This is a genomic window from Trichocoleus sp. FACHB-40 (genome assembly GCF_014695915.1).
Classification (GTDB): Bacteria; Cyanobacteriota; Cyanobacteriia; order Cyanobacteriales; family FACHB-T130; genus Funiculus; species Funiculus sociatus.
Map to the genome: position 1 here is coordinate 230,050 of NZ_JACJPF010000098.1, position 57,671 is coordinate 287,720.

General features: G+C 45.0%; 41 protein-coding genes and 1 pseudogene (1 of these 42 running past the window's edge). 22 read left to right on the forward strand and 20 right to left on the reverse strand.

Annotated elements, in window-relative coordinates:
• From H6F63_RS22015 to H6F63_RS22025, 3 genes and pseudogenes are all read right to left on the reverse strand, one after another.
• Positions 1–811 carry the 5' portion of a sorbosone dehydrogenase family protein gene (locus H6F63_RS22015; RefSeq protein ID WP_190639561.1) on the reverse strand. 545 nt of this gene lie to the left of the window's left edge, so 811 of the gene's 1,356 nt are visible here — the first part of the coding sequence; the start codon lies at positions 809–811; its stop codon lies off the left edge, out of view.
• A 79-nt stretch (positions 812–890) separates the two neighbouring features.
• Positions 891–1,613, reverse strand: a pseudogene (locus H6F63_RS22020) (IS1 family transposase).
• Positions 1,606–2,199, reverse strand: a complete 594-nt coding sequence (locus tag H6F63_RS22025; RefSeq protein ID WP_190639562.1) for a PadR family transcriptional regulator — start codon at positions 2,197–2,199, stop codon at positions 1,606–1,608. The pseudogene H6F63_RS22020 and the gene H6F63_RS22025 overlap by 8 nt, the downstream one beginning before the upstream one ends.
• Before the next feature lie 210 nt (positions 2,200–2,409).
• On the opposite strand from H6F63_RS22025, the gene H6F63_RS22030 reads away from it, so the two are divergent.
• The 3 genes from H6F63_RS22030 to H6F63_RS22040 all read left to right on the forward strand — a co-directional run bounded on the left by H6F63_RS22030 (position 2,410) and on the right by H6F63_RS22040 (position 5,134).
• Entirely contained in the window at positions 2,410–2,871 is a 462-nt protein-coding gene (locus H6F63_RS22030) for an antibiotic biosynthesis monooxygenase (RefSeq protein WP_190639563.1), read from the forward strand.
• 183 nt (positions 2,872–3,054) lie between these two features.
• Entirely contained in the window at positions 3,055–3,273 is a 219-nt protein-coding gene (locus tag H6F63_RS22035; protein ID WP_190639564.1) for a hypothetical protein, read from the forward strand.
• Positions 3,274–3,541: 268 nt separating this feature from the next.
• Complete coding sequence (locus H6F63_RS22040) at positions 3,542–5,134, forward strand: ATP-binding protein (RefSeq protein WP_199298196.1); 1,593 nt, start codon at positions 3,542–3,544, stop codon at positions 5,132–5,134.
• A 695-nt stretch (positions 5,135–5,829) separates the two neighbouring features.
• Here the strand turns inward: H6F63_RS22040 and H6F63_RS22045 are convergent.
• The 4 genes from H6F63_RS22045 to H6F63_RS22060 form a co-directional block, all read right to left on the reverse strand.
• A complete protein-coding gene (locus tag H6F63_RS22045; protein WP_199298197.1) occupies positions 5,830–6,510 on the reverse strand; it encodes a chromophore lyase CpcT/CpeT in 681 nt (226 codons plus the stop codon).
• 15 nt (positions 6,511–6,525) lie between these two features.
• Complete coding sequence (locus H6F63_RS22050; RefSeq protein WP_190639565.1) at positions 6,526–6,942, reverse strand: hypothetical protein; 417 nt, start codon at positions 6,940–6,942, stop codon at positions 6,526–6,528.
• A 21-nt stretch (positions 6,943–6,963) separates the two neighbouring features.
• Entirely contained in the window at positions 6,964–7,803 is an 840-nt protein-coding gene (locus H6F63_RS22055) for an FAD-binding domain-containing protein (RefSeq protein ID WP_190639638.1), read from the reverse strand.
• 143 nt (positions 7,804–7,946) lie between these two features.
• Positions 7,947–8,630 (reverse strand): S-layer homology domain-containing protein, encoded by a 684-nt coding sequence (locus tag H6F63_RS22060; RefSeq protein WP_190639566.1) that lies wholly within the window; start codon positions 8,628–8,630, stop codon positions 7,947–7,949.
• A 229-nt stretch (positions 8,631–8,859) separates the two neighbouring features.
• Here H6F63_RS22060 and H6F63_RS22065 point away from each other — a divergent pair, with 229 nt between their 5' ends.
• Positions 8,860–10,161, forward strand: a complete 1,302-nt coding sequence (locus tag H6F63_RS22065) for a serine/threonine-protein kinase (protein ID WP_190639567.1) — start codon at positions 8,860–8,862, stop codon at positions 10,159–10,161.
• Between the two features lie 289 nt (positions 10,162–10,450).
• Positions 10,451–12,247, forward strand: coding sequence for a serine/threonine-protein kinase (locus H6F63_RS22070; RefSeq protein WP_190639568.1), 1,797 nt, complete (start codon positions 10,451–10,453; stop codon positions 12,245–12,247).
• A 220-nt stretch (positions 12,248–12,467) separates the two neighbouring features.
• On the opposite strand, the gene H6F63_RS30185 is transcribed toward H6F63_RS22070, so the two are convergent.
• The 3 genes from H6F63_RS30185 to gyrB form a co-directional block, all read right to left on the reverse strand.
• Positions 12,468–14,510, reverse strand: coding sequence for a dipeptide ABC transporter ATP-binding protein (locus H6F63_RS30185; RefSeq protein WP_190639569.1), 2,043 nt, complete (start codon positions 14,508–14,510; stop codon positions 12,468–12,470).
• A 153-nt stretch (positions 14,511–14,663) separates the two neighbouring features.
• The gene (locus H6F63_RS22080) at positions 14,664–15,614 is read right to left on the reverse strand and encodes a type IV pilin-like G/H family protein (protein WP_190417345.1); all 951 of its coding nucleotides are present in this window, start codon (positions 15,612–15,614) and stop codon (positions 14,664–14,666) included.
• Positions 15,615–15,923: 309 nt separating this feature from the next.
• Positions 15,924–17,867 carry a DNA topoisomerase (ATP-hydrolyzing) subunit B gene (gyrB, locus tag H6F63_RS22085; RefSeq protein WP_190639570.1) on the reverse strand — a complete coding sequence of 648 codons (1,944 nt, stop codon included), beginning with the start codon at positions 17,865–17,867 and terminating at the stop codon, positions 15,924–15,926.
• Positions 17,868–18,040: 173 nt separating this feature from the next.
• On the opposite strand from gyrB, the gene miaA reads away from it, so the two are divergent.
• Positions 18,041–18,946, forward strand: a complete 906-nt coding sequence (gene miaA, locus H6F63_RS22090; RefSeq protein ID WP_190639571.1) for a tRNA (adenosine(37)-N6)-dimethylallyltransferase MiaA — start codon at positions 18,041–18,043, stop codon at positions 18,944–18,946.
• 52 nt (positions 18,947–18,998) lie between these two features.
• Here the strand turns inward: miaA and H6F63_RS22095 are convergent, their stop codons facing one another.
• From H6F63_RS22095 to H6F63_RS22135, 9 genes are all read right to left on the reverse strand, one after another.
• Positions 18,999–20,390, reverse strand: coding sequence for a nucleotide pyrophosphatase/phosphodiesterase family protein (locus H6F63_RS22095; RefSeq protein WP_190639572.1), 1,392 nt, complete (start codon positions 20,388–20,390; stop codon positions 18,999–19,001).
• 232 nt (positions 20,391–20,622) lie between these two features.
• Positions 20,623–21,843 (reverse strand): metabolite traffic protein EboE, encoded by a 1,221-nt coding sequence (gene eboE, locus H6F63_RS22100; RefSeq protein ID WP_190639573.1) that lies wholly within the window; start codon positions 21,841–21,843, stop codon positions 20,623–20,625.
• 201 nt (positions 21,844–22,044) lie between these two features.
• Positions 22,045–23,271: a 3-dehydroquinate synthase gene (locus H6F63_RS22105; RefSeq protein WP_190639574.1), complete on the reverse strand. Its 1,227-nt coding sequence runs from the start codon at positions 23,269–23,271 to the stop codon at positions 22,045–22,047.
• Positions 23,272–23,306: 35 nt separating this feature from the next.
• Positions 23,307–23,960, reverse strand: a complete 654-nt coding sequence (locus tag H6F63_RS22110; protein WP_190639575.1) for a DsbA family oxidoreductase — start codon at positions 23,958–23,960, stop codon at positions 23,307–23,309.
• A gap of 197 nt (positions 23,961–24,157) precedes the next feature.
• Entirely contained in the window at positions 24,158–25,198 is a 1,041-nt protein-coding gene (gene tyrA / locus H6F63_RS22115; RefSeq protein WP_190639576.1) for a bifunctional chorismate mutase/prephenate dehydrogenase, read from the reverse strand.
• Positions 25,199–25,279: 81 nt separating this feature from the next.
• Positions 25,280–26,194 carry a UbiA-like protein EboC gene (gene eboC, locus H6F63_RS22120; protein ID WP_347276827.1) on the reverse strand — a complete coding sequence of 305 codons (915 nt, stop codon included), beginning with the start codon at positions 26,192–26,194 and terminating at the stop codon, positions 25,280–25,282.
• A 101-nt stretch (positions 26,195–26,295) separates the two neighbouring features.
• A complete protein-coding gene (locus H6F63_RS22125; RefSeq protein WP_190639640.1) occupies positions 26,296–27,201 on the reverse strand; it encodes a TatD family hydrolase in 906 nt (301 codons plus the stop codon).
• A gap of 321 nt (positions 27,202–27,522) precedes the next feature.
• A complete protein-coding gene (locus H6F63_RS22130; RefSeq protein ID WP_242020019.1) occupies positions 27,523–28,440 on the reverse strand; it encodes an EboA family metabolite traffic protein in 918 nt (305 codons plus the stop codon).
• A gap of 166 nt (positions 28,441–28,606) precedes the next feature.
• On the reverse strand, positions 28,607–29,425 hold the full coding sequence (locus tag H6F63_RS22135; protein WP_190639577.1) for a DNA-binding response regulator: 819 nt from the start codon (positions 29,423–29,425) through the stop codon (positions 28,607–28,609).
• A gap of 851 nt (positions 29,426–30,276) precedes the next feature.
• Here H6F63_RS22135 and scyA point away from each other — a divergent pair.
• From scyA to trpD, 15 genes are all read left to right on the forward strand, one after another.
• Entirely contained in the window at positions 30,277–32,130 is a 1,854-nt protein-coding gene (gene scyA / locus H6F63_RS22140) for a scytonemin biosynthesis protein ScyA (protein WP_347276831.1), read from the forward strand.
• Between the two features lie 247 nt (positions 32,131–32,377).
• The gene (gene scyB / locus H6F63_RS22145; RefSeq protein ID WP_190417367.1) at positions 32,378–33,439 is read left to right on the forward strand and encodes a tryptophan dehydrogenase ScyB; all 1,062 of its coding nucleotides are present in this window, start codon (positions 32,378–32,380) and stop codon (positions 33,437–33,439) included.
• A gap of 11 nt (positions 33,440–33,450) precedes the next feature.
• Positions 33,451–34,401 (forward strand): scytonemin biosynthesis cyclase/decarboxylase ScyC, encoded by a 951-nt coding sequence (scyC, locus tag H6F63_RS22150; protein ID WP_190639579.1) that lies wholly within the window; start codon positions 33,451–33,453, stop codon positions 34,399–34,401.
• Between the two features lie 202 nt (positions 34,402–34,603).
• Positions 34,604–35,875: a ScyD/ScyE family protein gene (locus tag H6F63_RS22155; protein ID WP_190639580.1), complete on the forward strand. Its 1,272-nt coding sequence runs from the start codon at positions 34,604–34,606 to the stop codon at positions 35,873–35,875.
• Positions 35,876–35,911: 36 nt separating this feature from the next.
• Complete coding sequence (locus H6F63_RS22160) at positions 35,912–37,291, forward strand: ScyD/ScyE family protein (RefSeq protein WP_190639581.1); 1,380 nt, start codon at positions 35,912–35,914, stop codon at positions 37,289–37,291.
• Between the two features lie 103 nt (positions 37,292–37,394).
• Complete coding sequence (gene scyF / locus H6F63_RS22165) at positions 37,395–38,555, forward strand: scytonemin biosynthesis PEP-CTERM protein ScyF (RefSeq protein ID WP_190639582.1); 1,161 nt, start codon at positions 37,395–37,397, stop codon at positions 38,553–38,555.
• Between the two features lie 133 nt (positions 38,556–38,688).
• On the forward strand, positions 38,689–40,299 hold the full coding sequence (locus H6F63_RS22170; RefSeq protein WP_190639583.1) for a hypothetical protein: 1,611 nt from the start codon (positions 38,689–38,691) through the stop codon (positions 40,297–40,299).
• 220 nt (positions 40,300–40,519) lie between these two features.
• Complete coding sequence (locus tag H6F63_RS22175; RefSeq protein ID WP_190639584.1) at positions 40,520–42,790, forward strand: anthranilate synthase; 2,271 nt, start codon at positions 40,520–40,522, stop codon at positions 42,788–42,790.
• 35 nt (positions 42,791–42,825) lie between these two features.
• Positions 42,826–43,731, forward strand: coding sequence for an indole-3-glycerol phosphate synthase TrpC (trpC, locus tag H6F63_RS22180; RefSeq protein WP_190639585.1), 906 nt, complete (start codon positions 42,826–42,828; stop codon positions 43,729–43,731).
• A gap of 94 nt (positions 43,732–43,825) precedes the next feature.
• Positions 43,826–44,779 (forward strand): zinc-dependent alcohol dehydrogenase family protein, encoded by a 954-nt coding sequence (locus tag H6F63_RS22185; protein WP_190639586.1) that lies wholly within the window; start codon positions 43,826–43,828, stop codon positions 44,777–44,779.
• A 62-nt stretch (positions 44,780–44,841) separates the two neighbouring features.
• Positions 44,842–45,654, forward strand: a complete 813-nt coding sequence (gene trpA, locus H6F63_RS22190) for a tryptophan synthase subunit alpha (RefSeq protein WP_190452882.1) — start codon at positions 44,842–44,844, stop codon at positions 45,652–45,654.
• A 90-nt stretch (positions 45,655–45,744) separates the two neighbouring features.
• Entirely contained in the window at positions 45,745–47,001 is a 1,257-nt protein-coding gene (locus tag H6F63_RS22195) for a tyrosinase family protein (protein ID WP_190639587.1), read from the forward strand.
• A 261-nt stretch (positions 47,002–47,262) separates the two neighbouring features.
• On the forward strand, positions 47,263–48,489 hold the full coding sequence (gene trpB / locus H6F63_RS22200) for a tryptophan synthase subunit beta (protein WP_190417499.1): 1,227 nt from the start codon (positions 47,263–47,265) through the stop codon (positions 48,487–48,489).
• A gap of 95 nt (positions 48,490–48,584) precedes the next feature.
• Positions 48,585–49,646 carry a 3-deoxy-7-phosphoheptulonate synthase gene (gene aroF / locus H6F63_RS22205; RefSeq protein ID WP_190639588.1) on the forward strand — a complete coding sequence of 354 codons (1,062 nt, stop codon included), beginning with the start codon at positions 48,585–48,587 and terminating at the stop codon, positions 49,644–49,646.
• Between the two features lie 182 nt (positions 49,647–49,828).
• A complete protein-coding gene (trpD, locus tag H6F63_RS22210) occupies positions 49,829–50,857 on the forward strand; it encodes an anthranilate phosphoribosyltransferase (protein WP_190639589.1) in 1,029 nt (342 codons plus the stop codon).
• A 136-nt stretch (positions 50,858–50,993) separates the two neighbouring features.
• Here trpD and topA read toward each other — a convergent pair whose 3' ends face one another.
• Positions 50,994–53,327 (reverse strand): type I DNA topoisomerase, encoded by a 2,334-nt coding sequence (gene topA, locus H6F63_RS22215; protein ID WP_190639590.1) that lies wholly within the window; start codon positions 53,325–53,327, stop codon positions 50,994–50,996.
• A 711-nt stretch (positions 53,328–54,038) separates the two neighbouring features.
• Between topA and H6F63_RS29515 the strand changes: the two genes are divergently transcribed.
• Positions 54,039–57,617 carry a PAS domain S-box protein gene (locus H6F63_RS29515; RefSeq protein WP_199298199.1) on the forward strand — a complete coding sequence of 1,193 codons (3,579 nt, stop codon included), beginning with the start codon at positions 54,039–54,041 and terminating at the stop codon, positions 57,615–57,617.
• Positions 57,618–57,671: the final 54 nt, after the last annotated feature.

Consider the following 57,671-nt stretch of genomic DNA (forward strand, 5'->3'; position numbering starts at 1 on the left):
GTCCGACTGGGTTGCGTAAGCCGGAGGCGAAGGTTTGTTGGTTGGAACCGTCGAGATTCATCACCTGTACGGAGGCGCGTGGCAGTGGTTCTTCATCGGCGTTAGAACGGGAACCAACTGACACGTAAAGCTTTTTGCCGTCGGGTGCAGCTACTACGTTGCGCGTCCAGTGTTGGTTATAGCCGCCTGGGGTGAGGGTGGCGATTTTTTGACCTGTGCCGTTAAGTTGCTGTTGTCCTGGGTTGTAGCGATATCGCCGGACTTCGCCTGTGTTGGCGAGGAAGAAGTTGTTGCCTGCAAAGGTCATGCCAAAGGGTATATTTACCCCGTTTTGTGCAGTGGCGAAGGTTTTGTTGACATCTGCAACGCCATCGCCGTTCGTGTCACGCAGTAGGCGAATGCGATTTTGTCGAGTTTCGGTTACTAGCACGTCACCGTTGGGGGTGAGGGTAAGCCAACGAGGGGCATCTAAGCCCTGGGCGAAGACGCTGACTACAAAGCCTTTTGGGACGCGCAGGGTGGGGTTTTGGGGTACTGATACTACGTTGGGCGAGTTGGAGGCGCTTTCGGTGGCGTAGGGTTTGGGTAAGTTGTTGAGGGTGATGCGAATTGGTTGGGGTGTGAGTGGTTGAGTTCGCACCACGTTTTTAGTCTGAGCGGCTTGTTGTGGCTGTTGTTTTAGCTGGGGTGTGGTTTGAGGTGGTTGTTCAACTTGTTGGGTTGTCTGGGGGTCGAGGGATGCTTGTGTTGAGTCGCAGGCTGCTGTTGTGGTGAGTATTAGTAACAGCAACAAAAAATGTCGGGATTTCATATCAACAATTTGGGAACTCTAATTCCAGGGTAGTCATTGCCGCCCGATGCGATCGCTTCGCCTACGAACTTGGGTAGTCCTAAACAAGTAAGGATGAGTTGTAGTGGTGAACAAAGTACCAAATTGCACCAATATGATTTTCTAACTTTTTAGAAAACGATAACGTCTTCCTCACCAACCGTGATACTCTCTGGCGTAAGGTGCAGTTAAACCGCTCAATTAAGCTGGTGAGAGCCACTCTCTTTACCGACACTTTGATGCCGTTTGCTGGGAAACACCCGATCGTAAGCCGACCAAAAATCGGTGTAGGAGACGGCACATTGCCGATACACGGAGGGTAAGGCATCCCATAATCCTTGTGCCCCCTCACGGCTGCGGTCGCCAATGTACACCCCGACAATTTCTCGTGTTTCGATATCTAAAGCAAGCCAAATCCACTGCTTGTTCCCTTTGTTGCCAACAAATGACCACATCTCATCACACTGAATCGTCAAACGTCCTTTTTTTTTGTCGGTACCTGCACTTGTCGGGGCACGTTCTGATATTTTTCATTGACGTAACTCTGGAGCCAAGGTTCTGAAACACCAACGACTCTGGCAATCCCGGCTAAGGGAATCTTCTCCAACAGCAATTTATCAATTAAAGTTTTGGTTGCCTGGTCAATGATTTTGTTCTGGGGGTCTTGCACAAACTGTCTACCGCACTCACGGCATCTAAAGTTCTGTTTACCGTTATGGATTTTGCCGTTTTTGACGACGTGAGTTGACTGACAAACGGGGCAAGTTGGTTGGGAATCAGACATAGAGCTTCTGATGGAACTGTATTTCTCCTATCCTTACATCTTTAGGACTACCCGAACTTGAGCAAAGGGCGATCGCTTCCTCACACCATGTCAACCAACTCGTCTCGTCGCTAATACCTCTTTTGAGCGTTATGTAGCGAAATTTGGCTTCTGGTGACAAGTCTTGACCATTGTTAAAGTATCGCTGCTCTAAATCTCGGTAAACAGCCAATCTTTGCTGGTGTAGTTCGCGGTGATGCTCTAACTCTTCCACTATCAGCTGAGGCTCAACCACAGATCCCGCAAATATTTTGACCAATAAATCATCTCTAATCGGGCTAAGTTCGCATGGTTGGGCAATCCACTCTGTCAACTGCTTTTGCCCAAGTTCTGTCACCTGGTACAGCTTTTTATCTGGACGACCTTGTTGGCAAACAATCTCGGCACTCACCCAACCCTCAGTTTCCAGCTTGGACAACTCCCGATAAATCTGCTGCTGGCTTGCCTTCCAGAAAAAGCCCACAGAACTATTGAACTGCTTGGATAGATCGTAGCCGCTACAAGATTGCTTAATCAGAGATGCTAACAGTGCGTGAGCTAGAGCCATAAAAACTAACTTATTGACATATACAACTAATTGAGTATAAATTAAAGGTAATTACTCAATTAGTTGAGTATAGTGCAACTAGAACGTGGAGGTATTCCCATGCCAACCGTCTCACGCACTCAGGCAGAAGAACAGCGGCGGATTTTGGAGTGCTAAAAGCACAGCTAGCTGCATAAGTTTTCAATCTATTAGACAAAGGAGAAACATCTAATGGTGTTTATTTCAGCTACCCGCTTGCGCGTGCGATCGCCTCTATATTTACCAGCATTTTTGTGGAACAATGTGCTGTCTACATGGCAGATCGTCAATACACCTGGGTTTTTAAAGGGTCAACTTCTGCGAGACTCTAACGGAACATTTTGGACGCTGACTGCTTGGGAGGAACAGGCAGCAATGAAGTTTTACCGCAACTCAGGCGCTCACAAAAATGTTATGCCCCGTCTTCAGGACTGGTGTGATGAAGCTTCTGTTGTTCACTGGCAACAGGAAGATAGCAACCTCCCTGACTGGGGAGAAGTTCACCGCCGTATGGTGACAAATGGGCATCCTACCAAACTCTCTAAGCCTTCACCCGCTCACCTTGAGCGAAAAATTCCAGAAACCCAATCATCTAAAGGTTTAGTTTTCAGCCCCAGAAGGAAAAACGCAGAAGCGAGTGTTAGAGGGATTTGAGAGAGCGATCGCGTAGTTAGTTGAGGGATGCGATCGCGATTAAGCCGCTTGTGCCTTGAGTGCCTATGTAATTCAGATCGCTCGAAAGGCTGAGAATTTTCACACGTTACTCATCGAAGCGATCGCTCGGCGGGATGGAAAGGGGTGAGATATTAAATATCATAGAGTTGACGCCCAACAATCATGCTTCCCCAAATCCAACTGCTCCCCGGTGTTATCTCTGAAATCCTCGCCTCTGTCAGCGAAACTGGTATTGTGACACTGGCTGACCGTTATGGACTGATGGCAGCCGCGCTGGATGAGTCCTTGGATGAAGAAGAAAGAGGTTGCGTCAACAGACTGCTGCGTTCTGTACTCAAAAGACGGGTAACAGTAGTAGCTGACCTCTCCGCTGCCGCTTAATCTCGAAGTCAGAAAGTGTGCATTGCTGTTGCCAGGACAATGGGCGTTGAACTCAGCAGCGATCGCATTCTAAAATTTTGAACCAAAAAAGGTGTCCACTAAAGAAATTACTTAGATGAACGCAAGCTGCAAAATTGATGGAATTCAGTGCCTTCTAAGTTGCTTAAGATAAGTGTTTCCTTAGAGCAGATTGCTACTTGAGTAAATTTTGGAGTACCTTTAGCCTAATTTCAAGGTATAGCTAACTATAATTCACACAAAACCTTAAATGTATCTTTCAGAAGTTCAAATTTTTAACTACAAATCTTTTGTAAAATCAGAACCCCTAGAATTTTTACCAGGCATTAACATTATTGTTGGACAAAATAATTCAGGTAAAACAGCGCTACTAGAAGCCCTAGCCTTAAATTTTGTTGACGTACCACACCGCAGTATAAAAACATTACCTACCCCATTTTCACAAATAAACTATGTCTCAACAGTTCAAGTTAGATTGAAAATTGAAAAACTAGAATTTCGCTCTATTATTGATAACCACTTGCTTCCTCTATCAATTCCTAAAGCAAGTGATGAAAATTTAAGTCTTGATGCAACAAGGAATAGGTTTCAGCAATGGTTATTTGAACCAAACCCTGTGGAAGTGAGTTTATTAATACCTTCAATAAACGCTAGCATTAGCCATGTAGACAACCCCCTCAATGATATAAATTTTGGTTATCAGCCAAAACATCCAAACAATGAAGGCAGGTATTCATTGATTAATATTAAACCAACTAAAGATGATAGTTTCGGCTCATATGGACAAAGCTATTGTGAAATAGGAAAACATACCGGAGTCAAATTATTCAATCTATTTACAAGCCGTATATACCGATTTTATGCAGAGCGTTTAAATGTTGGTCTCGGCTACTTTGGTAAAGAAGCAAAGCTACAACCAAACGCATCTAACCTTGCCGAAGTTCTTAATGTTCTTTTATCCACAAATCCAGCACGTTGGGAAAGGTTCAATCAGCTTGTATCGCTAATTTTTCCCGATATTAAAAGAATTAGTATTGAACCCAAGCAAGCTAATCAACTAGAAATTATGGTCTGGCATATAGATCATAATACAGAAAGAGAAGATTTAGCTTTTCCGCTTTCATCATGTGGAACTGGAATTGGTCAGGTATTAGCTATTCTATATGTCGTACTTACGTCGTCGCAAGAACCGCGAACCATCATTATTGATGAACCACAGTCATTTCTACATCCAGGAGCAGCTAAAAAGCTTATAGAAATTATTAAAGAATTTCCTGCTCATCAATATTTCATTTCAACTCATTCACCAATGATTATCACTGCTGCAAATCCCTCTACTATTGTAAAGCTTCGGTATATTGATTGCGAAACAGAAGCATCGGTGATGAACTCAGAAGATGTCGAAGAACAGCGCTCTCTTTTGGATGAAGTTGGAGTTAGGCTATCCGACGTTTTTGGAGCAGACAATATTTTATGGGTAGAAGGCCCAACTGAAGAGAAATGCTTTCCAATGATACTACAAAAAGTTGCAAGAATGCCCCTTAGAGGTACCCAAATTCTCGCCCTTAAGAATACTGGTGATTTAGAAGGAAAACGCGCTCGCATCATATTTGATATCTACGATAAGCTGAGTGGTGGAAAAAGCTTATCGCCTCCCGCAATTGGTTTTGTGCTTGACAGTGAGGGTAAACCGGAAAAAGATATGGAGGATTTAGCCAAGAGAAGCCAGAATCCAGTGAAATTTTTGCCAAGGCGTATGTACGAAAATTATCTGCTTCACGCAGAGGCAATAGCAGCGGTAATCAATATGATAAATTCAGGAAAGAACCTCTTACTAGCATAGAGGTTCAGGAATGGCTTGACAAAAAGAAGCAGGAAGGGCTTTGTTTACCGAAAGGTTTTAGCGGGGATACACTTCCAGATGAGCAATGGTTTTCTAAGGTTGATGGGGCTAACCTTCTTAAGAACTTATTTGCTGAACTCTGTGATACCCGATTAGAATTTTTAAAAACAACGCATTCTCCAAAACTTACAGAATGGTTGATTGAACACGATCCCAATTCCCTTTCTGAGTTAAGTAAGCTTTTGCAGGAAATATTTGATTCCAAATAAGAGACGGCTATATTGAGTACGTCAGAATATTGAAAGCAAAATGCGAGAATTTGAAAAATCTTGCTTAGCATAAAATGAAATAAAGCAAAAGTTATACTTGTAAAAATATTACACAATATTAAATCTAATACAGAGGCAACTTTATGGATGTTATGGATAATATGACAGGGCATTTCAAAACATTTTTCACCCTGCAAAAATAATTGTGACTGTTGGGTGGAATCTATCAGGGTTTTCACATTTGAGCTACATCCGCTTGGGTTTTGGCATGGCATTGCTATGCCTCTATAGATGTATTGCACATGATCGAGAACTGCTATAGAACCTCTCCTTTACAAGGCGAAGAAAATTACCCCCTTCCCGCGCTAAGGCTAACGTAGGGAAGGGGATTGGAGTTAGGTTGTTCCCCCTCTACTTAGCACTGTTTCACCGACTCGCGCTTGGGTTAACCCACCGAAACTGATAAGGTTCACCTTTTGACCCCCAAACTTGATTCCCTGCGGCATCAAAAGCCCGATCTAATGTGTCCATTCCAGTAGAATGCAAGACAATCCGGTTTGTTACTTTCACTGCGCCTTTGTAGTCGCTGGGACAACCTGCCTCCGGTGTCTCGCCAATGTAATTTTCCCCGTCAGGTTTTAAAAATACGCTGCATTTAGCAGCACCAATATCGTTTAATTTGACGACACGTTTTGCTTCTGGTTTGCTACATAGACCAATCAAAGCTTCTGGTGTTGGTGGCTTAAATGATTGCGATTCTACGCTTTGATTATCAGCACTGGAGGCAATTTTCAGGAATCTCTGCCGATAGGGTTTGGCAAGATTCTGGGACATCGCTTGTTCTTGATAGAGGAAAACTACCTTGGGATTTTTTTTAGTATTTTCTACGCTGACTTTGCAGGTAGTCATTCTCACATTTGGGGCTTTGGGATTGGCTTGCGCTTGTGCAGAAGTATCCATTACTCCCACTAAATGCGACACCACTTCCCCAACTTGTTGCTGCATTGGCACCGATTGTATATTCGGCGCTGGACGCGAATAAGCCGCAGTGCTAGTTGAGGAAAAAAGAGCGATCGCTATCAAATTTCTAATACTTGTATTCTTCACAATAGTCTCCCAGTGCTAATCAAAAACATAACGTTCGGCAACGCGCCAGTAGCGAGAAAAGCGTTTAAGGTCAATATATCCGTCGTATTTCACAAATGGCTCAACAGGTAACACTTCGATAACCAGCGATTCCTCAATTTTGTCGCAAATGTGGTCAAACCGCGGGCTAGGACTTTCTGCTGTAACAACCCCATCAGCATTGTGTTCCTTGGCAAAAGCGATAACTTCAGCAGCGACATCACCCCGTCGAATCGTTACTGGCAGTTCTAGCAAACATTCATAAATAAAAGTAATCCGCTTGAGACTCAGCTGCCACTGTTCGATCAAAGCATCATCCCAAACCCATATTGCAGGGCTTTCAGGGTATGCTTGCAATGCAGGATTAGCGGGGCTTAAACAGTCTCCATGCACCCAAATTATCGGCTGTTTCATTAGTTCAAAACTCAAAACGTGCTAACGACGCTTCTTCCCGTGCTGAAAACTTCGGCTACCGCCACTGCGATCGCTACCTTCAGCTTTGGGAAACAGTCGCTTCTCTAATTCTTCATAACTGCCCTCAAAATCGCAATGACCGTAAAGTGGACATTGACGACAATAAACGCCCTCTGTGTAGCGTTCTAAATTCTCCCGGTTGAAGAAATAAGCCTTGTGGCTGAAGGTGCTGGCAACCCATTGCCATGATAAATTGTTGCTCGCAGGATCGCCATCTAGCAAGTGTTGCAGAAACCATTTTGCCCCGGTTTGCCAACGGATGCGCCGCCAGTGGACAAGGTATGCTGCTAACCACATTCTGCCGTGGTTGTGCAGGTAGCCGGAGGAGTGCAAATCGCGGCTAAAACTGTCAATACAGACCATACCTGTGCTACCTTTGTCAACATCTTCCGGTAACTTTTCGGCATAATCTTGGGCTGTGTAGCCTGTCTTGTATGGCTCCTGGTCTTTCCAGATGTCGTTTCCCAGTTTGGCATAGAGTCGCTGCCAATAGTCGCGCCAGCCGAGTTCGTTGATGAGTTTTTCGGCGTCATCGCGGTGTACTTTGCCCAGGATGGTGTCCCGCACTTCTGCTAAGCTCAAGACACCGTAGCGGAGATAGGGTGAAAGGCGGGTGACTGCCCCGGTGAAGAAGTTGCGGGTTTTGGCGTAACTGGGAGGATCTACTTTGCTCAGTGCGGCTTCGGCGGCTTTACGTCCTCCGGGAATCGTGCTGATATGGCGATCGCGTTCGGCAGCGGTGGGGAATTGTTCGCCCAGGTAGGCGAGCAATTCGTCGCGGCTGGAAAATTCTCGCCGCATATCTCGATGGTTTGGGGTGGCGTTCATAAAAGAGCGATCGCGCAGACTTAATAAAGTTTAACAGGCGACCTGCTGCTGGCGGAAAGCAAAAACCTCTTTTCAAGAGAGAAAATGGTTTTTTGGAAGAAACAAAAGTACCAGAACTATCGGTCTCGCGAACTACCAGGGAAAGGCGAATCTTCAGGCAACAAAGGGGCTGTTATCTGTTGTCGTTCTAAAAATTGACTCAAAGCATAAGCCATATCACCACGACTCATAGGATTTAAAGGGTAAATATTGCCTTGTTCATCAGTGTTTATAAACCGCTCATAAAGTGCAGTTGCCATTGATTTTTTAGCCCAATCAGGTATACTTCCTGCATCTGGATATTGGGCAATAATTGTTTGCACAGTTTCGTCATTAAACTGAAATACACCGTGAGCTTGGGCAAGTATAGAAAAGGCTTCGGCACGATTAATTTTTTGATTTGGGAAAAACATATTTTTCCGATAGCCTTTCATAATGCCAGTTTTTAAAACTGTCTGGATATCTTTATATGCCCAGTGTGAAGGCGGGACATCTTGAACTTCAACAACTCCTGGTTTATCGGCACCTTCGCGTTTATCAAGGTTAAAGGTTTTCACTAAAATTGAAGCAAGTTCGGCACGGCTGATAATTTGTTCAGCATAAAAATTGCCATCTGGATAGTTACTCATCAATTTGGCAGCAATAACTCGCTCAACTGGGTCAGATGGTAGTTCTGATGGTTGTGTTTGTTGAGCATTCACAGTTGCGGGAAAATATTGCAGAAGTGCTAATAAGGAAAGAGTACTGAAGACGCGACGCATGATGAAAATCCTTTTTAAAGTTACTATTAATGTACAAAAAATATATCCGGATACTCATCCCCCAGTCGGGTTAATCAAAGTAGAGTAGGGGCACAGTTTTAAGTTTCCCCCTATGTAAGGAGAAGATGAAGGCTTTGGCTTTGTTCCGGTGGAGTTGGTCGAAAGCGATCGCTTCCCTTTTTCAAGTTTTTCGAGCAACATAGTTATATAAAATCGCTCTCATACCATTATGAACAAGTTCCCAGATTTTTCTCCCCACGGTTACAAAATTGAAAGCGAACTAGGACACAATCGTGCTGGTGGTCGCGTCACCTATGTGGCAAGAAGTACCCCGCCTTACCAAGAGGAGGTGCAGGTTGTAATTAAACAATTTCAGTTTGCCCAATCAGGGGCAAATTGGGCAGATTTTGAGGCTTATCAGCAAGAAATTCAAGTGTTGCGAAGCCTCTCCTCTCCTGGTCTCCCGCAGTATCTCGATTCCTTCCAAACTCCCAGTGGTTTCTGCATGGTGCAGGAATACAAACCCGCACCTTCTTTAGCCTCACCTCGTTGCTGGACAATTGACGAAATAAAGCAAATTGCTCTCTCACTATTAGATATTTTAATTTATCTGCAAAATCAAACGCCTCCCGTTATCCACCGGGACATTAAACCTGAAAATATCTTAGTAGGAATGGACGAGGAAATTAAGGTTTACCTAGTGGATTTTGGCTTTGCTCGTATCGGTGGCGGCGAACTTGCTGTGAGTAGTGTTGTTAAAGGCACTTTGGGATTTATGCCACCAGAACAAATGTTTAATCGTCAGCTGACAGAAGCATCCGATCTGTATAGTTTAGGTGCAACATTGATTTGTTTACTTACTAACACTCCATCAGCGAAAATTGGCAACTTGATCGATGCGTCTTACCAGATTAATTTTAAACATTTGTTGCCTCAGATAAATCAGCAATTTCTGGAGTGGCTGCAAAAAATGGTGGCACCCAATTTTAAAGAACGCTACCCTAACGCAGCCGCAGCCAAAGCAGCATTAAAGCCAATTGATGTTAATCGCAATTATAAGCGACGGAACTTGGAAATTAAGGCTGTTGCACTTTCCAGCCTTAGCTTAGTTGGTTTGGGGGCTTTTGCTTTGATGATGGCACCAAGCTTTAAATTAAACGCACCAGAAAGCAAGACAGTTCAATCGACTTTAGCAGTTGATTATTGGGCAAAGTTTAGCCATGCTTTCGATGATAAATATAAACTATTAAATAAGGATATTTCAATCTTGAAAAATAATAAGCGTGTTTATTTTTATGTCAACTTTAAATTAATTGATAAAGAATACGATTGTTTATGTCAAGTTTTTAGTAGTACGGGACGCATGGTTTATGCCGCTCAATCGACTCTCACTGCCGTTGGAAATAGTTTGAGTACGGGGTGTTTTTATGATTTTGATAAAAATGTTGACAAGCCAGGTGATTTGACTTTTGTGTTCTCCCTAGATGGGCAAAAAGTGGTGAAGGAGAATATTACTGTTTTAGCTGAATAATGTCGATAGGTTCTGCCAAACGGCCAGAATTGTTAACTTCTTTGGAGATACTGGGTTTCAAACGCGATCGCTGTGTAACAATTACAAGCCTCTAATGAGCCACTTCTCAACTAGGTATAGTTTACCTACTTCGCTCGTGTGAATCACATCAAAAATTGGCATTCCGATTGCGGGACTTGTGAACTAGGATCAGAAGGGGCAACTTTGATCATTTGTCCCTTGTTTGCTGAATGATGCAACCCGTAGCGGTTGCATAAAATAGTTGAAATGAGCGTTCGTTCTCACACACATGAGTAACTTCCCAAACTTGTCTAGCCACGGTTATCAGGTAGTCCGACAATTGGGACAAAACCGCGCCGGAGGTCGAGTAACTTATCTGGCTGCAAATCTGAAAACCCGTCAACCCGTAGTTATTAAGCATTTTCAATTCGCCCAAACAGATGCCAGTTGGTCAGAATACGACAATTATCAGCGTGAAATTCAAGTGCTACAAGGGCTAAAACACCCCAGCATTCCCCGTTACCTCGATTCTTTCCAAACGCCAAATGGCTTTTGCATGGTGCAAGAGTATAAAAAGGCACCATCATTAGCAGTACCACGCAGTTTTGACCCGGATGAAATTAAAAAGATTGCTGTTTCTCTATTAGAAATTCTGGTTTACCTGCAAAATCGCATTCCCACTGTTATCCATCGGGATATTAAACCAGAAAATATCTTAGTCGATGAGAAAATTAATGTGTTTCTGGTGGATTTTGGTTTAGCTAGAATTGGTGATGGTGAAGTGACGATGAGTAGCGTGGCAAAAGGAACTTTAGGTTTCATGGCGCCAGAGCAATTATTTCATCGCCATCTTACCGAAGCTTCAGATTTATACAGTTTGGGAGCAACGCTGATTTGCTTGCTGACTGGAATAAAATCTACAGCAATTGGTGAGTTAATTGATGAAGATTATCGCATCAATTTTAAGCATCTTGTTCCTAAACTTAGCTTGCGGTGGATTGAGTGGCTGCAAAAGATGGTGGAAATTAAACCAAAAGACCGCTATTCTAATGCTGCTGCTGCCTTGGAAGCGCTGAACCCTATTTACGTGATGCGTGTACCAGAAGTTAAGCTGAGTCAATCGGGTTTGGAATTCAAGGCAAAAAAATTAGGTGAAAGGGTAACTCAAAGTATCGCGATAACTAACTCGATTCCCGATACGGTACTTGAGGGTAATTGGGAAGTTGCACCACACGAAAGCGACCCACCGCATACCCCAGAGGAACACAGTTGGATTTCTTTTGATTTAGACAAGTTTGAGAGCAATCAATCTAATTGCAAAATCAAGGTTAACACCAGCAGATTGATGGCGAATAAAACTTATGAGCGACAGGTTTTATTACACACTAATTCTTTGCCAGAAACTCACACTGTAACTGTTAAAGTTCAGACCGCACCGATTCCTATTGCTACAAAAAAACTCCCTTATATTTTTATAGCCTCGCTGGTTGCGCTTGCTTTAGCAGGGGCTTGGGTGGAGGCGGAAGCTTGGAGTGGAGTTGTCGCTGATAGTGGTTCTATGGGTGTGGTAATGGCGGCGTTTGTTACTTTGTTTGTCGCTGTGTTTGGGGTTGCGGCTGCGGTTGCGGCGACGGCGGCGGCTGCTGTTGCATCTAAACTTCTTGCCAAGAATAAAATTAAGTTTGCGGCTCTTGATGCAGTTGTGGCTTTGTTTGTGACTGGAATTGTGGCTTTGTTTGTCACTGGTTTTGGCGAACAGTTTAGGGGGGCTTCTAAGACTGTTACTGGGTTTGGCGCGGTAGATTTGGGTATGTTTATAACTGGTTTGGGAGCTGCAAGTTTGGCAGCAATTTGCTTAAAAAGAGGATTCAGTACCAGTCAGGCTGTGGGAGTTTCGCTATTAGCAACTGCCTTAGGTATGAGTTTAGGAATTGGGTTGCAAATAGGCTTGTTAAATCCTTTTGTGATGTTGGCTGTTTTGGCAGTTGGTTTACCTTTGGGAACAATGCTTTTTTACCCGCCTTTTGAGCGTGCCAGGTTGATTTCTAACTATCGCAAGTTTGAGCAGCATTTGATTAAGTCGTAGGGGAAAAAACGCCACCCCCGTTTGCGGCTACCGTGTATACAGAGGTCTTGGGTCTAGAGTTTGGGGTTGTACCTGCTAAATCCCCCTTAAAAAGGGGGACTTTGACTCTGATTCCCTCCCCTTTTCAAGGGGGGTCAGGGGGTATCGAAAGCTCTAATTGCTAACCAAAACCATTTGTGTATACAGTGTAGCTCTGTTAACGCGGAGGGTTGGAGAGGGGTTATTTCTCGCTGACGGCTGATACTTTGGTTCGCTGTTGCTGACGCTGCTGAATTTGTTCTAAGCTGCCTGTGGGAATGGCGGCAATTAACTGGCGGGTGTATTCCTGTTTCGGTTCGAGGTAGAGGCTTTCAGAAGAACCAATTTCTTCAATTTTGCCTTTGTTCATTACCATAATGCGATCGCTCATAAATTTCACCACGCTCAAGTCGTGAGAAATGAAAATATAAGTTAGCCCAAATTCGCTCTGTAATTCTTTAAGCAAATTCAGCACTTGCGCTTGTACAGATACGTCTAGCGCTGATACAGATTCGTCGCAAATGATGAACTTAGGATTTAGTGCCAAAGCACGAGCAATGCACACCCGCTGGCGTTGTCCGCCAGAAAACTCGTGAGGGTAGCGGTTCATCAAGATAGGATTCAAGCCTACGCGCTCTAACAGATAGGTTGCGCGATCGCGGCATTCTTTTTTTGTCTTCGCATAGCCATGAATCCGTAGCGGCTCTATCACAGCTTCCCCGATTTTCATGCGCGGATCGAGGGAGCTATATGGGTTCTGGAAGATAATTTGCATTTCTCGCCGCAATAGCCGCAGATACTTTCCCGCGAGTTTGGTGATGTCTTGATTTTCAAATATCACCTGACCGCTCATTGGTTCAATCAAGCGTAGTAAGGTACGTGCTAAGGTACTTTTGCCGCAACCGGATTCTCCTACCAATCCCAGCGTTTCACCGGGAAAAACATCAAAGGAGACATTATTCACCGCCATCATATAGCGTTGGGTTTGACCAAACATCCCTTTTATGGGAAAACCTACTTGCAAGTCGCGGACTTGTAAAATTGGGTTTTCCGTTGGTGGTTCATCGTTATTAACTATGAACGATGAAGCATGACCCATTCTGATTGATTGTTGGGAGTTTGTTGTTGATGGTTCATTTCGGTTCACTATGAAAGATGAACTTTGACCTACTATTGTTGATGGGTCATTCCTATTAACGATTAAAGGAGAACCTTGAGCAGTTGTTGTTAATGGTTCGTTGCTATCAACTATTTCCCTATTAACTGGTTTTTCCCGAATCTCGATTTCGCCGCTGGGGGTAGTCACAACTTCCATGAAATCAGAGACGGTGGGGAGATATTGCACGCGGCGATTCAGGCTGGGGCGACAAGCTAACAAACCTTTGGTATAAGGATGTTGGGGATTGGAAAAAATCTGCTCCACTGTTCCGTACTCAACAATTTTTCCCTGATACATCACGGCTACAGTGTCGGCAATTTCCGCAATTACGCCCAAATCGTGGGCGATAAACATCATCGACATTCCACGGGCATCGCGCAATTCTCGCAGCAAGTCCAGAATTGTTGCCTGTACTGTCACATCTAGGGCTGTTGTCGGTTCGTCAGCAATTAGTATTGCTGGGTTACAGGAAATCGCCATTGCAATCATGATCCGCTGCAATTGACCGCCGGAGAGTTCGTGGGGATAGCGATCCAATATTGCCAGTTTTTGCTGATTGATGTGGCGATTAACTTCCGCTTCGCTTAACGCTTCATTTGCTTCTAAATAGCGTTTTCTCAACTCCTCATCGCTGGGGAGTAACTTAACTTCTTGCAGGTGCGCGATCGCTTGTCTTTTTGCCTCTTTTTCTGAAACATCTTGATGCTGACGTATTGCCTCGACTAGCTGATACCCGCAGGTAAAAACTGGGTTTAAGGAACTCATCGGTTCCTGAAAAATCATGGAAATCTGACCACCGCGATAGGAACGCAGTTCTTCGGGTGTCAGATTTAGCAGATTAACTTTTTCTTTGCTACTCGCTTGTGATTTAAACCAAATTTCGCCGCCTTTTATCTTCCCTGGACTTGGCACCAGACCCATAACTGCGAGGGAAGTCACCGATTTTCCCGACCCCGACTCTCCTACAATTCCCAGTGTTTGCCCGCCCTCCAGTTTGAAGGAAATACCATCAACTGCCAAAATTAGCTTTTCGTCAGTTGCAAATTGAACTTGCAGGTTGCGAACGTCTAGAACGGTGTCACTCATGGTACTCAAGGTTTGAAAATTAACTGCATCTTAACAATTCATTCCATCTTGGGGAAATAGTTCTCAATGTTTCTGTAATCAAAGATGCGATCGCGATCGCCAATGGTCTATAAACCTGTCTGGCGCGACCTGAAGAAAGTTCCTCAAAAGCATTTACTGTATGGGACGTGAACCATCAGGGCATTTTATTTCTGATGAACCACTGCTGGGAGCAGTGGGCATAGCCGGAGGCGAAGTTGAGGGTTTAATTGTCTCGCAAATAGTTGCAATTGTAGTGGCTTTACCGTTACTTTTTGTGACGAACACAACCCCTGTGTAGCTAGGAAGTTTAGAATCCTTGGCTTGGGCGGTTATCATCACGCTTTCTTTCTCATTACCTGGTGATGCCAGCCGATAAGTATAATACGCGCTTCCTGGCTCAGTTCCCAGTCCTGTCTCTTCAAATTCTGTTGCAAATTTACCTTGTTCTCGATAATAAACCTGCTGCGCTTTGTTCATCATCCCGATATACAGCTTGGCTTCGCTTTGCGGTCTGGGAAGTTGATTATCAGCTGCATTTTTCTTTTCAGTTTCTAGGTCAATTACTTGAGTGTTGGCGGGCAATGTTGTTGTCTGAGAAACCTTCTCGAAAACTGTTGCCTCAGAACTAAAAGCAGTAGGCCTAGATTGTCCAGCTTTGCGACCTTCTAACTCTACACGCAGCTGATTTTTATCGGTAAACTCAAAGATGCTTTTAATGCTTTCTTCTTCGGTAAAAACTAGGTCAATTTGTCCTGGTTTCGCGGTGGAATTAATTTGATACTTAATCCCTAAAGCAACAGGAGGGCTTTCGGGTGCGCCTTCGGGTGCGGGAAATAAAATAAATAATTTTCCTTCCGGTGCAAAAATAAATGTAACCAAATCTCCCGATTCTGGATCTTTAGTTTGCCATTGCCCCAAAAGCTGCTGTTTAGCAGCGTCTGTTTGTGGTGCGGGTTTAGTTTGAGCAATGATGGTGGGAATTGTTGCTTGGGTACTTACCGATATAGCTAGAGTGCTGCCAATTGCTATCAGCACGCTGGATGCAACAAACAAGCTCTTAACTGGAACGTTAAAGTAAATCATTATGTTTTGGCAATTCCTTAATAATTTTTTGGGAATATTTTAAGGTTTTTTTCGTTACTTTTGGGAGTTCAATATTTATAAGTAGCACATAAAATAGTATATTTTATTTTTTTGATATTGTTTTAGTACAGGATAAAGGAGCGTAGGTTGGTTTATTGGAACCAAATCCAACCTTCTTAAGGATTTGTTAGGTAACGCTTGCATCACACGGGTTGAACCGACAACTGTGTAAATCGCAACAAGAGAAAAATTCACCGCCTGATGGCTACAGGCGGTGAGGATTTGATGGCGCTCTACAACTCAGGTAATCTAGATATCTAGATCGGCGAGGTTAAGGCGAGAACCGTAGGTTTCGATGAATTCGCGGCGGGGTGCGACGCGATCGCCCATTAAGACGGTAAAGATGCGATCGGCTTCAGCAGCGTCTTCAATTTCTACCCGTTTGAGGGTGCGAGTTTCCGGGTTCATGGTAGTATCCCACAACTGTTGCGGCATCATTTCACCCAAGCCTTTGAATCGCTGGATGGTGTAATTAGCATTGGCGGGGAAATCGTTTTGTACCAGGTTGTTGAGTTCGCGATCGCTATAGCAATAGTAATGATTGCGTCCCCGTTCTACCTTATATAGTGGAGGACAAGCGATATAGATGTAACCCTGCTCAATCAGCGCCCGTTGATAACGATAGAAGAACGTTAACAACAGCGTCCGAATGTGCGCCCCATCTACGTCAGCGTCAGTCATTATCACGATGCAGTGATAGCGCAGCTGAGAAGCATCGAACTCCTCACCCTTGACACCCAATCCCAGTGCGGTGATTAGCGCCTGGATTTCGGTGTTTTTGTAGATTTTGGCATCGTCAGTTTTCTCAATGTTGAGAATTTTACCGCGCAATGGGAGGATAGCTTGGTTGCGTCTATCGCGTCCTTGCTTGGCGCTTCCTCCGGCTGAGTCGCCTTCCACGATGTAAATTTCAGATTCTGAGGGATCTCGCGTACTGCAATCGGCTAATTTACCCGGTAAAGGAGAAGATTCCAAAACCGATTTGCGGCGCACTAATTCCCGTGCGTGACGTGCTGCTTCTGCGGCTTTGAAAGCTTGAATTGCTTTTTCCAGAATTGCATCGGCAACGTTTGGGCGAAACTCTAAATATTCTGTGAGAACTTCGCCTACCAGGGAATCAACGATTCCCCGAACTTCGGTGTTACCGAGTTTGGTTTTAGTTTGTCCTTCAAATTCCGGATCAGGGACTTTGACGGAGATAACGCCAGTTAAACCTTCGCGGACATTCTCTCCGCCGAGGTTAGCTTCATTTTCTTTGATTTTGTTGCGTTTGCGAGCGATCGCATTCAATGTCCGCGTCAACACCGCCTTCAACCCTTCCAGGTGAGTACCGCCGTCAACTGTGCGAATATTATTTGCAAACCCCAGCAGAGTGTCTGTATAAGCATCAACGCACCACTGCAACGCCACCTCTACCTGCACATTGTTGCGTTCGCCGGATACATAGATAATTTCTTCGTGGAGAGCCTGCTTATCGCCATTCATATAGGCGATATACTCTTTAATACCTCCCTCGTAACAGTAGGTTTCTACTCTTGGCTCTCCACTCTTAACCAATTCCAGGCGGTTGTCAGTAAACGTGATTTTGACACCCGCATTTAAGTAAGCAAGCTCCCGCAGACGACTCGCCAAGGTGGTGTAATCAAACTCAATGCCAGTAGTCACAAAAATCTGCAAATCTGGCTTGAAACTAATCGAGGTGCCTGTTTTGGCTTCTTTAATTGGCTTGGCTTTTAGTTCTGTGACAGGAATACCGCGCTCAAAGCGCATGGTATGCTCCCGCTTCTCGCGCCAAACGGTCACGTCTACCCACTCGGACAAGGCATTCACTACTGAAATACCGACACCATGCAAACCACCAGAAACCTTGTAGCCGCCACCACCAAACTTACCTCCGGCGTGCAGCACCGTCATCACCGTTTCTAAGGCTGATTTGCCAGTGGTAGGATGAGTATCTGTGGGAATGCCTCGGCCGTCGTCTGTGACTGTGACAGAACCATCGGCGTTGATGTCTATCTCAATATGAGTGCAGTAGCCAGCCAGAGCCTCATCAACCGAGTTGTCCACTACCTCGTAAACTAGATGGTGAAGTCCACGGGGTCCAGTGGAACCGATGTACATCCCCGGTCGTTTCCGGACTGGTTCTAAACCTTCCAGAACTTGAATCTGATCGGCACTGTAACTGCTCGTCATGAAAAGGATTCTCCAATAATGGCTTGGAACCCTACCGGGACTCCAAAAAGGGAAAAACACTCCAAAATTGTAACATAAAAGCTTTCAAAGCGGCTGTGGGTCAATATAAAGAGCGATTTGTCTAGGGGATATACCCATGAATAACAGGGTAAAGTTAGGAGGCGAGGAGTTAGATGCTCATCGTAATCTGTGGTGCGACGGCAACGGGTAAGTCTGGGCTAGGTTTGGCTTTGGCGCAGCGGCTGGGTTCGGCGATTCTCAGTGCTGATTCGCGTCAAGTGTACCGCGAATTTGATATCGGGACAGCTAAGCCAAGCGAGACGGATAAAAAGTTGGTGCAGCACTACTTAATTGATATCTGCGATCCCACGGAAACCTTAACTGTGGCAGATTACCAACAACAGGCGCAAGCTTTGATTGCTTGTGTACCTGCTCCTTTAGTAATGGTTGGAGGTACTGGACTTTACATCAATTCTGTGGTTAAGGGGTTAAAGATTCCCAGAGTGGCACCGCAGAAGGAATTGCGATCGCAACTTTCCTCTTTTGGCCAAACTCAACTTTACGCCTTTGTGCAACAAGTCGATCCCGCTGCGGCAAAGAAAATTCATCCCAACGATCCCGTGCGGACGTTACGCGCTTTAGAAGTATATTATGTTACTGGTCGTGCCATCTCCGAGCAGCAAGGAGAGAACCCACCCGATTATCCCATTTTGCAAATTGGGTTAGATTGCGATCGCTCTGATCTCACCCGCCGCATTGAACAGCGCACAGAACAGATGTTAGCAGCTGGTTGGGAAGCAGAAGTAAAAGCCTTGTGTCAAAAATACAGTTTTGATTTGCCTCTGCTGAATACGCTGGGATATCGAGAAATGAAGCAATATTTAGCTGGGGAAATTTCTTTGAATGAAGCGAAACAATTAACAGTTTTGCACACTTCCCAATTTGCCAAGCGACAGCGAACTTGGTTTAAGGCATATCCTCAAATTGAATGGTTTGATGCAGAGTCTCCTGATTTATTAGAGCAAGTATGGCAGCGAGTGCAAGATTTCCTCGAAAATCTGCATAGTTTTAATCCCTAATAAAGATTAAATTGTCATTAGTAGAAATGCCTGGACAATTATACTCTTTCCTCTACCGACCATTTTGGATTACACCCTTTTGTAAGTGGGATAAGATGATATCGTGGATGTCTGTCGCCTCTAGGGTAGCTGGCAGCAGATTGGTATTATGAGTAATAATTAATGGCGCATCGTCAGGAGAATTAGGAAGTCGCCCATGAGAACCTTTCACTAACGAAGCCTCTAGGGGAATGACATCTAACAAAGTGCGAAATCCAAGTTTCTTCTTAAGCAATATCCCAGCTATCTTCAACTGAGGAAACTTAATAGAAGGGTCGATAAATAACTCCGCTGGGTCGTAACCAGGCTTGCGGTGAATATCTACATTACGGGCAAAATCTGGTGCTTTGGTGTCGTCCAACCAGTAATAGTATGTGAACCAAGAGTTAGGAGCAGCAATAACTACTAATTCACCAGAACGAGGATGATTTAAATGGTAAGTAGCCTTCTCTTTTTCGCCTAAAACTAATTCCACACCTGGCACTTTTTCGATTAAATCCCGCACTTGTGAAACTTTGTCTTTGTCGTTTATATAGATGTGAGCTACTTGGTGATCTGCAACGGCGAAAGCAATACTTGCTCCTGCATCCAGTAACTCTAATCCCAACTCTTCCCTCACTGCAAGATAGCCATTTTCCCGCAATATTCGGTTTAATGAGACGGCTTTATTTACGGGGGTTATTCCATATTCAGAAAGAACTATTACTTGCGCTCCGCGAGATTCGTAAAACTGGATTAAGTCCTTGCATACGTCGTCTACCTCTTTTAAATCAGTTGCGATCGCTTGCTCATCAGTACCCAGCCGCTGCAAGTTGTAATCTAAGTGCGGAATATAAATTAAAGTTAATGTGGGAGCATACATCTTTTCTACAACCTTAGCTGACTCAGCGATCCACTGACTGGAACGGATAGACGTTTTTGGGCCCCAAAACTCGAATAAAGGAAAAGTACCGAGACGATCTTGAAGATGCGATCGCAACTCGGCAGGTTGAGTATAAATATCAGGAATTTTCCTGCCGTCAGCGGGATACATCGGTCGTGGTGTCACCGAAATATCTGCTGAAGAATACATATTGTACCACCAGAAGAGGTTAGCACAGGTGAAGGTGGGGTCAAGCGATCGCGCCGTTTCCCACACTTTCGGAGCCTGAATTAATTTGTTAGACTGTCGCCAGAATTTTATTTCACATTCATCTCGAAAGTACCAACCATTACCAACAATGCCATGCTCATTAGGCCATTTTCCAGTTAAGTAAGTCGCTTGAACCGAACAAGTTACAGCAGGCAATGCTGGTTTAATGGGAATCACTTGTCCTTGTGCCGCCCATTCTGATAAAAACGGTGTATGTTTTCCTAATAAACTGGGCGTTAATCCTACGACATTGAGAACAACTGTTTTCTGCATTATTTTTATTGATTATTAGTTATCTAAAATTTGAGCGGCGTTGAGAGACAGCTTCATTTCCTACCCTTGTTCAGTAATCACAGACCAAGAAAATACAAACTTTTATTGCTTCCCTCCGGAGGCATTTAAAAATAACAAAGCCAAACTTTTATTGCTCCCCGTTTACTGATAGGGTCTGGAGGCGAGCTTCTTACAAACAGTTTTGATATTATTGCTCAAAAGCAAATAGAAATTAGCAATTACCAACCGTTCCCAACACCCATTCATACTCTCTCTGGATAGATGTTAATAAATCCATCTTCATCTCGGATGGCAACACATCCCAAGTGTAAGTTTCAATCTCCAAGTGCTTACAGGTATTTTCTTGCAGCAGATCTAGAACAGTCACAATATCGTCTTGAGTAGACTGTAATATTTGATAATCGCGGATAAAAATTGGGACGTGAAAGTGAGTTCGCCACTCCTCGGCGGATGATTGCTTGAGGTGCGGTAAAGCAGTTGCTAAGTCAGGATAGTGATGCAAAGTTCCATCACCATTCCGCTCTATAACTTGGTGCAGATAGGTAGATTCTGCAAAAGGATGCAACCGTTCAATTAGCAAGTTCTGTTCCTGAACAGTAGAAGGCAACGCCACCTGAATTGCGGCGCTTAGCTGAATCTTCCCAATTTGAATTCCCGCCGCTTTGAAACTTTTAAAAACTGATATTGGATCTTCATATTCCACCGCGAAATGACAGGTGTCATAGCAAACGCGCAGGTGTTCAAACAACTTTGCCTCGGCTACTTCCTGCGAAATATCCAAGTGTTTTGCTAACCACGCTCCTCCGATTGGTAATAACCAATTTTGGAAGAAATCAATGACTTCGGCAGCATTTTCAATTAATCCATCCGGTTCCGGTTCCAAATCCAAATGCAGCAGTTTCCCTGTTTCTTCCCGGATGCGTACCATTTCGGCAGCAGCTAAAGCTAAGTTTAAACTGCTGTTTTTGAAGACTGCATCGCAGCTTACTTTGTCTTCTACCCACCAGGGTTTATAAGATAACGGCAATGTAGAAATTCCGCCGTCAATTTCTTCTGGTAATAAGGCTGCCAGAATTTTCGCCAAGCGGATTGTATAATCTAACCGTTCCTGCTTTGACCAATCTGGTGCATAAACTTGGTCTTTTACAACTTGCCGATGAAATCCCCCGTAAGGAAATCCATTTAAGGTAAACACGTATAAATTTTGTTGATTCAGCCATATTTGAAATTGAGCTAAAGTATCTTCTTCCAGCAGTTCCCGTGCTGCTATATCTGATAACCGTAACCCAATACCGAATGGTTTCCCTGGTGCCAATCTTGCTTGGAGATTTGGAACGTATTTTTTCAGGTTGGCGAAGACTTCGCTCCAGTTTTCGCCTGGATGAATGTTTGTGCAATAAGTTAAGTGAAAGCTGCTGTTCCCAATTTTCATGCTTACGTTCTCTACTATCGAATGGCACTGAACTTAAGCCCTAAACTTTAGTTTAGGCTTAAAGCTAAAACCCGTTGGGACGGGTTCAAAGCTTACTTAAGCTCTGAACCCGAAATTTATTTCGAGGCTCCTTAATCAGTGCCATTCCTCGCTACTATCGAATGACACCTAACTTGATAAGGTAAGTTGGGTGAACGGTACTCAACCCAACCTACAAGTTACTGTCTGCTTAGCTTTATCAAGCTGTTTCAGGATAGAAACGGCTTGCATATATAAAGAGATATCGACTTCGTGAACTTCAATTCCCTGCCCAATTCCTTGCAGCAGCATTAGGGTTAATTCACCGCCCAAATGTTCCCGAAACTCGGTTAGTCCCCGGAATAAGCATCGGGAATTTCCTGGCTGTGTTGGAGCTAGTTCCGGCACATAAAGCGTAAAACCCAATGCCTTGAGTGTATTCATTATCTGCTGCCAGTGCGACGCGGAAAGCAGTCCAGCTAGATAAGAATAGGTGCTATCCAGTGCAATTCCAATTGCCACTGCTTCGCCATGACGCAGGCTGTAATTTGTCAAATGCTCTAGCCTGTGAGCCGCCCAGTGACCGAAATCTAGGGGACGCGATGAACCCATTTCAAAGGGATCGCCGCTGGTGGCAATGTGTTGTAAGTGTAACTGGGCGCAGCGATAGATTAGCTGTTGCATGATGTCCATATCGCGACAAGCGATCGCTTGTGCGTGCGTCTGGATATACTCAAAGAATTTCCTATCTTTAATCAGTGCAACTTTGACCGCCTCAGCAACACCGGAGCGCCAGTCTCGCTCGTTCAAAGTAGCCAGAAAATCAAAGTCATTCAAGACAGCATGAGGAGGTGCAAAAGTACCGAGAAAGTTCTTTTTTCCAAAGGCATTAATTCCATTTTTTACTCCGACTCCGGAATCATTTTGCGCCAATACTGTTGTAGGAATTCGGATTAATCGAATGCCTCTGTGAGCAGTTGCTGCGGCATATCCCACCATATCTAGCATGGCTCCTCCCCCAATCGCCAAGATGTACGAATGACGACATAAGCCAGCTGAATCAATAAGTTTGTGAATTTGCTCTAGCAACATTGGTTCGTTTTTAGCTGCTTCTCCCCCAAGGACTATCATCGGCTCAAGCATGAGCGTTAGGATGTCTCCATAATGCTCGCTATACGCTGCTAATTTACCTAACAGCCCCCGATGAAACCGCAATAACCCTCCATCTACAACTGCTATTACTTTCTTTGGTTCCGCATCTCCTTCGGATGCGATCGCTTGTGCAAGCAAAGGATTGTCCAATTCAAACAAACCTTTGGTAAAGTGAACGTTATAGCGAAAGGTAACGGGGACACATTGATGAATCGGTTCCAGATTCAAATCAGTCTTTTGCTTGATGCCAGTTGTCATATTTTTGTTTTTTAAATTACCGCGAACAATCGTACTTACCACAAAGAATTCACTTTCAACGTTTCCGGAAGTGCAGCGCGTTCCAAAGTTTGAAGAAACACTTCTACCGACTGAGAACCATTGACGTTGATTTTGTTATTGAAGATGAAGAAAGGCACGCTGTTGATACCGCTACGTCGCGCAGATGTCGCATCAGCCATCACCTCATCTAGGGCAGCATCACTGCTTAAAAGGCTGCGTAATTGTGTAGCATCTATGCCAGCAGCTTTGCCCACAGAAACAAGGGTTTCGATGTCTCCGATGTTTAACCCTTCTTCAAAGTAAGCTTTGTAAATTGCTTCAACTACAGCATTTTTACTTTTTGTTGGGGAAAGTGCGATCATCTGATGGGAAAGCGTTGTATTAACAGCCAAAGATATTTTGTTGAAATCTAGTTTTACGCCAGATGCCTCACCTCTTTGCTTAGTGTAGTCAAACAGGCGTTTCAATTCTTCGGGTTCCATGCCTTTTCGCGCCTTCATAAAGGCGCGAAACTCAACTCCTTGAGGGGGAATTGTGTCATCTAACAAGAAGGGATGCCACTGAATCTTTATTGCTTCGTATTGCCATTTTTCAAGTGCATCGAAGAGATGTTTTGTGCCAATATAGCACCAAGGGCAGGCGGTATCGTGAAAAATTTCAATGAGCATATGGCAATCTGGTTTTATTTTTGAAGATTAATGAACCTCAGAGGAGGAGAAAGGAGGGAGTTATATACCAGCCCTGAGTTTTGAAAGTTACTTTTTAAACGAACTACCCAAGAGCAAAAGAGGAGGAAAGGGAGAACTTCATAAATTACTGAGGATTGTTATATAAATGAATTTTGATTGTTGTGGTTCTATTTTCCTCAGTTAACCAGAGCATTAAGTGTGTATTCTTTTTCTGTGGGTTGGATGATTTCTTCGGCGAAAAAGTTTTGAACTGTTTCAAATTCTTCGATTAAGGCGGAGCGGTCTTTCTGTGCCACCACTTTTGCTAATTGGCTGTAGGTGTTCGCCAATCTCTCAATAGTTTGACATCTGTCTTCTGTTGCCAGCATGATGTCCACACATAAGGGCGGACTTTGGGCAAACAAACGTTTTACTATGTCAATTTCTAAGCGATAACTTGGGGTTGACATCGATAAACTACGGTCTATGTCTATTCTTTCTGCTGCTAGAAAAACACCGAGACTAAATCTAGAGAAATGCCGCGTTGCTTGAATAATTACCATCATGCGGTCATGTTCTTGAGGAGTGCATACAATCAGCTTGCTACCCTGACTTTCTATGAAGTCTAGAAACCATTGAAATGAATCCTGATTTCGCCCTGGACAAACTACAACTTTTTGGGATAGGAAAGATTTGACAGTTGGGCCAAACATGGGATGTAATCCGATTACAGGCCCAGCATGGAAATCGAGCATTGCTTGTACTGGCTGAGTCTTGATACTGGTAATATCTGCCAGTGCTGTAGTTGGAGAAAGATATTTAGCTGTACGCTTGATTACATCTATCGTTCTGTCAATAGGCACGCTGATTAAAACTAGGTCTGCTTGGCTTAGCAGTTTATCTGCATTATCCCAATCATTGTGTTCAAGAATGCTAACGTTGTGGCCTGCTGCTGAGAGTTGTTGTGTAAACAATTTTCCCATTCTGCCAAGTCCGCCGATAATAGTAATTTGTCGGGGACTGACATTATTTACAGATGAAAAGTTACTGGCAACGGCGAGACAACTCGTTACTACATTTTCCCAAACAGATTCCGGAACACCAATCTGGGAAAGAAAGGGAGCAATATAGGAAAGTTGTTCTTCAATTGGAACTTCTGATTCACTCAAAATCGATATGCGATCGCGTAATAGCTTGATTAGAAATTGGTCAGTTTGTTTGAGCTTATCTGGTATCATATAAAACTGCTCGTTAGTATTGTTTTCATTGCTAATGGCTAATTGTTTATTACCATGAGCCATGAACGCGGAGGCTGGGCTTCAAGTCACAGCAAATATTTGTGCCAGTATCATTGAGATTGGCAGCAGGCTCAAGACCAACAAACCATAAGGTAAATTTGCGAAACCAGCTGCAACTGTCGCATCCAAGACTATTAACGACAATACGCCCACCTTCACTGCGACTCGAATCAGGTCTGGAGTTGGTTCGCGGACGGCTTTTACAAAAGCAGGTAAAACCCGCCCAGCAAATAAAACAATAAACGGCAATGCGGCGAGAACTTGATAATCTGGCAAAAGCCCCAGCGCTAATATGCTGGCAATGACTGCGCCAACAAATAGCAAAGCTGTTATTCCCGTAGTCGCTTTTCCCCCATGTACTTCACCTTGGCTAATAGCAGTGACAGCAGCAATGTATGTGATAGGAATTAAAGCTAAAAACCAGCGTTCTCCTAACATTGCTGGTACAGCACTCACGCCTAGCAATAAATTGCCGCCGCGACAAATGCCCATGTTGACGGGGCCAAGAATTGAGTGGTGTTTGCCGAAAGCATCATATAGTAGGGCGGCAAAGGCGATGGTAGCAGCGATCGCGCCACTCAACCAGGATACTTGCAAGGCTGCAACTATGCCGACAACTAAAAGCAGACTTCCAAGCGCGATCGCACCTTGACGGGATGCGCGATCGCTAGGAATTGGTCTTTCTGGTCGCTCTTTGGCATCCAGTTCAGCGTCGAATACATCATTAAATACTACACCGCCACCGTATAAACCTGTGGTAGCTAGAAGTAACCATGCAAGTGTTGCCGATCCTGTTAGCGTTTGATTTAGGAATGCGATCGCTCCTGAAGCTGCAAAACCAACTAGAATGTCTGCCCAAGCAGTAACAATATTGGCAGGTCGCATTAGCTGTAGATAAGCCCACAAACGGTGGGAACTCAAACTTGCAGCATTCACTGTGATTCTCCGTGATTATAAGATTTTTTTCGGGAGTTATGAGGTAGAAGGCTATTTTTTGCTAATAGCTAATAGTGAATTGACTATGAGCCATGAGCCAATTACTCAATGAGTGCAAAGTCGCGGTTAGACTCTACGACTGGTGACTGTCCGCGCAGTACCGAATTTCCGTTGAAAAGTTCGCGTTGGTCAATAGGTAACGGTTCTAGCCAGTCTGCTTCTTTCATCTGACCACTTTGGCTATAAGCTTTTAGGGCATTTTCGTAACAGACAGCCCGCACATACTCTTCTGAGATTCCCCGTTCTAGCATTAGCTGGGCTGTCTTAGGTACAGCTAGGGGATCGCTGACTCCCCAATCTGCACTACTGTCTACGATTACGCGATCGCATCCATACTGGCGCACGATCTCCACCATCCTGGCATTCCCCATCTTGGTCTGCGGATAAATCGTGAAAGCAGCCCAGAAACCTCTATTTAGTACCTCTTCAACAGTTTCCTCGTTGTTGTGGTCTATAATCACCTGCGCTGGATCTAATCCATGCTCAATACAACGATCCATGCTGCGGTTAGTACCTGCTTTCTTGTTGCGGTGGGGAGTGTGAATCAACACCACCATATCTAATTCTTTTGCTAACTCTAGCTGTAGACGAAAATATTTGTCCTCAGCTGGTGTCATATCGTCATAGCCAATTTCACCAATAGCAACCACGCCCTCTTTACAGGCATAAAGCGGCAACAGTTCCATAACTTCTTCTGCTAACGCCTCGTTGTTAGCTTCTTTCGGGTTCAAGCCAATTGTGCAGTAGTGTTTGATCCCAAACTGGCTGGCTCGGAACCGCTCCCACCCGACAATGCTGCTGTAATAGTCCTTAAAACTTCCGGCGTTAGTCCGGGGCTGTCCCAACCAGAAGGAAGGTTCAATGACGGCAACAATGCCATACTCTCGCATCACGAGGTAATCGTAACTCGTGCGGGAGGACATATGAATGTGAGGATCGATGAACATCCTGTTGTTAGACATGGTTACTTCTTGAATAATGGATTTTGCAGAGTTATGAGTTTTGAGTTATGTACAACTTTTCTCCCCTTGTTAGGGGGGTTCTGACTTGGAAAGTGACACATCACATGAGTTTTGAATTATTAGACAAGATTTAACTCAAAACTTTTTCAGATTGTGGCTTATTGCATTCATATCCCTGGAAATAAACTTCCGGCTGAAAATTTAAACCCGTTAAAACAGGTTGAAACATTTACCAAGGAATAGTGACGACGACTTTAGCTATGAAGCCCCTTAGACGCTTTGCGGCTTCTGGAAGAGTATTTTAATTCAGGGCTGAATGAATGCCAGAAGTCTATTTTGGCTAAAACTGCTCCAAGTCAGACGGCCCTGCTCAATAGATGATTGCAAGTTTGGGTGACGAGCGAGTAGTTCTTGAGCTTGGGGTAAGGGACATTGAGAACAAGCCAAAGCAGCTGCTTCTTGCTGGACTGCATCAGGAGCGTTCAGCACCTTTTCCAAATCCGCTACTATCCGGGTGTCCGCAAACCGCCCGACTGGTCGCCAGAGTTCTGGCGTTACTGGACGTTTAGCCGCCCAACGTTCGTGAGCATAGTCTGCCAACATCCGTGCTAAATCTGGGTTAGCACGACGGTCGAGTCCGACGATGAGATGTAAGGGACTACCGACAAAAACAGCTTTTAGTACCATCTGGTTCCAAGCGTTGTTGTCGAAATAGTCGGCGGGATAAGGGTTTTGCAATGCGATCGCATTAAACACCGAAGTCATATTACTCCGTACTCCCTCGGCAGCTCTGGCGCAAAGCCGTTCTGGGTAGGGTAATATTGGCAAGCTTTGATAGAGAGCGACTAACTCTCCCACGTCGGCGGTGGTGAAGATTTGCTCAAGCGATCGCAGATATTTCTCCACATTATCCTGCGGCAGCGCCAGTATCAGTAAGGTGCGAGCCGCTTGATCTACGCTCCAATGACCGGGGAACCAACTTCTTTGTATTGCAACTGCTTGTAAGTCTTCTGGTATTAGCTCCAGGTTTTTTTTGCCCGTATAGCGAGGCACCGCACTGAAGGAGGTAAAGAATACTCGATCCTGATTACCTTGGGCAATCTGCTTTATCTTCTCATCTAGCCAGGTGAGACTTTCCTTGGTGACATTTTGTGATAGCCAGCGATGCAATAAGCCGCTTACGCCCTTTAGATCAAGATGAATTAAAGAATACATAATACTCATTAAAAGGGTTGGCTTTGGTTCAAGGTTCGCCTGGGGTGTGCGAATCGAATCCTAGATTACAAAAGTCATGAATTATGGGTTTATAACTCCTCGCTTCCTAACTCCTTACTCTTAACTTTTAATAATTTAAGGCAAAGTTGCAATGAATAATCTTTTGATACACTGGTCAATTCTTTTGATATTGTTGTGTCTCTAGCTTTATGCGATGAGTGCTTCTCCAGCTTTGAGGAGTTGTCTCGTAAAATTGGCGAAATTGGCGGCTGAAATGGCCTGCGTCTTTATAGCCTACTGCTTCAGCAATTTGATTTACTGCCTGGTCAGTTTCTTGGAGTAAGAAAAGCGCCTGTGCCATCCGACGCTTGACAATCCAGCGGTATATGCTCTCTCCGGTATGTTGCCGCACTAAGCTAGTCAGGTAAGCCGGAGAGTAACCAAATGCCTGAGCCACATCACAGAGCGTAATCGATTGATGATAATTACTCTCAATAAAATTGAATATCTCAATCATTTGGGGACATTCAGGAAATATTGAGTGCGGAGAAGACGCGCTTGCAGTTTCAGTAGGCGGTGAATCTGATCGCTGGTTCTCAGATGAACTCCACTGTAGTAAGGTAGCTTGTTTTTTCAAACGGGTAGCGATCGCGCTCAGCAATTCCTCTCCCATACAAGGTTTAGTGAGATAGTCATCCGCTCCCAGTTCCATGCCTTTGCGGAGGTCAGGTCGTTCCCCCTTGCAACTGACAAAAATGAAAGGAATAATCGCTGTCAGGGGATCAGAGCGCAGCGTAGCTAGGACATCGTAACCATTGGCTTCCGGCATTACAATGTCGCAAATTATTAGGTCAGGTAGCTGTTTTTGTGCCTTTTGAATTCCCAATTTACCGTCTTCAGCATCAATAGTGTAGAAACCTCCAGCTTTAAGGCATTCTACAAAGAAATTTCGCGTTGGGGCATTATCCTCAATTACTAAAATTTTCTTCACCATTTTCCCTATTACTCAACACTTACGTATGCGAACACATCCAGTTTCATTAAGTAAGAAGAGAGCTTGAATATTCAAAAAGTGCAATTTTGTAAAACCAATAACGCACTTCTAGTTTACCAAGCAAATTATGGACTTCCCCTAATCAGGTTAAGCCCTTATTTTTACACAATTTTTTTTTTGCTGAATGAAACAAGATAAAGTTGCTTGGCGGAGGCTAGGTAGGTTTTAAATTAGGTTAATCTCTCCTCTACGAAAATTCTCTTTTTAATATTAATATTTGTAAATACTCCTAAAGATAGAGATAAAAAACATCGTGTGTTTATCTATACAAGGCAAGTCAATAAAATATAAACTGATTAAATTCATAGGGCTTGAAGCCTTACGGTGAGCCAATTACAGCAATATCTGCGGCAATACTTACGTATATATAAAGAACAAAATCGAAAGAATTGACAAATACATCAATAGATTGTTCATTGCAGCCCCCCCTTAAAGTTTTGTAAGCTTCTTCACAGGGAAGACCGAACACGAAAGTGCTGTTAACTCAAATTTAATAATTAACAGAGTGAGCAAGCACTAAAAAACACAAAACAAACAAAGAAAACTTGTTGCGTTCTCATGAAAAAATTAGGTTAGTGAATCTGACGCAACAGAAAGAACGTAGTTTAAGCCTATTAAAGCGCTTAACTTTAATTTAAGAATTTTAATCGGGCAGTCGAGGCATAAAGAGAAAGCACTCCTAGAGATTACATATTCTCGCTGCTACTGGGTGATGTTCAAGTTTTTAAGAAGCATACAGGGACTTGCTTCAACTGCCTAGAAGTAATCGAAACCAAACGACCGAAAACTATATACCAACTTCTCCAATGAGTATTGAGTCCTACAAAGCATTCGCAACAGATACCTACACCTATGTAGATTCCGCGCCAGCCGATCCGACGCGCAATTATAAAAGCATCGATGACTCAAATATCAAGCCGGTTCTTAGCAATCAGCCGGAACTATCGCTTAGTGTCACCGAAGCGATCGCGTCGATGCTGGAAGAATTGGGAGTAAGCTACGCTTTTGGTGTCGCCGGGGGTGCAATGGCATCGCTTTGGGGTTCCCTGTCTAATAGCCTAATGCAGGTGCTTAACTTTCGTCATGAAAGCGGAGCCGCCTTTGCAGCCGTTGAAGCGTACTTTGCCACAGGTCGTCCAGCTGTCGTATTCACCACAGCCGGGCCAGGAATCACCAACGCGCTGACCGGGCTGTTTGCAGCGCGTGGTGAGGGTGCAAAAGTGATTCTCTTGTCAGCTTGCACTACAGCACCGCAACGCGGGCGCTGGGCTATCCAAGAAACCAGCGGATACACATTGCCGAAATCCGGGATATTTAGTTCCGGCGAGTTGTTCAACTATGCAACAACTATTGAGTCTCCTGAAGAACTTCCACAGATTTTTCGCAGACTTGCTTTGGGACTGTCACAACCGGGCGGCTTTGTCGCCCATTTGAGTATTCCTACCGGAGTGCAGACAAGTTTGGTGAATACATCTTTGCCTCGGTTAGACCTGTCTCATTCTCTGTTCGCGCCGAGTTCCGAAGCGATCGCCAAATGCGTACAGATGCTATCACAAGGATCGTTTGCCATCTGGGTTGGCTTTGGGGCACGGGGTGCAGCGGATGCAATTCGCCAACTGGCCGAAAAAACGGGGGCGGCTGTGATGTGTTCGCCGCGTGGTAAGGGCATCTTCCCAGAAGATCATCCTCAGTTTGTCGGTGTCACAGGCTTGGGCGGTCATGCTTCCGTACTGACATATATGCAAGAGCAACCGCCTTTGCATACCCTGGTACTGGGAACGCGACTCGGCGAACCTACTTCTTTCTGGAGTAATTCGCTGGTTCCCTCTGGGGGATTCATTCATGTTGATATTGACCCGGAAGTGCCTGGGGTTGCCTATCCATTTGTGAAAACGTTGCCCGTTCAATCTGACGTAGGCGTGTTTGTAGAAGCCTTGCTGAAGCAATTGCCAGAACGCCCTAGCGGGTCAGAGGCGGTGTCCCTGCCTAATCCTGAACGGGAAGTGATCGCTCCCGGCGCAGACAGCCCAGTGCGCCCGGAAATACTCATGGATGCAATTCAACGCATCATCGTCGAAGGCAGTGATGCAATAGTAATGGCAGAGTGCGGAAACTCATTTACTTGGGCAACTCACCTGCTGCGATTTTCCCAATCGAATCGTTACCGAGTCAGCACCGGAGTTGGATCGATGGGTCATACTGTCGCGGGTGTTGTCGGTGCAGCCCAAGCACGAAATGGCAAAGCTGTTGCCATTGTCGGAGATGGAGCCATGCTGATGAACAACGAAATTAGCACAGCTGTGAAATACCAAATTCCCGCCGTTTGGATTGTACTTAACGATGCCCGCTACAATATGTGCCACCAAGGGATGACATTGCTGGGACTCAAAGGTGCAGATGCAGCAATTCCCCCAGCGAACTTCGTTCAGATTGCTTGCGGGATGGGAGCTGAAGGGATTCGCGTCGAAAAAGAGTCTGATCTGCAAGCGGCATTAGAGAAAGCGATCGCATCCACCGTCCCCTTCGTTGTCGATGTCGCTATCGATGCCAATCGACCTGCACCATCCAAAGGGCGTAATCAGAGTCTTGCTGCACAAGGAGCCGTATCAACCCCGGTTAAGCACCTTTCATTCCCATTAGTTTAACCAAACTAGGGAAAAAGTAATTTTTAGGTTGGGCTTACCGTGTGGAAACCCAACAACTTGCTAAGGGAATCTTCAAGCCCCTCCCCGCGTAGGGGTGAGGTTGGGGAGCGAAAAGTTTGATCAGAGCCTTCCTCCACTCAAAGCTTTTCAAGAGAGAGGTTTCTTCGCGGCGAGACCCAACCTACCTTCTCTCCCACTCCCCAATCCCCAGTCCCCAATCCCTAATTAGGCGTATCAGGAGAGCTGTGTGAAACTGTTTGAAACTACGAAAGAAATGGGTCATGAGCAAGTTCTCTTCTGCCATGACAAAGAATCAAATCTTAAAGCAATTATCGCCATCCATGACACCGGGCTAGGTTCCGCGATGGGTGCAACACGTCTGTGGCCTTATGTAACCGAAGAAGATGCCTTGCGAGACGCACTTCGTCTTAGTCGCGGCATGACCTACAAAGCAGCTTGTGCAAACATTCCAGTCGGCGGCGGAAAAGCAGTAATTATTGCTAATCCGGAAAATAAAACCGATGAACTTTTCAGAGCCTACGGACGTTTTGTAGAAAGCCTAAACGGACGTTTTATTACCGGGCAAGATGTAAATCTTTCCCCTGAAGATGTTCGTCAAATTAGTAAAGAAACAAATCATGTTGTCGGTACTTCCGAAAAATCGGGAGGCCCAGCACCCATAACATCTATAGGAGTTCTTTTAGGAATCAAAGCTGCTACAGAGTTCCGGTTGCAAAGAAATGAACTTGCTGGGTTAAAAGTTGCAGTACAAGGACTGGGAAATGTAGGCAAGAATCTCTGTCAGCGCTTACATGAACATGACGTGAAACTCTTTGTCACCGATGTAAGTAAAGAGAAGACAGAAGAGATAAAACGTTTATATGGGGCAACCGTTGTTGAACCAAACGAAATTTACTCTCTTGATGTTGATGTTTTTGCTCCTTGTGCATTAGGAGGAATTCTTAATAGTTCCACAATTCCTCAGCTTAAAGCTCTAATTGTGGCTGGTGCTGCAAATAACCAGCTTGAAAATGAGCATATACACAGTAAACTCCTTGAATCAAAGGGAATCCTCTATTGCCCAGATTACGTAATCAACGCTGGAGGATTAATCAACGTTTACAACGAAATGATTGGATATGAGGAGGAAAAAGCTTTAAGCCAACTAAATAACATCTACAGCACTTTATTAGAGATTTTTGAGAGTGCTGAGAAAGAAGGTTATACAACTTATGAAGCTTCTAAAGTTTTGGCTGAAAAGCGAATTCTGAAAGCTAAGCATATCAAGCTTATGCAGCAAACAAATTGAAGGAGTGAACTGTGGAAAGAAATACGTTTGCAACGTCTGCTTATATTGCAACTTCGCCGGAGATAGCCTTTGACTACCTGTGTAGTTTAAAAAATTTGGACGAGTGGACTCTCTTCAGCCGGATGGTAGAGCAAGTTGATGAAGATACCTGGCTGGGAACAGCATCTGGCTATCACAAAAATCTCTACTATCACGTTAAAAAACTAGAAAATCCGCTATTTTACGGCATTGAATGGCACTGCGGATTTGAGTATCAGAAGTATTTTCAAGTTTACCCTGTGTTGCTTTTTCCTGCTGACTACATCGAGCCGCGAACGGATGAAAAAGGAGTCTATTTTCACTGGCTAAGTTTTGTCGATCCCAAACGACAAACTCAGATGATTATGCAGGGAATTCACACGGTACACACTTCCGAGTGTCGCTCTCTCAAAGGTGTTTTAGAACGCAAGGCTGGTCTTACCGCAGCAGCGAAAGGACGCTATTTTATCGATACTGACACTATCTATGTTGATGCGCCAATTGAAATTGGGGTTGAATACTTAAAAGATTTGCGGAACATAGATGAGTGGGCGCATCTACTGCGACCAAATGGAGAAATAAGTCCTGAGTTTGGTGAATTCAAGGATGAATATGACCAGAAGGTGAAAGTTTCTCTGAGACTGCATACTTTGAGCAAATATTACTTGCTTGAGCAGGAAAACTTTTATCCAGACTACGACTTTTATCAGCGGTCTGTGGCGCTGATAATCCCAACATCTTATGCTTTCGGAGACCCGGAAGCTCCTGGTTTCATCCTGCATCGGATTACATTTTGGAAGACAGGTGAAACTCTCGCTCACGGCAAACTCCAGATTGAGGATTTTGGGGCTGAGAGCATGAACATTAAGCGATTTGCCGAAGCTAAAGCTGGCAACGTTAAATCGTTTGATCGTGGGATGAGTTATGTACCAGTTAGCCATTAGCTTTTTGCTAATGACTAAGAGGATGTCTGAAAAGTCATGATCGAGACGCTTAGATGGTGGAGATCCCCCTTGCATCCCCTTTTTAAAGGGAACTAAGACTTGATTCTCCCTCCTTGAAAAGGGGGGCTGGGGGGGAGCAAACTAACTACTTCTCAGAGATCCTCTAATTCTCAAAAATTACTTAGAGCCAATATCGCCTGAGATGAAAGTGAAGCAATTCTCTATTGCATTTCTAATTTTTTGTAGTGTCGCTGTTGTAGGAGCAAAAGCCGCAGAAGCAGTATCTTTTACAATACTTGCGGACGGTCTTGATAATGCAAAAGGTCTTAGTTTTGGCCCTGACGGTGCGCTGTATGTTACAGAGGCGGGAAGGGGGGGAAACGGGGTTTGCGTTCCATCACCGAGCGCCCAAGGCGATTCTTTATGTTATGGAACAAGTGGTGCAGTAACCAAAATTGAGAATGGAACTTTCAAGCGGATACTTACCGGACTTCCTTCGGTAGCATTACCAGACGGTACGGGAGCCGCTGGCCCTCACGATATAAAATTTGATGCCAAAGGTTCGCCTTATGTTTTGGTTGGGTATGCTGCTAATCCAGCTTTACGCGATCGCATAATCGGTGACACAGACCTTGGCAAAATCATCTCTGCTGACTTCAATACAAATTCGTGGAGCAGTATTGCAGATTTAGCTAACTATGAACTCGCTAACAATCCTGATGGCGGCGATTTAGTTAGCAATCCCTTGGATTTTCTCATAGATGGCAATAAGTTTGTTGTAGTTGATGCAGGTGCGAACGACTTGCTGGGTGTAGGCATTAATGGGAACGATTTGAGAGCGATCGCGCTCCTTCCCACCCAGATATTGACTAATCCAGTCTTTCCAGGCCCTGACTCGGTACCTTTCGATCCCGGACAGGTGCCTCCTACTGGTACTCTTCCTGATACACCACCATTGCAGTTTCCAGTTCAACCAGTACCCTCAGCTGTGGCAAAAGGTTTGGATGGTGCTTATTACGTCAGCGAATTTACTGGTTTTCCTTTTCCCGAAGGTGGAGCAAAAATCTATCGTGTTGGTGCTGATGGTCAACCAACCGTCTACGCTGATGGCTTTACGCAACTAACAGACTTGGAATTCGATGCAGAGGGTAATTTGTATGCCTTGCAGTACGCCAATCAGTCAGCCTGGAAAGGTAATTTAGAGGCAAGCCTCTTCAAAATAACCCCAGATGGCGATCGCACAACTCTCCTGGGCGGTAATGGCCTAGAGTCGCCTACTTCCCTGACTCTGGGCCCCGATGGTGCAATCTACGTCACAAATCGCGGCGGTCGCCCTGGACAAGGGCAAGTCCTAAGAATTGATCCCAAACCTGTGCCAGATCCTAGTTCTGCTATAGCCTTATTCACCCTTGGCATAGGTGTTGCTCGGATGCGGAAGCGTAAATGTGCGATCGCAGATCGTCAAGTCAACTAACAAACTTTCATTCACTTAAATCCAACTTTGCGACACATGAAACTCAAGCAATTTACTCTGACATTTCTGATTGGTCTTACCGCTATTACCGGAACCAAAGCCGCCCAAGCTGCATCGTTGACTGTGGTTGTGGATGGAGTTAGTAACGCACGCGCTGTTAGTTTTGGTCCTGACGGTACGCTCTACGTAGCCGAGCCTGGTATCGGAGGAAATGGCAAGTGTCAGGCATCACCTAGTACGATATTTCAGCCGATCTGCGCTGGAAATAGTGGCTCAGTTGTCAAACTTACGCCAGACGGTCAGCAGTCGCGGATATTTCAAAACTTCCAGTCTCTAGCAGAACAACCCTCTGGAAATCAAGGAGCTGGTCCTCAGGATCTACAATTTGATTCTTTTGGTAATGCTTATCTTCTAACTGGGTTTGCTGGTTATCCGGGAAATCGTGATGCAGAAACAATTGCCCTTGGCGCTAATTTTCCAATCCCACCAACGCAACTCGCTACTTTCCCTCCAGCCGCACCCGATGAAGTCTTAAATACTTCTAACTTGGCAAAACTGTTCAAAGCTGATTTGATCACGCAAGAGCTAACTGAGATTTTCGACTTCGGCAAATATGAAATCATTAATAATCCTGACGGTGGAGACGTAGTTACCAATCCCTACGACTTGACTATTAGTGGCGATACTGCTTATGTCATTGATGGCGGTGGGAACGTAGCCTATAGCCTCAAACTTGATGGCAGTGATGCAAAAGCAGTTGCACTTCCTCTGAACATCATTACTAACCCAAAACTTCCACCACTTCCACCAGGAGTAGAGCTTCCACCAGGGCTAATAAACTTTCTACCTCCAGATGAGGCAGGAAACCCTCGGATCACAATTCAATCCGTACCCACTGGTGGGGCAATTGGTCCCGATGGTGCTTTATATGTTGGTGAATATTCAGGCTTTCCCTATCCACAAGATCAAGCGCGGATCTTCCGAATTGGGGAGAATGGTATACCAGAAGTTTATGCTGAAGGGTTTAACGCAATTACAGAACTAACGTTTGATAAGCAAGGCAACTTGCTAGTCTTACAGTTCAGCGACCTGTCACAGTTAACAAGTCCGAACATCCAGAACTTGCCTGGTTCTTTAATTCAACTAGCTCCTGATGGGACTCGCACAACCCTCGTCGCTGCGGGTGAAGGGCTGGAATCGGCTGATGGTCTTGCTATTGGTCCTGACAACCAAATTTATGTCACAACACGCGGTGTTGGACCCGGGCGAGGACAAGTCGTTCGGGTTGATACCACACCAGTTCCCGAACCCGCTTCGGTACTGGGTTTATTAGCCATTGGCACAATAACTGCTGTTGCCAGAAAGGGCAACAAACAAAAACACAAAAACACTAAAGCTTTGACAGAGACGATCTAACAACTTTTGGTAGATACCTTAACGCATGGTTGCGATCGCCTGAATGAAAAAAGTGTAGCGCGATCGCAACCATATAAACCCACCCAACCAGGAATTCAATCTTATGGGATTACTAAAAAATCTTTCAATTGCCATTCTCAGTACCGGATTTATAGTTGCAGCAGCAGCTGAAGCCAAATCACTAACCTTAACCTACGAGCGTAGTATTGGCAGTCCTGGTTTCGGCCCTGGGCAGCTGTTTGTTCCCCAAGGCATAGCAGTGGATGCCGCCGGGAATACCCTCATAAGTAACGGTCGCGGTCTTAACCCAGACGGCAGTTTTAACCCAGACATCGGTAACAAAGTTGAAGTCTTCGACCCTCAAGGTAACTATATAGGAGCAATTGGCGAGGGCGGCAAAGGCCCCGGACAATTTGACGAGCCATCAGCTTTAGAAATTGATCCGGATACTGGGAATTTGTATGTAGGGGATGTTTTCAACAACCGCGTTAATGTCTACGATCCCCAAGGTAATTTTATTAACTCCTTTGGCTCATTTGCCGGACTCATACCGGGTAGGGCTTTCTTTGGCCCCTCTGGTGTGACATTCGACAAAGCTGGCAATGTGTATGTGGGTGATTTTAGCGGCGACAAGATCAACAAATACACTAAGGACGGCGAGCTAATCGGTTCCATTGGCAGCTCTGGAACCGAACCTGGGCAGTTCCAAGGGCCAGCAGGTTTGAGAATTTCCCCAGTTAGTGGAAATTTCTTTGTGAGTGACCAGTTTAACAACCGCGTTCAGGTACTCGATCCAGAAGGTAATCCTATCTTGACGTTTGGCAAACAAGGCACCGGGCCTGGAGAGTTTAATCAGCCAATTGGCCTAGAAGTGGATGAGTTTGAGAATATTTATGTGGCTGATTCTATCAACAGCCGCGTTCAGGTATTCGATAAAAACGGTAACTTCCTCACTGCATTTGGTTCAGCTGTCGCAGCACCACCTCCCCAACTAGGTGAGCCACCTTTTGGCAATCCCCTCGACCTCTCACCAGGGAAATTTAACTGGACGGCTGGCACAAGCTACAAAGATGACAAACTCTATGTGGGCGATTTCTTCCAAGGTCGCGTCCAGGTGTTAAACATAGACAGAACCGCAGTACCTGAACCTTCCTCCGTATTGAGTTTAGCGTTCCTGGGGATTGGAGCGGCGGCGACATTGAGAAAACGGCAACAAAAGTCAGTCATCGATTTGACAAGCGATCGCGATCGCACTGGTGTTTAGCAACTAAACACGAGACAGAAGCGGGGAGTATTGAAAAACAAAAGACAAGCGTCATAAAGCAAGTGAAGGTTTGTCTTTTTGATGTTCCTCCGTCTCTAACAAATTTTTCCCTAAAATAAGAGGACTATTACTGATGGACGCAAATGAATCCAGCGGTAGCAACCCGTTTGCTGGTGGCAACCCATCATCTACTGGTAACAGCAACCCAAACTCTAGTGGTGGCACCCTGCCTCGGCAATCACCCTTTGATCGGCTGTCTGTAGTTCTTGGTGATAACTCACCCTTTGGCGGAAGCGGTTCTCCTACAGGTGGTAACTCTTCCTTTAACGACCTACCCTATGGTGGCAACCCGTTTGCTGGTGACAATCTCTTCACTATCTTCGGTGGCGGTGCCAACCCCCTGAGTCGTAGCAATTCATCTACTGGTGGAAGCAATCCCTTTGCTGGCGGCGGTAGTGGCGGCGGAAGCAATCCATTCGCTGGTGGTAGCGGCGGAAGTAACCCGTTTGCTGGCGGCGGTACTGGCGGCGGAAGCAACCCGTTTGCTGGTGGCGGTACTGGCGGTGGAAGCAATCCGTTCGCTGGCGGCAGTAGTGGTGGCGGAAGCAATCCTTTTGCTGGTGGCGGTGGAAGTAACCCGTTTGCTGGTGGCGGTACTGGCGGTGGAAGCAATCCGTTCGCTGGCGGCAGTAGTGGTGGCGGAAGCAACCCGTTTGCTGGCGGCGGTAGTGGCGGTGGAAGTAACCCGTTTGCTGGTGGCGGCGGAAGCAATCCGTTCGCTGGTGGCGGCGGAAGCAATCCGTTCGCTGGTGGCGGCGGAAGTAACCCGTTTGCTGGCGGCGGTAGTGGCGGAAGTAATCCTTTCGCTGGCGGTGGTAGTGGCGGCGGAAGCAATCCTTTTGCTGGTGGCGGTAGTGGCGGAAGTAATCCATTCGCTGGCGGTGGAAGCAATCCATTCGCTGGTGGTGGTAGTGGCGGCGGAAGCAATCCATTCGCTGGTGGCGGTAGTGGCGGAAGTAACCCGTTTGCTGGTGGCGGTGACGTATCGTTCAATAGTAGTAACGCACCCATTGGGAATGGTAACAGGGACATCGGAAGCGATAACGCAACCATCGGCAATGGTAACTCGGACTTCAGTAGCGACAACGCAACCATTGGTAATGGTAATTGGCAATTTGGAAGCGATAACGCAACCATCGGTAATGGTAACTGGCATTGGGACTTCAGCAGCGACAATGCAACCATTGGCAATGGCAATTGGTATTTAGACTACGTTAGCGATAACGCAACCTTGGGTAATGGTAATTGGCACTTCGGAAGCAATAACTCAACTATCGGTAACGGTAACTGGGACTTCGGAAGTAACAACACGGTCATTGGGAATGGCAATTGGCTGTTCACCAGTAATAACACAGTCGTTGGTAATGGCAACTGGCTAGTTGATGGTGACAACATCACCAGCCCGGAGACATTATTGCCAGAGATAAAGACTACTGTTGACGACTTGATTAACTCCCTCATGGGCAGGATTGGTGAAGACTTTATTGGGTTAACAGGCAATTTAGGGGAATCGGAAAGTCAGACGTTTAACCGGCTCATCCTTGCCAAAGATACTGGTACTAATGACGGTAATGTTCAGTCTGTACCTGAGCCTGGATTTTCTACACCGCTGGTAGTGCTGGGGCTCTCATTTTTACTGTATTCAAGGTTCAAAAAGCGGAGTAGACAGAAGCTTAGCGTCTGATACTAATTTACTGTTTTAATGGCACATTGAATATTCCCTCAACCCCCTTTTAAAGGGGGTTGAGAAGAAGTTTAAGTATAACGTTCAAAAAAGCGAATTGGGATGAGATTGGCACATAAGGGAAATATTGGCAAAAGCAAAATTTGAGTCTAAGTTGGGTAACTTTCTCAAATAGGGCTGTTAATACCGACTTTTAACTAGAACTTGGATTGACTTTATTATGTTTTTTGATTCCCACAGCTATATAACCAGAGGCGGCGTTCACATAACTCGTTCCATAATCGAGATTTCAATGGAAACTGCCATTGAAGAGATTTTGGGACGCATTAATTCTCAGCGAGGAGGTTTGCTTGCAAGCAGCTACGAATACCCAGGAAGATACAAGAGATGGGCTATAGGTTTTGTTAATCCACCCTTGGAACTCGCTACACGCGATCGCTCTTTCACTCTGACAGCACTTAACGAGCGCGGGGTGGTGCTTTTGGCTTATTTGGCAGAGCGTTTAAAGTCGCGATCGCAACTTCAGGAAATCACTCTGGAAAAGTATTTTATCACTGGTTCTATAAAACCAACAGAAGAATCTTTCCCCGAAGAAGAGCGCAGCAAGCAACCTTCTGTCTTCACTATTGTTCGCGATATTCTACATTCTTTTTACAGCATTGAAGACGAGCATCTGGGGTTATATGGCGCGTTTGGCTACGACTTAGTATATCAGTTTGAGTCAGTTTCCCAGCTTCAAGAACGTCCAGCAGATCAGCGGGATTTGGTGCTATATCTGCCTGATGAATTGACGATAGTTGACTACTACCTTCAGAGCGCATATCGTATCCAATATGAATTTGATACTGTGCATGGCAATACCAATGGTTTACCTCGTACAGGTGAGGTAATTGATTACAAAGGTAAATGTCTTACCCGCAATCAAATATCTGACCATGCCCCCGGAGAATACGCCAACCAAGTTAACAAAGCGCTTGATTACTTCAAAAGAGGCGATTTGTTTGAGGTCGTTCCCAGTCAAAGCTTTTTTGAAGTATGCGAAACCTCCCCTGCTAAACTTTTCCAAACATTAAAGCAGATAAATCCTAGTCCCTATGGATTCATCTTTAATTTAGGTGGGGAATATCTGATTGGTGCATCTCCAGAGATGTTTGTGCGTGTTGAAGGAAGGCGCATTGAAACGTGTCCGATCAGCGGTACTATCGTGCGCGGACAAGATGCTATTGATGACGCGGATCGCATTCGTCAGTTACTCAATTCCCGCAAGGATGAATCTGAGTTAACAATGTGTACTGATGTCGATCGTAATGACAAATCCCGCATTTGCGAACCTGGATCAGTAAGAGTAATTGGTCGCCGCCAAATTGAGTTATACAGTCACTTGATCCATACAGTAGATCATGTTGAAGGAATATTACGACCTGAGTTTGATGCTTTGGATGCCTTTTTAAGTCATACTTGGGCAGTGACGGTGACGGGCGCTCCAAAACGGGCAGCAATGCAGTTTATTGAACAGCACGAACGTAGCGCCCGACGTTGGTATGGCGGGGCCGTTGGATGCTTAACTTTTAATGGCAATCTGAACACTGGCTTAATTCTGCGGACTATGCGTTTGAAAGATGCGATCGCAGAAGTTCGAGTTGGTGCTACTGTCCTTTATGACTCGGTTCCAGAAGCGGAAGAACGGGAAACTCTCACTAAGGCAGAAGCTCTTTTTCAAACAATTCGCCAAGCTAAACAAACGAGTGTTGAAGTTCTGCCAAATAGTTCGGTAGTTGGCGAGGGGAAAGTTCGTTTTGGAGAAAACAAGCGAGTCTTATTAATTGACTATGAAGACTCGTTTGTGCATACCCTTGCTAACTACATCCGCCAGACTGGTGCTACAGTCACAACGCTACGTCATGGGTTTTCAGAAGAAATTCTTGATAGTAATCCAGACTTGGTTGTTTTATCTCCTGGCCCTGGCAGACCCAGTGAATTTCATGTACCAGAAATGGTAAAAGCTTGCGTACAGCGACAAATTCCCATCTTCGGAGTTTGTTTAGGGTTGCAAGGAATTGTTGAAGCTTTCGGGGGTGAACTGGGAGTTCTCAACTATCCACAACATGGTAAGTCATCGCGTGTTTTTGTCACAGATTCAGAATCGGGTCTTTTCCAAAACTTACCGCAATCTTTTGAAGTCGGTAGATATCACTCATTGTTTGCTCTGCAAGATTTATTGCCTGAAGAACTGAAAGTTACAGCTATTTCCCATGATGATGTGATTATGGGAATTGAGCATAAGATACTCCCAATCGCCGCAGTCCAGTTTCACCCAGAATCTATCATGACGCTTGGTGGAGAAGTTGGTCTGGCGATTATTATCAACGCGATCCGTACCTATGCAAAAGGTAGTGATTCTTCAAATCTGGTGGAAGAGAAGATGACTGTTCAGGAAAATCTGGATGGGAATTCGCAAATTAATTCCGACTTTTCCACTGTCCGACATTAAAGCGATCGCGTTTGTTCTTAACTCAAGTTACCCCAATGCAAATCCATCGCAATCCGCCAAATCTCGAAGTCAATATTCTGCAAAAGATTGTAAAGTACAAGGAGCAAGAAGTTGCTCAAAGCAAAGAACAGCTACCTTTAGCAACTCTTCAAGAGCAGCTAAATGATGCTCCTTGTCCAAAGGATTTTCTGATGGCTTTACAGCATTCAAATTGCCCTAGTTTGATTGCAGAAGTCAAGAAAGCGTCACCTAGTAAAGGAGTAATTCGAGCGGATTTTGATCCAGTTGCGATCGCGCAAAGCTATCAGCGGGGTGGAGCAACCTGTCTGTCTGTGCTAACCGATCGCAAATTCTTCCAGGGTAGCTTTGAAAATCTGCATCTTATTCGTCAGCGCGTCACACTACCGCTACTCTGCAAAGAGTTTATCATTGACCCCTACCAAATTTATCTAGCGCGGACGGTGGGAGCGGATGCCGTGCTGCTGATTGCAGGCATCTTATCAGATCGAGAGCTGCAAAACTTTCTGAATATTGCTTGTGATCTGGGTATGAACGCGCTAGTAGAGGTGCATACTTTAGCAGAACTCGACCGGGTGCTAAAGCTCTCAAACGTGCGATTAGTGGGGATTAACAACCGTAATCTGGAGAATTTTACGGTCTCACTAGAAACTACACAGCAAATAATGGCACAGCGGCGGGAAAAGTTGCACAGTTTAGGGATAACGGTTGTCAGTGAATCTGGTCTGTACACAAGAGCTGATTTAGACCTTGTGGCTGAGGCTGGTGTCCGTGCAGTTCTGGTAGGAGAGTCTTTAGTTAAGCAACCCGATATAGAGCAAGCTGTACGCAGTCTGCTAAGGCTTGATCTCCCCGCCTACGGCGACCCCCCTAAAAAGGGAGTTGAGGAGCATACCCCTGGTATAAATAGCTCTGCTTTTTAACGGGTTTAACTCAACAATAGCCCCCCTAAAAAAGGGGGTTGGGAGGATTTTTGCCAGATGAACACGACTAACCGAGATGTATTGAGGTGATCCCATGAAAGCAATGGTTATAAAAGACTTCGGCGGTTCAGAAGTCTTTGAACTCCGCGAGGTAGATAAACCAACACCAGGTAAAAACGAACTTTTGGTGAAAGTTTATGCAACCTCCGTTAACCCTGCTGACTGTGGGGTGCGTCAAGGGGTATTTGGCCCAAGAATCAAACTACCCGCAATTCTCGGCTATGACGTTTCCGGTGTCGTCGAAGCGATCGCGGAAAATGTGAGGGATTTTCAAGTAGGCGATGAGGTATATTATGCCATCGGACTTATGGATGGCGACGGTGCCAACGCTGAGTATCATGTAGCGAATAAATCGATTGTCGCCAAAAAGCCTGCAAATTTATCCCATCAAGAAGCAGCTAGCATACCCGTAGCAGGCGGTACAGCGTGGGCTGCACTGATCGACCGGGCAAACATCAAAATCGGCGAAACTGTACTAATTCACGGTGGTGCAGGAGGTGTAGGCTCGTTTGCTATCCAAATCGCTAAGGCGGCGGGTGCATACGTTTATACAACTTGCGGCGGCTACGACGTTGATTTCGTGAAGTCCATCGGTGCAGACAGAGCAATTGACTACCGAAACGAAAACTTTGTTGAGATCATTCAGCGCGAAACAGCCGGACAAGGGGTTGACGTTTGCTTGAGTACGGTTGGCGGCGAAGTTTTCGCCCAAAGCCTGATAGCAACCAAAGTTGATGGTCGTGCTGTTACTGTGACTGGTGTACAAGGCGACCTCAATATGGCTATTGGGAAAAATATTACTGTTCACTTTGTCCATTTAGAGCGTCCCCGCCCTAAACTCGAAGCGCTAAGAACCTTAATTGAACGAAGTCAAATTAAGCCTGTTGTCGGGATGACCTTTGGGCTTAATCAAGTTGACCAAGCCCATGAAAGGCTCGAACAGGGTGGCGCGGGCGTGCGCGGCAAAATCGTTTTACAAGTTGCATAAGTTGCTAATTACTCCAAAGCAATTAGCCATTAGCAATTAGCCATTTTTAAAGGAATATCAGAATGAATTCTATCTCTGATTGTTTTGAGTCTTTACGCGATCGCAACCAGTGCGCTTTGATTCCTTTTCTCACAGCTGGAGATCCTGACCTGGATACAACAGCAGAGGCTTTACGAATCTTAGATCGCAATGGTGCTGACATGATTGAGTTGGGCGTTCCCTATTCAGATCCGCTGGCAGATGGCCCTGTGATTCAAGCCGCAGCGACTCGCGCTTTGCAACAGGGAACCAAATTAGAACAGGTTTTAGAGATGCTTCAAGCTGTCAGTCCTGGCTTAAAAGCGCCTCTAATCCTATTTACTTATTACAATCCAATTTTGAACCGGGGCATTCAGCAGTTTCTAGAGGACATTGCGAGTGCAGGGGTAAGAGGGCTGGTGGTTCCCGATTTACCATTGGAGGAGGCTTCAAACCTGCTACAGCAAGCTGCTGCTTTGGACATTGAAGTAATCTTGCTGACGGCTCCCACCAGTTCCAAGGAACGTATTGAAGCGATCGCGCAACAGTCTCAGGGATTTATTTATTTGGTGAGTGTCACTGGCGTTACCGGGATGCGATCGCAAGTCCAAGGACGTGTTAAGGATTTGTTAGTAGAGATGCGCGCCGTAACCGACAAACCGATCGGCGTTGGTTTTGGCATCTCTGGAATAGAACAAGCTCGTCAGGTAAAGGATTGGGGTGCAGATGCCGTAATTGTGGGAAGTGCCTTTGTGAAACGTTTGGCATCTGGTACTCCAACTCAAGGACTGCAAGCTGTTGAGGAACTTTGTCGAGAGTTGAAAGAAGCGATTACCCCCCAATTAATCAAGCATTAAGAATCAAAACTTAAAAATGAAACGTTTTTTAGCTCTCATTTTTAAGTTCTGATTTTGGCGGTGAGGAAGTTAACCGAAAGCGAAAAAAACATGGGATTTTTGCATAAATCTGTTAAAATATTAAGCTTTGGTATAGCTGTTAGCTTGTTCGGTATGGAAGCGATCGCAGCTGACCTAGTTGTTAGAAAAAACGTGGTTGACCTTACTTCTGAGGAAAAAAACAACTTCGTTAACGCTATCAAAACTTTAAAAACCACAATTCCAGAAGGCAGCGCTCTCAATATTTACGACCAGTTTGTTGCCGTACATCTGGGAGCCATGAGCGTAATCCATTGGCATGAAGAACATCAGCATCATCATATTGATACTGCTCATGAAAATTCAGGATTTCTGCCGTGGCATCGCGAATATGTACGCAGATTTGAACGAGCCTTACAATCAGTAGACCCAAGCGTAACGGTTCCCTACTGGGATTGGACAGATCCTACAGCCCTTGACGTTATCTTCCAACCCGATTTTATGGGGTCAAATGGTCAAGGCGTAACTATCAATATCCCAGGCGCGGGAGCTTTTGAAGGAGGCCCGGTTGTATCCGGTAATTTCTCAGAAGCTAGTGGATGGGTTCTGAACAAAGACTTACATATCGATCCATCTACAAACCAATCGTTGGGTACGTCACTCTTACGTTTTCTGCAAGTACCTCCTGCTACTGATTACCCAATACCTAAAGCAGAGATAGATCGAATTCTTGCCCTCGATGATTACCAAATTTTTCGTCCTGCTTTAGAAGGATTTATTTCTTTTGATAAAGACGGTAATGTAATTAATGGAGGCTTTGCTCATAACTATATTCATGGCTTAGTCGGTGGGGTTCGTATTGATTTAACTACGAACCGACCCACGTTCCAGCCTATAGGAACGATGAGCAACATCCCCAGTTCTGTAAACGATCCAGTATTTTGGCTAAATCATTCTAATGTGGATCGTCTCTGGGCTGAGTGGCAGGATAATGGACATGAAGGAAGCGATTTTTATCCTTCGGAAGGTCAGCCTTATGGACACAATCTCAACGATCCAATGTGGCCTTGGGATGGAGGTATGTCCACTCCAGCGAGTAAAGGGCTAGGAGATTTACTATCCCTATTACCAGTTTTTGACTCTGATGATATTGTCACGCCCGCAGACGTTTTAGATTACCGGAAAATGGGCTACACCTATGACACTACTTCAGCTTCGGTTCCGGAACCGACTTCTACATTAGGTTTATTAGGTCTAGGTCTTTTGGGTATAAGTTCTCTTTCCAAGCACAAAAAGAAACAGAAAACATTGACTATTAGTAATGGCTAATAGCTAATTACAAGCTTGTAAGTTGGGTTGAGTGATAGCGTTACCCAACGCCTCCTTTGTTTTTGTTCGGTTGAAGTCATGAAACCCAACCTACGATAAAACTCAATTCTCGTTAAGTCAATGCCATTTTAATTGGGAGGAAGTCTTTCCTATTACCCATTACCAACCCTTAGTAAGTGAAATTTAATTGCGCCTACCTGCTTAATCATCAGCAAAATACTCAACAGATAGAGGAAATTAACAGTGACAACCACAAAAGACATTTATACTCTAGCTTCACCTATTACCCAGCGCCCCGATATCTTGGGCCGGTTTGGTCGGTTCGGCGGTAAGTACGTACCGGAAACTTTGATGCCTGCCCTCAGTGAGCTAGAAACAGCGTTTGAGCAATATCGCAGCGATCCTAGTTTCCAAGAGGAACTGCAAAACCTAATGCGAGACTACGTGGGACGACCCAGCCCCCTGTACTTCGCGGAGCGTTTAACTGCCCGCTATGCTCGGCCTGATGGCACAGGGCCCCAAATTTACCTCAAACGCGAAGATTTAAACCATACAGGCGCTCACAAAATTAACAATGCGCTGGCTCAGGTGCTATTAGCAAAGCGCATGGGCAAGCAGCGAATTATTGCTGAGACGGGCGCAGGTCAGCATGGTGTCGCCACCGCAACAGTTTGCGCGCGTTTTGGTCTGGAGTGCGTAATCTACATGGGCGTTCACGATATGGAGCGACAAGCTCTCAACGTGTTTCGGATGCGGCTGATGGGGGCAGAAGTCCGTCCAGTGGAAGCAGGAACAGGAACGCTCAAGGATGCCACTTCGGAGGCGATTCGAGACTGGGTGACAAATGTGGAGACTACCCATTATATTCTCGGTTCCGTTGCCGGGCCCCATCCCTACCCAATGATGGTGCGCGATTTCCACGCGGTAATTGGCTTAGAAACTCGCGCCCAGTGTCTGGAAAAATGGGGAGGGCTACCGGATATTCTGCTTGCTTGTGTGGGTGGTGGTTCCAACGCAATCGGACTGTTCCACGAGTTTGTGGATGAATCAACAGTACGGATGATTGGCGTTGAAGCTGCGGGTGAAGGTGTAGACACCGAGAAGCACGCAGCGACTCTGACGCAAGGGCGAATTGGTGTTCTGCACGGTGCAATGAGCTACTTACTGCAAGATGATGATGGTCAAGTTATTGAGGCGCATTCTATTAGCGCTGGACTAGACTATCCCGGTGTTGGCCCTGAGCATAGTTATCTCAAGGAACTTGGGCGCGCCGAATATTACAGCGTGACAGATCAACAAGCTTTAGACGCATTTAAGCGAATGTCGCAGTTGGAGGGGATTATCCCAGCGCTGGAAACTGCTCATGCGATCGCATACTTAGAAACTCTCTGCCCGCAACTAGCTGACAATCAACGCATTGTCATTAACTGCTCTGGGCGTGGAGACAAGGATGTGCAAACAGTTGCCAAGTTTTTGCACATTGCTTAAATCCTACTGATTAGACTTCACCCTACTGCTTTTGGGTGAAGCCTAATTACGATCCGAACATTTTGTACGCAAACATATTAACAGGGACTTAAAAGATGATCGTGATTATGAAAAGCGGCTCTCCAGAAGCGGAGATTGATCGCCTTAGCCAAGAGTTCAGCTCTTCTTGGGGGCTGACATCACAAAAAATCGTCGGTAAACATAAGGTTGTAATAGGTCTAGTGGGTAATACCGCTACATTAGATCCATTGCAACTGCAAGAACTTAGCCCTTGGATTGAGCAGGTATTGCGAGTTGAGAAACCCTTTAAACAAGTTAGCCGTGCCTTTCATCATGGTGAGGCGAGTGAGGTAGTGGTACCCACTCCTAACGGGCCTGTTCATTTTGGAGAAAACCATCCACTGGTAGTTGTGGCAGGGCCTTGCTCAGTTGAAAATGAAGAAATGATCGTCGAGACGGCACGACGAGTTAAGGCAGCTGGCGCAAAATTCTTGCGGGGAGGTGCATACAAGCCTCGCACTTCACCTTATGCTTTTCAAGGTCATGGTGAGAGCGCTCTAGGTTTGCTAGCAGCAGCGCGGGAAGCGACAGGTTTAGGTATCATCACCGAACTCATGGATGCTGCTGATTTGGAAAAATTAGCAGAAGTAGCGGATATTATCCAGATAGGCGCTCGCAATATGCAGAATTTCTCGCTGCTCAAAAAAGTGGGGGCGCAGAATAAACCAATCTTGCTAAAGCGGGGAATGGCAGCCACGATTGAAGAATGGTTGATGGCAGCTGAGTATCTGTTGGCAGCTGGGAACCCGAATGTAATTCTCTGCGAACGCGGTATCCGCACGTTCGATCAACAATACTCTCGGAATACGCTGGATTTGTCAGTGATACCTGTGTTGCGAAGTCTGACGCACCTACCGATTATGATTGACCCCAGTCACGGTACAGGCAAAGCCGAGTATGTGCCTTCTATGGCGATGGCAGCGATCGCAGCTGGCACAGATTCTCTGATGATTGAGGTTCACCCCAATCCCGCTAAAGCTTTGTCTGATGGCCCCCAATCCCTGACTCCAGAGCGCTTCGATCGCCTCATGCAGGAATTGTCCATCATTGGTAAAGCTATGAACCGCTGGCCTCAATCTGTTCCAGCTCTTGTCTAATTTGTAAATGATTCGTGACGAGATACCCGACTTCTTAGAGTCGGGTATCTGAAGGGCTGGTATCTCATAACTCTGGATCGGGCTATAGTAGCGATCGCCTTGAGCAAGACAATCGCTACCACTTTAGCCTGGACACGCTACTACACTCTTTGAAGGCAAGTCTCTAGAAAAACTAACCATATATGAAACTATCGATACCCCCGACACGTTCTCAGGCTTGCGAGGTTATGGACTTTCTGTTGTCAGGATACGCTGAACACGATCAGATCGTCAGCTTCCTTCAGTCCCGACCGATTCTGGACGCACGACCCCAAGAACTACTGGGGTATCGCGATTCCCTCTGGGAGAAAAGACGAAAGGCGGACTTTGGTCGCGTCGATCTCGATATAGTTGGTACTGGAGGCGTTCGTCAGCCACGCTACAACGTTTCGACAACGGCAGCGTTTATTGTTGCTGCCCTTGGCGTTCGAGTTGCTAAACACGGCAATCGCGGTTCGGTAAAGCCTAATGGATCTTTCGACCTACTGGAAATATTAGGGATTTCCCTATCTGCACTCACAGTACGCGCCGTTGAGAGTCTCCAGAACACCGGGTTAACATTTCTTTTTGCTCGTGATTGGCATCCTGCTTTTAGCGCGATCGCTGCTGCACGATCTGAGGTAGGAAAACCTACTGTCTTTAATCTATTAGGGCCATTACTCAATCCCAGTAAACCAGTTCACCAAATGGTAGGCTGTGGCAATCCATCAGTAGCTCTCGTTATTGCGGAAGCTTTATCTGAACTCGGAGTGAAAGCGTTAGTTGTGACTGGTTCGGATGGACTTGATGAGATTACTTTAGCTGGTAGTTCCCAAATAATCGAGGTACAAGATAACATTACTACAAGAGAAATCGTACCTGAAGATTTCGGGATGACGACTGTGCAAGTATCCGATATTGCCGGAGGCGATGCTACAGCTAATGCCGCTGAATTCGTAGCTATAATCAGCGGGCAGGGGCGGAAACATATTGTCGATCTGGTAACTTTAAATGCAGCATTTGCATTGTCTCTAGTCGAGTCAAATTACACTGTGGAAAAGGCTATTATTACAGTTCAGCGTGCATTAGCAGATGGAACTATAGAAGCATTTTTTAAACAGTTCCGCCAGTTTCTGATGACCGAACAGAAGAGTACGCTTAACGAGTGCATACCTTTGCAAGATAGGCGTTAATCAGGCAAGTGAAGGCGAGATCCCCGACTTCTCTAAAGAAGTCGGGGATCTGAACCCCTGGCATCTCAAAACTTAAATAGGATTGCTATAGTTACTAGCTGATAGAGGAAACGATTTCTGCGCGATCGTATTCCCACTACTTTCGTTTTGCAGACGAAGACGACCGGGTTTTTGCTACGGTTTTTCGGGAGTTTACAGTCTTTTCTCCAATTTCCCCATACACTTTTGACCACCAATTACCTTCTTTAGTCCACCAAAAAGCGATTTCTTTACAGCTACCTTTCCTATTATCAGCATTAGAACACCTCAGCATTGTTTTAGCTTCTCCGGTTTTCTTGTCGGAATAACCAAACTTTTCCAAAAAAGAACTACAAACCGGGCAAGAATAACTTGTCAATTTTTCTGAATCAGAGCTTTTTGCCGAACGTTCTGAGTAAGGCAATTCGTACTTTTTAGTGTGTTCATTCATGAACATCACTGCACCACATCCACCAGCACGGTCATCACATTTGAGGAAGTGACCTGCTTTCACTTTCTCAGATTTAGAAGTAACTTTGGTCAAAAATCTACTGCACTTGGGACAAACGATTTCCGTGACTTGAGGAAAATCGCTTTTTGGTAAAGAGCGAGATTTTTGTGGAGCGCGTTTTGTGCTGCTGGAAGAACGAGAAACCGGGTAATTATTATTTTCAACTTGAGCTGGATAAGAATTCTTGCTGGAGATTTGCTTAATAGCTCCCGTTGCAGCAGGTGTTACCAACTGCTTTGCTTTAGATATTGCTGGTGCAAAATAGTCCTGGTTCCAGTTAATTACGTACTTTTCCCAGTCAAGTTTGCCGGATGCGATCGCATCCAATTCTCGCTCCATTTTTGCGGTAAAATCTGACTTAATTAAATCCGGTAACGCCCGTCCCATAAACTCATCAACTTCCAGTCCCAAAGGTGTAGGTACCAAATTTCCCTTTTGGACAATTACATATTCCCGCTCTTTCAGAGTTGCTACAGTCGGAGCATAGGTGGAAGGTCTGCCAATTCCCAACTTTTCCATTAATGAAATTAATTTTGCTTCTGAATATCTCGGTGGCGGTTGAGTTTCTTTTTTATCAGCACCAGCCTTTTTCAAGGTTAATGACTGACCTTGTTTGAGGGTAGGTAATACCACGTCTCCTGCAATATCTTTCCAGTAACGCAGATATCCTTCACTCTGCAAAACTTGTCCGGATGCAACCCAGGTGATATTTCCTGACTGAGTAAGTATGCGGGTTTTTAAAAGTTTAGCCGCTTGACATAAAGAAGCTAAGGCACGCCGCCAAATTAAGTCGTATAATGCCGCTTCTTCGGCTCCCACTTGATTTTTCATTACTTCTGGCGTGCGGGTAATCTCTGTTGGTCGGATTGCTTCGTGAGCCTCTTGAGAGCTACTAGAACTCTTATGTTTTACACTCTTGTCTGAAAGGTTTTCTGGATCGTTTTCGGCTAAATACTTCCGCACTGAAGCACAAAATTCTGCTGACAAAGCTGTGCTATCTGTACGCATATAGGTAATAAACCCGCCTTCGTATAATTTCTGTGCCAGCTGCATTGTTTTCTGTGGGTTTAACTTTAGCCGCGTTGATGCTGCTTGCTGGAGCGAGCTAGTTGTAAATGCTGCGGGTGGGTTTTTAACTGCTTGCTTACTAATTACACTCAGTACGCTGTGAGGATGAGCTTTAGCTGCTTGCACTAGAGTATCGGCTTGAGATTGCGATCGCACTCTCGCTCCCGTTTCTTTTTCATTGCTTGGTAATTCCGAATCATCTGTTGTATCTAACCGCTCTGATTCTTGCGTGTCTTGAGTATTAACTTGTCCGGCGTAAAAAGCTCGAAATCCTTCAGCGTAATCTACCCATACGCTCCAATAGTCTTCTGGAACGAAGGCTTTTATCGCTCTTTCGCGATCGCAAACCAGGTGTAATGCAGCACTTTGAACTCGACCTACTGATTTGGCTCCATTGTTGAGCGACCAAATCAGCTTTGAGCCGCGAAATCCTACCAGTTTGTCTAATACTGCTCTTCCCAAGGCTGCATTGATCAGATTTTGGTCAAGGGAACTGGGGGATTTAATTGCTTTTTTGATGGCTGTTTCGGTTATTTCGCTGGTTCTAACCCGCTTGGGGTTTTTGACTTTTAATTCTCGCGCCAGGTGGTAAGCTATACATTCGCCTTCTCTATCTGGGTCTGTTGCAAATATTACTTCTGTTGCTGCTGAAGAAGCTTTTTTTAGTTCCCCTAACACTTTTTTAGCGCGATCGCTGCGAGGAACAAATCGGCAAATTACCCGGTTGTCGGTCATGTCAAACCCTAGTGCATCCTCACCGTCTTTGGCTAGTTCGACGACATGACCTATACTTGCCATGACTTTAAAGCCGCTACCAAGATATTTTTGCCATTTTTCTTTTTTACCCGGCGATTCGATTAAGACAAGCTTCATTGTTGCTCCAAGTTCTTTTCTGCTAAAGAAAGCTATATGCGGCTTAAAAAGAGATTTAAGAAAAGCAATTCTTTGTTAAATAAGCATTATTCAGCTTATTTTCCCAGATTTCACCTGACAAGTAGGGTTTGTGGCGATTTGTTTTGACCTGTGCCGCGTTACCTTTAATTCAATCATCAGTCGCTTCTCTTGTTAGGAGAGGATTCGCCACAGGTGGGGAGTTGGGGGATATGTTGCGATTTGTGATTTATGAACGAAACGGCATTCAAATAAATCTATAATAATCTTTATAAAAGAAAATATTTCGTATAAATATCCGATAATCCGCCTCAAGATGGATGGCATAAAATTAATAATAGATACGAATAAACTATTTTAATCAAAAATGGAAGAAGCAAAACCACCATTTATCTCTTCAAGCTACGCAAATCACTCTTAGCGCCAGCGACTAGGGAGTACCCATAGGCGATCGCTTCTACTTAGTGGTTGAATCTGTAGGTCTGTAGGAATTGTGTAATTTCTATGAGGACTTCAACAGAAGCGTTAGTCCATTGAAACAAAAGGGAACACTTTAATAAGACTTATCGAGTAGCTAATAGCTTAATATTTCTCATGCTTTTTCACTGCGTCACAGAAATCAGCGATGACTTAGCAAGCGATCGCTCTAAAGGTGGTTGCTCCCTTTGCTCTTGTCAAAGTAGGAATAATAAAATGAACAATATACTACCAAAAAATGAAGCGGCGAGGCTGGAAGCGATTCACCAATATCAGATTCTCGACACCGATCCGGAAGCAGCTTTTGACGATCTTACTCAAATAACCGCGCAGATTTGTGGAACCCCAATCGCGTTGATAAATCTTTTCGATGAGAACCGTCAGTGGTTCAAGTCGAAGGTCGGTTTAGATATCTCCCAAGTACCGCGAGATATCGGTTTATCTCCCGCTTGTATCAACAGGGGCGACGTTCTGATTATTCCTGATACCTTGGCTGATGAACAGTTTGCCACAAACCCCGTGGTGAATTCCTCTCCCCATATCCGGTTTTACGCTGGCGCACCTTTAATTACACCAGAGGGGCAGACGATCGGGGTACTATGTGTCGTTGACACTGTACCAAGGCAGCTGAGTTCGCAACAAGTAGAGGCACTTAAAGCGCTAAGCCGTCAGGTAGTTAGCCAACTAGAATTAAGGCGTAATTTAGCTGAAGAAAAACGCCATATCGCCCGCGCCAAGACGCTTGAGGCGAAGCTAAGCACTAGAGAAAAGGATCTTTTTGACTTCTTAGAAAATGGAGTCGTTGGGTTGCATTGGGTGGGAGCAAATGGAGAAATTCTCTGGGTAAACCAGGCGGAATTGGATCTTCTTGGCTACTCTTGGGAAGAGTATGTTGGTCAGAATATCGGCAATTTCCATGCAGACAAAGAGGTAATAGAAGATATCCTCCAACGGTTAAAAGCAAAAGAAACGCTGCATGACTATGAGGCGCGTCTGCTGTGCAAAGATGGCTCGATTAAGTATGTACTAATTGATTCAAACGTGTTGTGGGAAAATGATAAATTTATCCACACAAGGTGCTTTACTCGCGACATCACCGAACGCAAAGTTACTGAGGAAGCGCTTAAGGCAGCTGCTGACGAAAATCTGCGACTGGCGCGTGCTGTGGCTTTTGTCTCAGATGGAATTGTGATTACAGATCCGAACCAGGCGGACAACCCGATTATTTATACTAATCCTGCTTTTACGCGGATGACTGGGTATCAGCCAGAAGAGGCGTTAGGGCGTAACTGTCGGTTTTTGCAAGGAGAGGGGACAGATAAAGAAGCGATCGCGCTGATTAGAAACGCGATCGCTCAACGCCGAGAAGTTAAAACCACCATCCTCAACTATCGCAAAGATGGTAAGCCATTCTGGAACGAAGTAAAAATCTCTCCCGTATTCTCAGATAAAGATGATTTACTTTACTTTGTCGGTATTCAGACAGATATTACTGATCGCATTGCTGCTGAACAAGAACGCATTCAACTTTTAAACAGACAACAAGAGGCACGCGCCGAAGCTGAAGCAGAACGCAACCGCACGAAAAACATTCTTGAAAGTATCACTGATGCCTTCTATACCTTAGACAAAGAATGGCGATTTACTTATTTTAATCGGCAAGCAGAACAAATTTTACATAAAGCCGCAGCCGAAGTCCTCGGTTGCAATATATGGGATAAATTTCCCGAATCTGTTGGCTCAGTTTTCTTCCATCAATATCACAAAGTAATAACCGAACAAGTAGCTGTTGAATTTGAGGAATTTTACCAACCATTAAATACCTGGCTTGAAGTCCACGCCTATCCCTCTAAAGAAGGTTTATCGGTTTATTTTAATGACATCACCGAGCGGAAGCGGGTTGAAAAAGCACTCAAAGAAAGTGAAGAACGTTGGCAATTAGCTTTGCGCGGCAACAATGATGGCATTTGGGACTGGAATGTAAAAACTAATGAAGTTTTTCTCTCAGCACGATGGAAGGAAATGCTGGGTTATGAAGAAAGTGAAATTGCCAACCATATAGATGAATGGCGGAAAAGAGTCCATCCAGATGATATCGCTTTGATGACACAATTAATCGAAGATCACTTTGCGAAAAAAACACCGTTTTATATCAGTGAACATCGACTACTGTGCAAAGATGGAACCTACAAATGGGTTCTAGATCGGGGACAAGCTCTTTGGGATGAAGAGGGGAATCCTGCGCGAATGGCCGGCTCCCATACAGACATCACTGAACGCAAGCAGTCAGAACAGAAAATCCGCCAACAAGCTGCTTTACTCGATGTAGCAACAGACGCGATTCTGGTTAGAGATTTGAACAACAAAATCTTATTCTGGAACAAAGGAGCTGAGGCAGTGTATGGCTGGAAGGCAGAAGAAGCCATCGGAAAAAATGCCGAGTACCTATTGTATAAATATCCTTCAAATCAACTCCTAGAAGCCCAAAATATTGCGCTAGAGAAAGGTGAGTGGCAAGGGGAATTGCATAAAGTCACCAAAAACGGTAAGGAAGTTATTGTCGCCAGCCGCTGGACACTTGTCCGCGATGAAGAAGAGAAAACCAAATCAATCCTCACTGTTGACACTGACATTACTCAAAAGAAAAAACTTGAAACCCAGTTTCTTCGCGCTCAGCGAATGGAGAGTATCGGGACTCTTGCTGGCGGTATTGCTCATGATTTGAACAACGTACTAACGCCAATTCTGGCATCAATTCAAATCCTAGAAATGGTGCTTCCCGATGAGCGTAGTCAGCGGATATTGACCCTATTAGAAACAAATGCTAAGCGCGGTGCCGAGCTAATTAAGCAAGTTCTGTCTTTTGCGCGAGGAGTTGAAGGTGAGCGGATGATGTTGCAAGTGGGACACCTGATTTATGAAATAGAGAAAATTGCCAAGCAAACTTTTCCTAAATCAATCGAAATCTCCACTGATGTATCGATGATAGACCTGTGGCCTGTTTCTGGAGATGCCACACAACTACATCAAGTTTTAATGAATCTCTGTGTTAATGCTCGCGATGCGATGCCAAATGGCGGTAGTTTGAGTATTACTGCTGAAAATCTATTCATTGATGAAAACTATGCCCGGATGAATATAGATGCCCAAGTTGGTGCCTATATTGTGATAACTGTCGTGGATAGTGGTATGGGCATTCCTGGTGAAATATTAGATAGAATCTTTGAACCATTTTTTACAACCAAGGAACTTGGCAAAGGTACTGGACTGGGTCTTTCAACAGTTGTTGGTATCATTAAAGGACATGGCGGCTTTATTAATGTGTATAGCGAAGTAGGAAAAGGAACGCAATTTAAGGTGTATTTACCAGCAATAGAGACAACTGAAACAGATCAAGAAAACGAAGAGCGTCACGAACTACCTACAGGAAACGGAGAATTGATTCTAGTTGTTGATGATGAAGAGTCCATTTGTGAAGTGACAAAAACATCCCTAGAGAGTTACGGCTATCGGGTGCTAACTGCTAGTGATGGTATTGAAGCGATCGCGCTGTACGCACAACACAGATTGGAAATTAGCGCTGTGTTGATTGACATGATGATGCCATCTATGGATGGCCCGACAACTATCCGCGCCTTGCAAAAAATTAACCCGCTTCTCAAGATTATTGCTGTCAGCGGACTGGTGTCAAATCATAAACTTGCTGCAAGTATAGGTAGCAACATCAAAACATTTTTGTCGAAACCCTTCACAGCAGAAGAGTTATTAAAAGCCTTGCACGAAATTCTCAATTAGCTGCAAGAGTAGCGGTAGCGATCGCTCTCTTTCCCCTTCCTAGCAGCAGCTGCG

Bases quoted from the DNA above. Each gene is read 5' to 3' on its own strand.
- H6F63_RS22025 (WP_190639562.1), bottom strand. From the start codon at position 2,199: ATGGCTCTAGCTCACGCACTGTTAGCATCTCTGATTAAGCAATCTTGT.
- H6F63_RS22030 (WP_190639563.1), top strand. From the start codon at position 2,410: ATGGTGTTTATTTCAGCTACCCGCTTGCGCGTGCGATCGCCTCTATAT.
- H6F63_RS22035 (WP_190639564.1), top strand. From the start codon at position 3,055: ATGCTTCCCCAAATCCAACTGCTCCCCGGTGTTATCTCTGAAATCCTC.
- H6F63_RS22040 (WP_199298196.1), top strand. From the start codon at position 3,542: ATGTATCTTTCAGAAGTTCAAATTTTTAACTACAAATCTTTTGTAAAA.
- H6F63_RS22050 (WP_190639565.1), bottom strand. From the start codon at position 6,942: ATGAAACAGCCGATAATTTGGGTGCATGGAGACTGTTTAAGCCCCGCT.
- H6F63_RS22055 (WP_190639638.1), bottom strand. From the start codon at position 7,803: ATGCGGCGAGAATTTTCCAGCCGCGACGAATTGCTCGCCTACCTGGGC.
- H6F63_RS22060 (WP_190639566.1), bottom strand. From the start codon at position 8,630: ATGCGTCGCGTCTTCAGTACTCTTTCCTTATTAGCACTTCTGCAATAT.
- H6F63_RS22065 (WP_190639567.1), top strand. From the start codon at position 8,860: ATGAACAAGTTCCCAGATTTTTCTCCCCACGGTTACAAAATTGAAAGC.
- H6F63_RS22070 (WP_190639568.1), top strand. From the start codon at position 10,451: ATGAGTAACTTCCCAAACTTGTCTAGCCACGGTTATCAGGTAGTCCGA.
- H6F63_RS30185 (WP_190639569.1), bottom strand. From the start codon at position 14,510: ATGAGTGACACCGTTCTAGACGTTCGCAACCTGCAAGTTCAATTTGCA.
- H6F63_RS22080 (WP_190417345.1), bottom strand. From the start codon at position 15,614: ATGATTTACTTTAACGTTCCAGTTAAGAGCTTGTTTGTTGCATCCAGC.
- gyrB (WP_190639570.1), bottom strand. From the start codon at position 17,867: ATGACGAGCAGTTACAGTGCCGATCAGATTCAAGTTCTGGAAGGTTTA.
- miaA (WP_190639571.1), top strand. From the start codon at position 18,041: ATGCTCATCGTAATCTGTGGTGCGACGGCAACGGGTAAGTCTGGGCTA.
- H6F63_RS22095 (WP_190639572.1), bottom strand. From the start codon at position 20,390: ATGCAGAAAACAGTTGTTCTCAATGTCGTAGGATTAACGCCCAGTTTA.
- eboE (WP_190639573.1), bottom strand. From the start codon at position 21,843: ATGAAAATTGGGAACAGCAGCTTTCACTTAACTTATTGCACAAACATT.
- H6F63_RS22105 (WP_190639574.1), bottom strand. From the start codon at position 23,271: ATGACAACTGGCATCAAGCAAAAGACTGATTTGAATCTGGAACCGATT.
- H6F63_RS22110 (WP_190639575.1), bottom strand. From the start codon at position 23,960: ATGCTCATTGAAATTTTTCACGATACCGCCTGCCCTTGGTGCTATATT.
- tyrA (WP_190639576.1), bottom strand. From the start codon at position 25,198: ATGATACCAGATAAGCTCAAACAAACTGACCAATTTCTAATCAAGCTA.
- H6F63_RS22125 (WP_190639640.1), bottom strand. From the start codon at position 27,201: ATGTTCATCGATCCTCACATTCATATGTCCTCCCGCACGAGTTACGAT.
- H6F63_RS22130 (WP_242020019.1), bottom strand. From the start codon at position 28,440: ATGAGTATTATGTATTCTTTAATTCATCTTGATCTAAAGGGCGTAAGC.
- H6F63_RS22135 (WP_190639577.1), bottom strand. From the start codon at position 29,425: ATGGTGAAGAAAATTTTAGTAATTGAGGATAATGCCCCAACGCGAAAT.
- H6F63_RS22155 (WP_190639580.1), top strand. From the start codon at position 34,604: ATGAAAGTGAAGCAATTCTCTATTGCATTTCTAATTTTTTGTAGTGTC.
- H6F63_RS22160 (WP_190639581.1), top strand. From the start codon at position 35,912: ATGAAACTCAAGCAATTTACTCTGACATTTCTGATTGGTCTTACCGCT.
- scyF (WP_190639582.1), top strand. From the start codon at position 37,395: ATGGGATTACTAAAAAATCTTTCAATTGCCATTCTCAGTACCGGATTT.
- H6F63_RS22170 (WP_190639583.1), top strand. From the start codon at position 38,689: ATGGACGCAAATGAATCCAGCGGTAGCAACCCGTTTGCTGGTGGCAAC.
- H6F63_RS22175 (WP_190639584.1), top strand. From the start codon at position 40,520: ATGTTTTTTGATTCCCACAGCTATATAACCAGAGGCGGCGTTCACATA.
- trpC (WP_190639585.1), top strand. From the start codon at position 42,826: ATGCAAATCCATCGCAATCCGCCAAATCTCGAAGTCAATATTCTGCAA.
- H6F63_RS22185 (WP_190639586.1), top strand. From the start codon at position 43,826: ATGAAAGCAATGGTTATAAAAGACTTCGGCGGTTCAGAAGTCTTTGAA.
- trpA (WP_190452882.1), top strand. From the start codon at position 44,842: ATGAATTCTATCTCTGATTGTTTTGAGTCTTTACGCGATCGCAACCAG.
- H6F63_RS22195 (WP_190639587.1), top strand. From the start codon at position 45,745: ATGGGATTTTTGCATAAATCTGTTAAAATATTAAGCTTTGGTATAGCT.
- aroF (WP_190639588.1), top strand. From the start codon at position 48,585: ATGATCGTGATTATGAAAAGCGGCTCTCCAGAAGCGGAGATTGATCGC.
- trpD (WP_190639589.1), top strand. From the start codon at position 49,829: ATGAAACTATCGATACCCCCGACACGTTCTCAGGCTTGCGAGGTTATG.
- topA (WP_190639590.1), bottom strand. From the start codon at position 53,327: ATGAAGCTTGTCTTAATCGAATCGCCGGGTAAAAAAGAAAAATGGCAA.
- H6F63_RS29515 (WP_199298199.1), top strand. From the start codon at position 54,039: ATGAACAATATACTACCAAAAAATGAAGCGGCGAGGCTGGAAGCGATT.